Below are 57671 nucleotides of genomic sequence, written 5' to 3'. Positions count from 1 at the left end.
CAAATGGACTTTATTTCATTGTCTATCTTAATAAATTCTTCCGCTATATATTCAAAAACGGTTGTTTCCTTCGTCTTGTCGAGTTGTGAGAACTGACTTACATAACCCATTGTGCAGGTTGCATCTATCTCTAACTTGCCATCATACAAATATCTTTCTGGATCTATCAATATATCGATCAGTGTACTTTTCCCACTGCCACTTGTTCCTATAAAAGCGCAATGTTGCCCCTCTTCAAGCGTAAATGAAATGTCTTTATATAGTTCTTTTTGCGGAAATGCGAAGGATAATTTATCAGCTTTTATCATAGTGTTACCTTTCTTTATAACTAAATTAGTGAGTATTATTAGATGTACTGAAGAGCATAGATTTCGAGTTTAGCATTGAGTTGTTAGAATAACACTGTTTACAGCTGACTACAATCATTTTAGATTAAAAATCCTGCTTAACGATCCCTAAGTATTTCTCTACGGAACCAATTCACCCGTTGTGGCCATATCTTTGTGGTAATACCACTGGGAATAGGATGTACCGTTAGACGTATTTAGCTTATCCTTGTGATAATCGGCTGTATATTGCACATCGTATTCTCCATCATCGTTCACATCAAACAGTATTGCCAACTTAGGGTATCCATCAGACTTGTATTTTTGTAGAAATTGCCCTTGAATGGCCTCCTGATCAAATTGCTCACTATTGACCAACGCATTAGCCTTCGTGAACAATTCAAGCCGATCTGCCTCGTCTATATTCGCTTTCAATATATATATGATTTCAATTTGAGTAGGTCTGAACTGAACATCCACATCTTGTAATGATTCTTGCGAATGCTTCGTGTCCTTGATGAATGCCTTCACTTGATCCGTGGAAATATTAGAAGCGGACGTGCATCCTGCTAGAATAAGAAAAACTAAGAATACCATTGTCCATTTGAGATGCTTCATAGCGAATTTTCACCATCCTTGATTGGGGTGTGGGGGAGAGTTCCGTTAGCTCTAAGTTGATAACCCGATTATTTAGATTTATTCACAGTGCTAGCTTTCTCAACATGCTTTGCTCTAACACTCGGATCAGTAATATTCGCCTCTAATAAAGAATCATAGATCTTCAGAATATCCGCATCAGATAATATAGAATCAGGCTGCTCCGCTTGAATTCGGTTCATTTTTCGGCCAATGAATTCAGATAGTTCAACATCATAGACAATGAGTTCATCGGATTGTATTTGTCTGAGTTCAGGGTCAACACTAAAGCGGCAACGCATCGTAAAGGACACTAGCGAGATGTATCTAATATCTGAATAACTGGGTAGATAACTTTTAATCGCCTGAATATGTCCGTAATTCTGCTTCAATGGATTGTACATTCTATATCGATTACTAACCGTCCAAGACTGGTCATTACGCTTACCCTTGATCTCACCATTATAGTTCTTGGTCTCAATCACAAACAGCCCCCTGGGGGTCAGCACCACATGATCAATCTGAGAATAACCGGTTCGGGATTTCGTATTCACAACCATGATATCGCTCAAATACCTACATCCCTTAGGAAGCTGGTCGAGTTGAATGTTAATTTTATGTTCGCCTAGCTCACCAATGCGAGTTGGTGCAACTTTGGGCTTGGGTTTGGCTGGGGATGCGGATGTTTTGGATTTGCTTGTCGTCGGTTTCGGTTTCGGTTTCGGTTTCTGCTTCTTTGCTGGGGAGGATGTAAACATGGATAATAGTTTCTTGAACATAGTATATGTACTCCATTCGATTGTATTGGTGGGGTTGATCAATTTAATAAATAGGATTTCGATTTTAATTTATCATGTATGATGTCTGATGATTCTAGTATTCTTACTCACTATTCCAAATAACGAATTACCCATGGATGAGATAATAAATTCCGTTCAAATAAACTGACTTGATAAGAAAAGTCAGGTAGTCTCGGCAAACAAGATTGCTTTACTTTGTTATAATACTCACCCGCGTCTGACCATGATATTTTATCTTTTTTTGCACCCATGATCAGTAAATCCCAGAATGTAATGACTATCTTTTCATTATGTGTAACTTCAACAATAATTTCCTTTGCACCACGATCATCACTTATAATCGCTCCGATGTTCATACCAGTTGCGTACGCGAGACAATCTAATTCTCCAGGATCTAATTGGGCACGATACTTCTCACGAGTCTTATTAATCAATATTCTCTGTTCACTGGTCAATCTTCCCCACGTATCTTTCACTTTAAAAAGCCAAGTCCCCTGCGAGAATGACTCTGTTAATTGAGAATGAATACCTCGATGCTTATTCTTCAACTCTTCTTCTACTTTTGGAGTGATGTAGACCTTATCGAGAAGTAGAGGAACCACCTGAGTAAACACATCACCCTTCACCATATGCACAATGATATCCGTATCAGATAAAACCGCATGTATCATTCCTTTAGGCCATCCTTACTGCCGAAGGAGGGTAAACGTATATGGAGCAACTCCTCTAAGTAGGCTGCTTTTCGCGGAGATATGTATGCGTTAGCTATATTGTCTAGAATACTCGAGTAAAATTCTGATGGAATATGACTTTCCTTAAGCGGTAAAGACAATTCAGTAGAATATCCTGATTCCCTTGTTAGATCGATAATTTGGTTGGGGTTCTCCTTGCTACTGAATGCTGCGAGTAATTCCCTTTGCTCATCATTGATCACACCTACCTTTTGCAACATTCGAACTGCTTGACGATAACTAATTCTAAAATGGTATTGAAACTTGATGACATCAAAAGGTTTGATAGCGGAAAAGCTATCCCATTTGTTATCAGTACAATATCTAACCACAGCGGCCCTTGGTGTCAAAAAGTGATCCGCAAACCCATAAGCAAAATACTCCATCTTCTTGAGTTCTATTTCTTTATCATGCTCACTCATTAATTCTATTTCTTTAATACGACCTAAATCCCTTAATGTATGACATAATTCATGGGCTGCAGTGTAATACTGTCTTCCTAAAGACTCTGAACCGTTAAGAAAGATTACTTTATGTTTCCCAAACACTCTTACGAATCCGGAAGTATTTAGATCCATAATCTGAAGCACATAAATTTGAAACTGTTTTTCAATCACAGACAGGATTTCAAGTGGTTGATCAAGTGGACTATTCATTCTGTTTCGAACTTCTTGAGCAAATTGCTCAGACTCCAACTCTATTTGTAACTTAACGTAATCAGGGATCGCTACACTGCTACTCATTGGATCGATCATAGGTTGCCTCCCCCTTCAGATCTGTTTAGTTCGAGTTGAGCAAACAGCTCTTTCAAAATAAGATCTGTTTGATCTAGCAATTGCTCATCAGATATAGCACCACTACCATTCCTAAACAAAATGACAGAATCCAGCTCATTATCGTCATCAACCTTTAGCAATTCATCCAGTGAGATTCCTAAAAAATCGCACACTAATTTCCCTTCAATTGCCCCAAGCTTTGTCTTTCCCAACTCAATATTAGAGATAATCGTACGAGTTAATCCCGTACCTTCTGCCAATTCTTCTTGTGTGAAACCAATATCGTCTCTATACTGACGCAATCTTTTCCCTACAATTTTATCCGTTAAATTAGACATCTCACTCACCCTTCACATTCATCTTAATATAGATTATACAATAATCACACAAAATAAACACAGGATTGCGCAATGATTGCGCAATCCTGTGTTTATTTTTAAATATTAACGTAAAAGGTCAGTTTTGTAATTTAAATATCAAACTGGCCAGTATATTTTTGTCACGATGCTACCCCTTGGGGGATAAGTATGTCTTAAACTCTATCCCCTAACGATCCCCACAACTAGGCTAACACAGGGGGAACATTAATATACATACTTACAACCTTAAGGTTTATTTTTGGAACATATAGTCTCTGTGAGAGTGTCAAGAATTTTGTGTGAATGAAAATAAGCATCTCTTGTAAAAGTTCGTTAAGTTTTTGTTAGAGATCATGGCTACAGGTTCTGATCGAGCTTGATCGAAGCCAATGTGGCAACGGTAGCAAATCGTTGGTTGTAGCCCTCAAACTGTGCTAGCAAGAACTTCTCTAAAGCATATTCATGCGGGAACTGCTCTTTACGTTTCGTGTATTTCTTAATCTGTTTGTTAAACAATTCAATTAAATTGGTCAAATAAATGCATCTCTAGATGGGCTTTGGAAAGCTGTAGAATGTGAAGACATAAGGTCTGTCTTGTAGGGGTTTAACGACCTTAGGATACGATGCCTTCCACTTGTCACAGAAGGTTGTGAGAGCTGACTTCCCATCTTCTTCATCATCGGATCGATAGACGGATTTGAAGTCTTCACAGATCTCTGCTCGATCGCACACACGAACTTTATGGACGATATTACGAACTTAATGAACACAGCATGTTTGGTACTTCAGCTGTGGATAGATCACCTAAATCGCATTCACAATACCTGTGAGTCTATCCGTGATAAACAGAATTATTTGTTCCGTACCATACTGTTTCACGTCCTGAAGCAGTTCTTTCCAGATGTAAGCTGATTCGGTAGGGGAAACGCCGTACGTTTGCACTTCCTTGGTGCAATCCTCACGAATGCCCACGGCAATGTAGACCGCTTTCTTAGCTACCGTTTCACGTTAAACTACGATAATACGACGTATCAATATAGACGTTTACATAGCTGTTCTCAAGTGGTCGTTTCATAAAAGCGTAAATATGCTCTACCATTACTTTTGTCAAGTTCTATACCGTTTGTGCCGTGTAATGGTGATCGTACATTTATTCGATGAGGGTGGCAATCTCTATCATTGTGGCGCCCTTTTGAAATATGTGGATGACAATGGATACTAGTGTGTCATTGGAACGCTTATAAGGCGCAACAGTCTGCTGCTTAAACTCTCCATTACGATCTCGAGGTATGTTTAGTTGCAAGTCACCATACTCTGTGAGAAGTGTACCATTGTAACCACCGTTACGAGAGTTGCCTGAATTCACACCAATTCGGTCATATTTTTCTTAGTCTAGAAATGCAGTAAGCTCTGTCTCTAGTAAATGATTCATAGGGAAGACCTCTTTAATTGTGAAGTTTGTCTGGCAACTCAATTCTACAAGAAAAGTTCTTCCTTTATCTATTTACACATAATATTTTACACTCTCGATCAGGTGTCATGGATCTATTCTTCCTGGAGTACGAAGTACTTCACCAATATTTTTATTTGTTATTTTTAGGTAGGTCTCTGAAGTACTGGTATATTCTTTATTACCCAATAATGACTGTACAACATACATTTGGTATCCATTATCAAGCATTCTTTTCGCGAATGTATGACGAAATGTACTTGGAGCTATATTTTTATTAATATTAGTTCTTCCAGCAATTCTTGATATTTCACGTTGAATTGTTCTTCCACATAACATTCTGTAGGGCCTTCTCTCTGTTACAAATAGAAAGTCGGAGTCATCTGTTCTCGTATCTAAATATTTCTGCAAATAATGCGTAGCATCATTTGTTAGCATAACCACCCTATTTCTCCTCCCGTTCCCTGTTATTTCAATAAATTCTTCTTTCCATTTCACGCTTTTTAAACTCATCTTTTCTAGTTCCCCTAATTGGCATCCTGTCGATAAAATTATTTCTACTAATGCTCGTTCTCTTGGAGTGATACAAGCACTTTGAATTTCCTCAACTTCATCTTCATCCAATGCTTCTCTAACTGCCTCTTGAATTATAAATGACTTTATCTTTTTGACAGGATTTCTCTCTATCACCTTTTCTTCAACAAGCCAAGCAAAGAATACTCTCAATACTGATCTAATTTTCTCCATGGAACTATTAGAATTTATATTGAAGTTATTCTCTCTGTATCTAAGGAAACTTCTTATTTGTTCAGTGCCAATTTCAGATACTGTTTCTTCTTGAATATATTCCCGAAAAATTTTTAGATCCATTCTATATGAATCTATTGTAGACTTTTTCAAACCCCATAGCTCTTTATCTCTCAAAAAATTATTAATATTAGATTCCAATTCATATTTATTGGGATTTAATTGTTTGGCACGTACCCAACCAGTCCTTGGATTATTATTAAATTCTTTTACCAATGCTACTGAAACCTTTGATGCCAACTCCTCATCTGAATCCCAAAATCCACACATTTTACTATCCATAGCCTTTTTAACAAATGTCTCTAGCTTATCTTGCAATATAGGATCACTTTCCCTTTCAGATGGTGTGGTTGATGCATTCCTATTCATTATAAACGCTAAAATAGGTAGCCCTATTTTTCGTGCATAGTCATATTCTTTTTCCGTATAAGAGATGCCTTCGTTAGTAATTGAACCATATCTATGAGCTAGAATTAGTACATAATAATCACTAATATCTATAGTCTTTTTAATAACCGTCCACTGATCATCATCAGCTGCACTAAACATCTCCATACCCACAGGGAAATGTTGCATTGATAAAATCACCTTGGTAACTTTGGATCTTGCATCTATTAAGTCTGTAAATGTAGAACTAATGAAAATCTGATACTTCTTACCAATATCTGACATTATGACACCTCACATTCTATACACAATATTAATTGTTATAACTATGAAAGAAAATCAAAGAAAAGTAGATTCTTGTTCATTGTTTTTATCCAACGGAATCATTATGGTATATTTTTTATTTTTCAACTGTAAGTCAATAAAGTCTGAATATATGATTCTACCTACAATCAACTCAATCATATTCTAATTCCAATTATTAACTGTAATTCCATCCTACACAATACACTTATTCGCCTTTACCACCATCTGCGGTGGCAACTCCTCCCTCAATCTCCACACGACACTCATCGGCTTATTCCCTTCATGGCTGACATAATCCGCTTCCCCCAAGAACACAAACGGAGATGTGAATTTGTCACTCTCTTTGTATTCCCGAACAAATAACGCGATGCGGTTACCCGTTCTTCGATGTTGGATATAACGTTGTGCGGTCTTGGTATTCTCTGAGACACTACTTTGTGTCTGCCAATGGAATAGGCTTTCATTAATGGCGTAATCCTCATAAAGTGTTGATGGCGAGAAGTCTTTATCCGATTTATTCAGTGTGATAAAGAATATATCAGTCTGTTCACTCTCGAAATATTTCACACCTTCACGGAAGGTGGGTGCTTTATCCCCATTCCAATAGCCAAATGCGGCTAATATCTGGTCCATACTGTACATACAGTGGATATCTAGTGGACAAGTGAATGGAAATTTATGTTTCTTATCCACAAAATCAAGATGTACCTGGTTATATTTGAGAATATCAATTATTTCATCTCGAAACTGTGGACAAGCTAGAATTGCCTGAATTCCTTCCTCTATATCTTTGAATCCATGCTTAGAAGGCTCAGCTCGATAAAATGTATAGTAGAACATAACTAACATCCGTTTCTCTTCATCCTCTTGTGGCTGACTCCCATTCTCCAAATAGTCTATTAAGAACTTCAACCATCTTCGAGAATTCAAGTTCAACAATGCTGGAATACGCTTCATAAGTTCTGATTGTTCCCATTCAAATCGCTCCATGACCTCAGCTTCTACCATCAAGCCTCTAAAGAATCGATTACCATTCCGACCGCCATAGAATTCGAACAAAGACATGCCATGGTAACGTACGAAGTTAGCCAAGGTCAGTTCACGATCTGCATCCTCTTGAAAATACTTTATTTTACTAATTAGACTAGCACGGCTGTTCTTCGCTTGCTTCAGGTTGCGCAATATATAATCCTTGGCTTGCTTCTCTAGTTGAATGAATGTGCCTCTTGGTAAAGAAGAGAATCCATTCTCCACATAATGTTGAATCGAATGCTTCGTCTTACCCATTAACGCTCTAAATTTATCTTGGAAATTGTATTCTTTGTGTGCTTGTCCTATGAAATCTAATACGGTTAGGCACTCTTTGCCCTCAGCCAAACGTAATCCCCGCCCTAACTGCTGCAGGAATACGGTTAGACTCTCCGTTGGGCGCAGGAATAGAATCGTATTGACGGCTGGAATATCCACGCCCTCGTTGTACAGATCTACGACAAAGATCATCGAAATTTCCCCACCAATGAGTCTGGACTTAACCGTAATTCGCTCCTGGTCATTGGAATTCCCATGTAAAGCCACCGCTGGAATTCCCGCTTCATTAAATACCTTTGCCATGTACAAGGCATGTTCTACACTGACACAGAAGCCAAGACCCTTCACATCTTCCATGTCCGTAACGTATTTCTTCATACTATTTATGATTTGTATTGTGCGTATCTTATCTTGTGTGTACACCTTCTCTAACTCAGCAAGATCATAACCCTTTCTAGACCATTTCACTCTTGATAGATCTACATGATCCGTGATCCCAAAATATTGAAAAGGGCAGAGCAATTTACGGTCGATTGCATCGGTCAATCTGATTTCTGCAGCTATCATATCATCGAAATAGACCAGAATGTCTTTACCATCCATCCGTTCGGGTGTTGCCGTCAATCCCAGTAGGATCTGCGGATTATAATAGGATAATAGCTTCTGATAGGAAGGTGCGGCAGCATGGTGAAATTCATCGACAATGATGAAATCATAGAAATCGCTCGTAGTCTTCTCCGTTAGCTTCATAGAATTAAAGCTCTGAATACTAATGAATAAATGATCCATAGACTCCGCTTGATGCTGGCCTACATGCAAATCGCCAAAGTTCAAATCTTTTAGAATATAACGGAATGTATCTTGGCTTTGCTTCAATATCTCTTCTCGATGTGCCACAAATAAGAGTCTGGCTCTTGGATTCTTGGTTATAAACCTCTTATAGTCGAAAGCAGAGATAACAGTCTTTCCTACCCCTGTAGCTGCCACCAACAAGTTCCTAGTTCTACCAAATAAAGTTCGCTCCGCTTCAAGCTTCTCTAACACTTCTTTCTGATAATCATAAGGTGTAATGTCAAAGTGAAATTGTATCGTGTGCTGTTCTTTCTTTTTCCCTAGTGCTTCTTTTAATTGTTGGACTTGTTCATCATCTTCAGAAGAGAACCTTTTGAACTCCCTATCATTCCAATAACTCTCGAAAGTCGCTTCAATTTTCTTAAGTACATCGTACGAATCCTTCTCTGTCACTTTCAAGTTCCACTCTAACCCACTAGTTAGCGCTGGATTAGATAGATTGGATGAGCCGACATAGGCAGTGGTAAAACCCGTATCTCTTCGGAAAACATACGCCTTCGCATGTAAACGCGTCCGATCACTATCATAGGATATCTGGATCTCAGTATTAGGGAGCTTGCTGAGCTCGATAATGGCTTTCAGATCTGTTGCTTCCATATAGGTAGTAGTAATGACACGTAGCTGTCCACCATTTGCGGTAAATTGCTCCAGTTGCTCCATTAGACAGCGTATACCACTCCACTTGATAAAAGATACCAATAGGTCTATACGATCCGACGTCACAATCTCCCGCTTCAACTCGTGAAGCATATTAGGTTCAGCATGTGATCCAGTAAAGAGAGAGCTTTGGGATAAAGGAGTCACCGGTCTTAAGACCTTCTCATCTTTGATCCCACGGATATGATTCAATTTCGAATATACATGGGTGAGTACTTCACCTTGTTCATCTAACTGAAGCTCTTCGTATTCCTCTTGTCCAAGTGCATTCTTCAATGTGTGAATGATCTCATTACAAGTACGTATCTGTTCGAATACTGCTTCTTCATCACTACTCTGTTCTCGTACGACTTTAAGTGCCCTTCTGGTTACCATCGCCAAATAATTGGACAGCATCTTCCGCGCTTCTTCCGCATCCAGCTTCTCTTTACCAATATGATAAAGCTCTGAATCCAGCGTAGATAACTGTTGTGACGTTATATTATTAATGATTTGCTCATAAATTCCTTGTTTCATAGAATGACCTCTTTTGCTTAAAGTAGGTAATGTCCGACGATAGTTCTCTTTAGTGTTGATTCGACAATAAGGGTCGATAACCTTTATATGGATGATAGTAAATATAGCTGTAGCCTACTTCTATTTATCTTTAGACATAGAAACAACTCACTGCATATTGGCCAGTGAGTTGTTTCTAGATTTTCGAATTGAAGGTTGCTTTATCTGTCTTTAATTGTTGTTTTAGTATTCTACTGAATAATGCTGGTGAAATCTCGCCCGTCCCCTTTGAGCATCTACTTCGTAAAATATCACCGTTCGGTAGTGTTTTCGTATAGATACCATCAACACCGCTACGAACAAATGTCCAGCCATCATTCTGCAGGTACCTTCTAAGGTCCTTCCAACTAGCCATGCAGTAGCTCTGCGATTTCACTCACATCATTATATAGCAGTATTCGAAGAATATAGGGGGCATGAGATTTGCGGTTGGGGGCAGCAATATATTCACGATAAGAATCATAATATTCACGTGCATAATCTACAAGTTGTTTAGCTAAGTCATTACGAAGTTCTTCGAGTGATGATGCCTCACCGATGATATCCTCGACCTGTTCAATAGAACCTGTGAACATGCCATTCTGTTCTTCAAATTCAAAAGTAATCTCATAGACTTCCATTAATAGTTTCATTTGCTGTTGCGAAAAACTAGTAATTACATCACGGTTGCGTTTCACAAATTGAGGTTTCTCTCGAACAACATCATCAATAAAACTACCAAAATTAGCTCGAACTTCTGTTGCATTCAAAAGCGATTGCATAAGCATTCCCTCCTCACCTCCTATCCTAGCACTAAACGTATACAATGTACACAATGTACATAACGTACCTTTACTTCATATTATATTCTTACCCATGAAATAGATGACTATTCATTAGCCCATCCAATAATCGAGTAGGAGGGGGCGACTAGCCCCCGACCTCTCACACCACCGTACGTACCGTTCGGTATACGGCGGTTCATGAAATATTCCGCAATGATTTGTATCTGTCCGTTAAACTCTTCAACCCATTAGATGACCAATACTGGTTATTTAAAGATCGATGCAAAATCGGACTACTTGCAATTCGCCAATATTTCTTCCGTGTATTTCCCCATTCATATGCCTTTTGTCTAGGAACCCCTAGTGCCATCAGGTTTCTCACCTTTGTTCTTGGTAATTTCCATTGTTTCCATAGGCACATTCGAAGCCTTCTTCGTGTCCATTCATCCAATTCCTTGAAGATACTTGGAGTATCTGCTAGCGCATAATAACCACACCATCCCGTGAGATACTGGTTCAATTCCTTGATTCGCATTTCCATTGGGGTAGGACTTTTCCTCGATGTGATCTCCTTGATCCTTGCTTTTACTCGCTGCAAAGATGGTTTCGAGATTCTTACTTTGGGGTTGTTCTTGTCCCAGCTAAACGTAAATCCTAGAAACTTTCGCTTCCATGGACGGTCAACCGCACTTTTCGCTTGGTTCACTTTTAGTTTTAGCTTCTTCTCAATGAATTGCGTAACGGATTCTTTCACACGATTTCCTGCCTTCCACGTTTTCACGTAGACGTTACAACCGTCCGCATAGCGGACAAATCGCAGATTTCGCTTCTCCAGTTCTTTATCTAGTTCATCTAAGACGATATTCGATAGTAATGGACTTAGTGGTCCCCCTTGCGGGGCTCCTTCTATCGTTGGTTGGACGAGACCTTTCTCCATAACCCCGGATTGCAGAACCTTTCGGATGAGTTTCAGTAACGTTTTGTCCGTTATTTCCTCCGCAAGTCTTGCCATAAGTCTGTCATGATGAACACGGTCAAAGAATTTCTCCAAGTCGATGTCTACTACAATGCGATAGCCATCCTGCATGAATGTTCTTGCTTTCCTCACCGCATCGTGACCTCGTCTTTGCGGACGAAATCCGTAGCTGTGTTCGGAAAACATAGGGTCAAATACAGGGGTCAATACCTGCGTGATCGCTTGCTGAACGAGACGATCTGTCACGGTCGGTATTCCTAATAACCTTGTTCCACCATTCGGTTTCGGGATTTCGATCCGACGGACTGGACTTGGTTCATAGGTTCCGTTTCGTATGCTTTCTCGAATGGTTTCCCAGTTTTGTACGAGGTGTCTGCGTAAATCTTTTACCGACATGCCATCTACGCCATGGCTTCCTTTATTCGATTCGACACGTGCTAGTGCCGACAGCATATTTTCCCGTGACAATACTTCCTCCATCATCTTTTGATACACTCCTTACGTGAATGATTCTTCTCTTTGTGCCGTTGATGAACTCTGCCCTTCTGAGTACCCTTGCGTATTCACCGCTACTTTCCTCAGATAAGTCCTTTCGGATTGTCTGCTTTCAATGCTCATCCCCGAACGCCAAGTTGTTTCATTCCTATTTCATGTTCTGCCCTTCCAAAAGCTGTTGCAACAGCTTTTGTACTATGGCGTCTGCTGACTTCTGTACCTTCAACAAAACTTCGCAGCCTTGCTTACAACTTTACCGTTGCTTAGGCACAGATCTCCCCAGGTAAGAGCGTTATCTTCCTCTCCATCTATCTGCTTCATTTACTCTCGTATGCCTTTGGCAGTATGGACTTTGGTTTGTTGTGCAACCTCACCCAACACACGTTAGCCTTGTATGAAGTTCGTGTTCCTCAGACCGGAGATTTGCCGCCGACTTCCTTCAGATTCCACCTCGCGGTGGACACCCTTGTCTTAAGCTATGGCTACTACTGCCTTCACCATTCGGGACTTAAACCCTATAGATAACGCCCATGCTGGGCGCACACAAAAAGCAGCTTACTTCTTAATAGAAGATAAGCTGCTCACACTACTCTCTATTCAATTCTATCAACACGCCATTCCTAATCTACCAATCTCACCAAACTATATTTCTTCTTCCCTTTACGAATAATGATAAATCGACCATCGAATGAGTTGTCTACCGTCACATCCGTATTCAGGTCCTCTACGCGTACACCGTTCATGGAGATGGCCCCGTTGGTGATATCTTCTCTTGCCTGACGCTTAGAAGGTTCGATGGTTAGGTCTACTAACCAGTCCACAATATTCTTGGTTTCTTTGCTTGCTTCGAACGTTGGCATTTCTTTGAAGCCTTGTTCTATCTCGTCCGCAGTTAGTTGAGTAATATCTCCACTGAATAACGCTTGTGATATTTTGATCGCTTGTGCTAATACTTCTTCACTATGAACGAATCGGGTCATCTCTTCGGCAAGCACGCGTTGTCCTTCACGTTTACCTGGATCTGTGTTGACTTTGTTCGCCAAGTCTTCAATAACATCCTTCGTTAAGAATGTGAAGTATTTCAAGTATTTAATGACGTCACGATCATCGGTATTCATCCAGAATTGGTAGAATTCATAAGGTGATGTCTTGTCCGGATTAAGCCAGATCGCGCCGCCCGCAGTCTTCCCGAATTTCGTACCATCTGCTTTTAACATTGACGGAATCGTAAGTCCGAATGCTTTCGATTCAGAGCCTTCTTTTTTACGAATTAAGTCTAGACCACTTGTAATGTTACCCCACTGATCAGATCCACCAATTTGTAATTGAACACCTTCTTCTGCATACAAGTGATGGAATTCCATGGACTGAAGGATTTGTATGAGAATTCGGTAAAAGAAATCACCGTATCTAAACGGCTGGATACGATATCTTTGGCCAACATCGAGTTGACATTGAAGTTTTTCCCATAATCTCTTAGGAAGTCAATCACGTTAATTGTATGTGTCCAATCGTAGTTGTTCACCATTTTCAGTTGATCGTCACTGTTCGTAACGAATAGCTTCTTCATCTGTGCTGTCAATGCGTTCACATTGTCTTGCACTTGGTCTAATGTCTGTAACTGGCGTTCAGACTGTCGTCCACTTGGATCACCTATTGTACCTGTTGCTCCACCAATAAGGATCACTGGAAGATGGCCGAAAGATTGGAAACGTTTCATCATCATGAACGGAATTAGATGTCCAATATGCATACTATCGCCCGTCGGATCGACCTCAGTACAAAGCAATCTTCTTTTACATCTAATGCATGTGTATGGTTCTGCAGATCACTTTTAAATTGATTATAGTCTATGCCCGTAATGTTATCCTTCACAAATTTCAGTATAGTTCGGTAAGTTCTCTAATGCTGAAGATTTCTGTGATTTATTAAGTACAGCCATCAATACCAATAGAGCAATCAACGCGACAGCGAATATAATAATCATATATTTAGAGGTAGTCTTCTTCATATATTCTCCTTCTAACTATTAATGGGAGTAAATATAACAGATTAGTAGGCCTTCATTCCGTATATAAAGTCAAATTTGGCAGTCTAAGGATGATATAAGAAATACACCTATCGGCGCTCTTGGTGAAAGATATATTTCCATTCCCTTATTTCGTTTTACTCCTACAGAACTTTTACTGCCTACTTAACAGCTATCTAATCTACCGCTATCTCTAATCTAAAATAATCTAATCTACTGCCACCTCCAATCAGCAACAGATGCATAAAGTACACTTAAATTCGCCCATATTCTCCTATCACTACGTTTAGTTGCATAAAGGGCATCTAATTACTGGAAAATCATCAATTCCCACTATTCCACCTGTTTTAAGTGCCCTTTGTGCAACTATTTCTCCGTCACACACCCTTTCTTCTGAGTAAGTACCATTTATGCAACTATTCCATCTTTATTCTAGCGACCTTCAAGTATAAAGCGTTTCAACACTCCTGTATGGATTCGATCTTATGACTCATAATAAAAAGATTATACTTTCTAATAGAACAAAAAGGGATCATAGACGTAATGCGTCCGTGATCCCTTTGTTGCTACTCTATTTCTTCAAACAATCTTATTACAGCTGAACGATGACTTCTATTTCTACTAGAGCATCTTTCGGTAAACGTGCTACCTGTACTGCGCTACGAGCCGGATAAGGCTCTGCGAAATACCCGCTATATATTTCATTCACGGCTTGGAAATCATTCATATCTTTTAGAAAAACTGTAGATTTCACGACTTGATCCATAGTTCCGCCTGCCGCCTCAACAATAGCTTTCACATTATTTAATGATTGCTTAGTCTGTCCCTCTACTGTTTCTGGAAATAATCCCGTGCTCGGATCGATCCCAAGTTGACCTGAGGTGAAGAGTAGACCTCCAACTTTAACGGCTTGTGAATAAGGTCCAATGGCTTGCGGTGCATCATTTGTTTGAATAATTTCTTTGTTTGTACTCATCGTCATTTCTCCTTCATGTATCTTTTCTAGTCTTACTCAGGATAGTTAATTATTGTGCAACTTTCTGTTGAACATCAAATTCCTTCAACATTTCTTGTTGTTGCTCTGGTGACAACTTGGCAATACCGAAACCAGTGAAGCCCCAAATGGTGGCGAATATAATACCTGTCCAACAAAGGACTGCCCAAGGCAAGTAATCTAATGTCGCCACACCGAGCGTTCCGGCCATATAAGCACCCGCAGCTGTCCACGGTAAGATAGGCTCGATAATCGACGCAGAGTCTTCGATCGTTCTAGATAGGTTCTTTGGATGAATACCTCTACGGATATATGTCTCACGTAACATTTCTCCAGGCATAAGAATTGAAATCTGACCATTGCTTGTAATACCGATCATAGCCATACCAACAGCAATCGTCGAAAGGATCAACGAACCTGTTGAATGAACCATTCCCATCAATCTGTTAATAATAAGATCCAGTGACTTCGTTACGGAAACCGTTCCTGCAAATACAATGGCACTGAAACAGATAAGCAACGTTCCCATCATGGAGCTCATACCTCCACGGTTGAGCAAACGCGGAATATCTGGAATGACATTAGCAAGATCGAAACCAGCTACATTCACCATGGACAAGTTAAATCCACCTACTGCAGAAACCATAACGTCTTGAATTGAGAAACCTTGGAAGATCATAGCATTCGCCATAGCGATAAAGGAAGAGATCAACATAACAGGGATCGTCGGTTTTTTCAAAAGAGATCCTCCCAAGACGATAAGAATCGGAAGAATAAGTAACAAATTCCAGCTAAATATGGTATTGAGTGTACTCATAATTGTACCGACTTTTTCCGGAATTTCAACTCCGGCTCCTCCTGTGTTTAAACCCGTGATGACATATACAATCGCTGCCACAATAAAAGAGGGAATCGTCGTATACAATAAATGACCAATATGTTCGTACAGATTAACCCCTGTTGCTAAAGCGGCAATGTTCGTCGTATCAGACAGCGGAGATAGCTTATCCCCAAAGTACGCACCTGCAACAACGGCACCGGCAACAGCAGCCAAATTGGCATCCATTCCAGCAGCAACACCCATGAACGCAACACCAATCGTTCCGGCAGCTCCCCATGACGTTCCTGTACAAATCGATACGATGGAAGTCACTAAGAATGCCGTAATAATCAGAAATTGAGGATTAATAATCTGCAACCCATAATATATCATCATCGGAATCGTTCCGCCAACCATCCAACTACCGATCATGAACCCAACCGTGATCAAGATCAGAATGGCTGGCATCGTCTTAGCAATCTTTTCTGATATCGAACCTAGAATATCATCATATGAATGACCCAATTTAATAGCGACTATCCCCGCTACTACGGCTGAGATTATAATTAATGGTTCTGGAGGTAGTTCAAACAATACATATCCCAAACTTAATAGTAGAATCATTGTAAACACAGGTATAAGTGCTTGAAATAGCGTAGGTGGCTTTATGACCTTTGACTTTGGCTGTTTTTGTTGCTGTGATTGCTTCTCTTTTGGATTTCCCATCCTGTTCACCCCATATTAGTATTATAAAGATGTCGTGTACGGCGATATTGAATAATTTATTAGATATTTCGGTAGGCTGCCGCCATACGCTGTAAAGCTTCTTCCAATGACACCCGCGACGTTGCTACATTTAGACGAATAAACCCTTCACCTTGCATGCCGAAGGAGGTACCAAAACTAACACTAACTTTAGCGTCATCTAGTAACCACTGCTTCAACTTCTCGTCTTTCTTATCAAAAGAGGTACAATCAATCCACAGTAGATAGGTTCCTTCCGATTCCACGATATGCAACTTTGGAAAGTGTTCAGCAAAAAATCCCTTTACGAATTGAATATTACCTTCAATATAGGATTTCACTTCTTCCAACCATCCGTCACAAGCAGTATAAGCGGTTTCACAGACCGGCACTGCGAAGAATGTTGGGTTGTGAATGCCTGCTTCAATCAGACCTTTCTTGAATACCATCCGCAGATTCTCATTAGGAATAATAATGTTAGCGATTTCCAAGCTTGCCAAGTTGAATGTTTTACTTGGAGATGTACATATAATACTTCGTTGAGCGATTTCCTCGGATAGTTTAGCAATAACGGTATGTTCATAACCTGGACGCATGAAATCAGCATGAACATCATCCGACACAATCAGAACATCATATTTGGTGCATAAGTCGGCTAGTCGAGTTAATTCTGTTATCGTCCACACTCGTCCAGTCGGATTATGTGGCGTAACGAACAGCAATATTCTTACACCTTTCCGCATATGGAGTTCCATATTATCGAAATCTATTTCATATCGACCGTCTCGATATATCAATGGACTCTCAACAAGTTCACGTCCATTCTCCGAAACTGCTTTAGCAATCGGTTGATAAGCTGGCGTATGCATAAGCACACGATCACCGATATCGGTAAACTTTTGTAGAATAATAGAAACAGCTTGGATAATTCGTGGACTAAACACAATCCACTCTTGAGAGATATTCCAGTCATATGCACGCTTCATCCATCCCTGCACGGCTTCATAATAAGGAGGATACAAATCGGTGTATCCAAATATGCCATATTGCGCCATCTGTACGCATACATCAATAATGGCTTGCGGGCCGCGCAAGTCCATATCTGCTACGGACAACGGAATTACTTCCTGACCATACTCTGACACTAACCCATCCCATTTGGCACTATTGGTTCCGTATCGGTTGATTACTTCATCAAAATTAGTATTCATAATTTCCCCCTAAAAGTTTTAGGGCCTATACTTCATAATTAGCTCCGAAAAAACTAACATCGGAAGCACACGCCTTAACGAGTTCCTATATTATTCCGAATAATCTTTCACCTTTTGTAAGTAGCGATACACCGTTGGTTCAGACATATTACATGCCTTCGCCACTTGTACCACACCACCTTTAAGTAGAAAGACACCCTCGTCATTGAATTCTCTAATTAATTCCATTTTCTCATGGGCAGATAGTCTTTCAGGTGAAACGGCTATTCTAGACATGACCGTCTCAATCATGTGATCCAATAAGTCATCTATATTCCCTTGTAAGTATTCGGAGACAGGTTTCTCAACTTGACCAACTGCTGGCACTTTCGAGATTGGCGGAAAGGCTCCTCCACCTTCTAACAAGTCTTGAATCCACTGTGCTGCTGTATCTAAATGGGTTACGTCGATATTCAAACACATCATACCGACCAATACACCGCTTTCATTTTTAATAAAATACGTCGACGAGCGAAATGTCTGACCGAGCGATCCTTTACCTTTATAGTTCGATATGAACTGTTGCTCGTGATAGGCTCCTCCTTTAAGTATCTTCAAGACAAGGTCTGTCGAGCCATCCCCCACTTTTCTCCCACTGATGTGACCGTTTTCAATATGAACAATTGAACATTCTGGATTACTAATATCATGGACAACCACTTCACATTTAGGACCCACAATGGATGCAATAAATGAAGCCATCGGATAATGCCTTTCCAAAAGATGTACGTTACTATTCTCCATAGGACGCCTCCTCCAGCCAGATTGACTTAACTAATAATTAAGTCTCAATTTATAATATGTATGATAATTTATTATCTTGATAACATATTATCATCATTAGTAATCGTTTACAACCCTTTTCTACAGCAAATTATTATGTTGATAAATTATTATTAACAGACAATAAAAAAGACCTGCCAGCACTCGCAAATGAATAACGAATGTAGCAAGCCGTTCAGTTCTTTCTATACTTCGAATGGATAACGGAGTCCCCATAGTCCACGTACTTGATCGAGTATTCTCATATTACCTAGCGATTCATCCATCGTCATGACCGGACTCTCTATTAGATCTTCCATCAGACATCTACCTACTTCTTCCGCCTCAAAAGTACATCCTTCACAAACACGTTCATCCGTGAACCGCTCCACCTCTTCCCCAACCACATGAAGTGAGACCGTCTGAGCATTAAAGAAAGATGGAACATGAATCATTCCTTCCGTACAATGAATATATAACTCGTTGTTGAGCTCTAGTCGAATTGCCCCGTTCAACGATGCTGTTCGGCCAGATCCATAGGATAAAAGAATAGAGAATTGCTCATCTACGCCCGTCTCACCAATATGTGCTGTACTTGTTATCGTCTGCGGCTGTTAATCCAATTGATATTATCTTAAATCCCCTAATCTACCAATCTCACCAAACTATACTTCTTCTTCCCTTTACGGATAATGATAAAGCGGCCGTCGAATGAGTTGTCTACGGTCACATCCATATTCAGGTCCTCTACGCGTACACCGTTCATGGAGATGGCTCCGTTGGTGATATCTTCTCTTGCCTGACGCTTAGAAGGTTCGATGGTTAGGTCTACTAACCAGTCCACAATGTTCTTCGTTTCTTTGCTTGCTTCGAACGTTGGCATTTCTTTAAAACCTTGCTCAATTTCGTCCGCAGTTAGTTGAGTAATATCTCCACTGAATAACGCTTGTGATATCTTGATCGCTTGTGCTAATGCTTCTTCACTATGAACGAATCGCGTCATCTCTTCGGCAAGCACACGTTGTGCTTCACGTTTACCTGGATCTGTGTTGACTTTGTTCGCTAACTCTTCAATAACATCCTTCGTTAAGAATGTGAAGTATTTCAAGTATTTAATGACGTCACGATCATCGGTATTCATCCAGAATTGGTAAAATTCATAAGGTGATGTCTTGTCCGGGTCAAGCCAGATTGCGCCGCCCGCAGTCTTCCCGAATTTCGTACCATCTGCCTTTAACATTAACGGAATCGTAAGTCCGAATGCCTTCGCTTCTGGTCCTTCTTTTTTACGAATCAAGTCTAGACCGCTTGTGATATTCCCCCATTGATCCGCGCCACCAATCTGCAGTTGAACATCTTCAGCTGTGTACAGATGATGGAAGTCCATGGACTGAAGGATCTGGTATGAGAATTCGGTAAAAGAAATCCCTGTATCTAAACGGCTGGATACGATATCTTTGGCCAACATCGAGTTGACACTGAAGTTCTTCCCATAATCTCTTAGGAAGTCAATCACGTTAATCGTATGCGTCCAATCGTAGTTGTTCACCATCTTCAGTTGATCTTCGCTGTTCGTAACGAATAGCTTCTTCATCTGTGCTGTCAGTGCGTTCACATTGTCTTGCACTTGGTCTAATGTCTGTAACTGTCGTTCGGATTGACGTCCACTTGGGTCACCTATCGTTCCTGTCGCACCACCAATTAGGATCACTGGAAGATGGCCGAAGGATTGGAATCGTTTCATCATCATGAACGGAATTAGATGTCCTATATGCATACTATCGCCCGTCGGATCGACACCACAATACAGAGCAATCTTCTTCTCACTAACCAATTCACGTAATCCTTCTGCATCCGTCTGTTGATTAATCGCGTCACGCCATTCTAACTCGTCAATAATATTCATAGTACTCATCGTCTTCAATCCCCTTTAATTTGTAAAATATAACGCAAAAAACGCCCCTTATGTCTGCATTAGACATAGGGACGATTCATTCACCGTGTTACCACCCAAATTGTATACATCGAAGCGAAAGTGCACTTCAATATATACCACTCTTAGCCTTGTTATCGTGTGCTATTCCGCTTAGCATTACCTAAGATACTCCAGAGTGTAATTCACAAGACTGTTTGTGCTAGGTTGCATCAACCCCTAGCTTTCTAAATAACAGTGACAGCTTGCTACTAATCCTTCAACGTATACCGTGTATTAGATTAAAGTTAGTATAGAGAATGTCATTCCACTTGTCAATTCTCAACTTCAATCTTAATCATCAAAGCGCATTCTCCAGATAGATATGGAGATAAAGAACACCCCAAAACCAAGCAATACTAGAATATTATCCAATACATCACCAATGCCCATTCCACGAACCAGGATATCTTGATAACCAGATAACGCCCACGCTTGCGGTGTCACTAATGCAATGGTCTGCATCAGATCAGGCATGATGAATAAAGGAACCATCGTTCCACCTAACGCGCCCAATGTAAGTACGATGAGCACAGATAATCCAGTGACTTGAGATTCCGTTCGTACCAGTGAGGCAATTAGCATCCCAAGCGTCGTACTTGCCCAGATCATGCTCAAAGATATAAATATAAGTCCAAAGGGTGAGTCCCCTAGCGACATGCCGAATACAAAGTGCCCGAATCCGAACATTACCACGGTCTGCATCAGCCCGATCAAGTAGTTCGGTATCATTTTGCCTAGGAACAGATTGAGTTTATTGACGGGTGCAGATAGAATTCTACGAAATGTCCCTTCGTTTCTCTCATAAATAAAAGATCTACCCGCGAACATGACGGTGAAAAAAGCAAACATAACCGTATACCCTGGTACATTCTGCTGAAAGGCATCGGGTAAGATCTCCTGCTCCACTTGGTGAAATGTTGATTTCACTTTGATCTTCGCTTCACCCATGGTCGCCAGAATCTCTTTCGTCTGCTCATCCATTATTCCCGAAAGTGCATGTTTCACTGAAAAAGACTGGGATACACCTTCAACAGCCATGCTCATAATAGAGCTTGTACTCGTCTGGGCGGGATCTTCATAGCTTATAAGTTCAATATCTTTATTATATAATAGGCCATCGCTGAACCCTTCTGGTATGAATAGAGCCATGGCATAATCGCCATTGTTTACGAGTTCTTTGGCTTTACTCTCGGTGAGTTCGATTTTCGAATCTGCGAGATCTGTTATGATCTGAATGCCTTTGGCATCACGAAGAGCTTCTATGAATTGAATGGATTCCGCTCCGCCATCGTGATTGATCACGGGCATACCTACCCCTTCATCTGAACCACTGGTAAAAGCCGAACCAAGGGCAAAGCTCATCACACTGATGAACATAATTGGAAGGACGAACAGGACGATCATTGCGCCTTTGTCCATAAGCAGAACTTTCAAATCTTTTTGTAAAATAGGTATGAATTTCAAGTGATCAACTCCTTAAGTATCCAATTATTCTCTAAGTTCCTTACCTGTAAGATGAATGAATAGCGTTTCTAATGTCGGTGGTTTCATATTCATGCCAAGGACCTGAATGTCACTTTCCTTCATTCTTTGCATAATGGCTACGAACGCTTCCTGAACATCCTCGATAATAATAGAGATTCGATTACCCTCAGGATGAATAGAGATGATACCGCTTAGATCCATTAGGGCTTCGATCATTAAAGTGACCTGTTCTTCAGATTCCGCAGTCAATTCCAATATTCCACCATGAATCTTAGCGATAAGTTCATCTGTCGTGCCGTATTCGATCATTTCACCATTGTCCACAATAGCGATACGATCACACAGCATGGTCGCTTCTTCCATATAGTGAGTCGTATAAATAATGGTCATTCCTTGCGCCTTCAACGTCTGAATCAACTCGTAAATTCGATTGCGGGATTGGGGATCGATACCCACCGTAGGTTCATCCATAAAAACAACTTCCGGGCTATGGAGCAAAGCTGCCGCAATATTGATTCTTCGTTTCATCCCACCTGAGTAATCCTCGATCGGTTCTTTGGCTCGATCTTTCAGTCCCACTAATCCCAATATCCAATCTATCTTTTCATTCAACACTTTACGTTTGAGACCATACAATGCACCGAAGAACTTCAGGTTATCATAAGCATTTAATACAGAATATAAGGCGATATCCTGCGGTACGATACCTACGATTGACTTTACCTTAAAAGCTTCTTCATGAGCGTCTAACCCAGCTACTCGAATCGTGCCTGAACTTGGCTTAAGCTGCGCACTCATCATGGAGATCGTCGTCGTCTTTCCCGCTCCATTAGGTCCGAGTAGGCCGAACACTTCACCTTTTCTCACATCAAAGTTCAAGCCATTTACAACCATTTTGTCATCATACTGTTTCTTGAGATCCCTAACTTCAATTAGATTCATGAGGATGCCCCCTTCTACATTAAAAACGCTCAAATTCTTCACTAGAATTCGAGCGTTTGTCATTTAATTATTTAAGATTTCTCGCTTCAATGGCTGTCTTATGCGAGCTGAACGATGACTTCTATTTCTACTAGAGCATCTTTCGGTAACCGTGCCACTTCCACAGCACTACGAGCAGGATAAGGTTGCGCGAAAAAACCACTGTATATTTCATTTACAGCTTGGAAGTCATTCATATCTTTTAGATAAACGGTCGATTTCACGATTTGGTTCATCGTTGCACCTGCAGCTTCAACAATCGCTTTCACATTATGTAAAGATTGTTTCGTCTGTTCTTCAATCGATTCTGGTAATACACCCGTGCTAGGGTCAAGACCAAGTTGTCCTGAGGCAAAGAGCAACCCTCCCACTTTAACGGCTTGTGAATAAGGTCCAATCGCTTGTGGTGCACCTGTGGTTTGAATTACTTCTTTATTTATACTCATCGTTATGTTTCCTCCATCGTTAACGTTTTTAGATTAAAGATTAATCATCTATTATCCATAATATATCATTTTTAGAAAGGTAGCTCAAACGGATATTTCACTAGTTATGAGGATATTGGATATTTCTACGAAATTATTGATTGTCTAATTATTACATTTGGGTTATTATAAGGTTTATTAAGTTACAAAATACGACACAGCGGAAGCACCGCCTACCTGGATAAACCTTGGTTAGGTGGTGCTTTTTTTGAGTGTCCATAGGAGGAATATAAAATGAAACAAATGATTATAACGATGATCGCTAGTGTGGTAGTGAGTGTAGGAAGTTTAGGTGCTTATGCTTCACCAGCAGTAGCAGCCGTTGTCATTGAAGAAGTGAAGAAACCTGATATTGAAGTCTTGCTTAATGCAAGGAAGATTGTATTTCCTGATGCCAAACCTTATTCAGATCATAATCGTGTCATGGTTCCGATTCGTTTCGTGAGTGAAGCGCTTGGAGCAGATGTGAAATGGGATGGCGGTAAAGAAGTGGCCATTATAAACGATACAACTACGGTTCATTTAACGATTGGATCTAGTGTGGCTACGGTCAATGGTAAATCGGTCACGTTCGATACAAGCATGAAGATCAACAAACAACGTACTTATGTGCCTTTACGCTTTGTGAGCGAAGCTTTGGGACAAGTCGTAGATTGGGATGGAAGTTGGGTATGGATTGGTTCTAAGGATGCCCCTACACCTAAAGAAGCAGGGGTACAGGTGCATAGTATCGATAAGGTATCTAAAGTATTTGCTACTGCACCCTTTCTTTTAATGGATACGAGTGATAAGGCGTATAAAGAAGTCTTCATTGCAGATAAGTCTCAGCTCCCTGTGAAGATTGGCAAGGGGTACGGTGAAAGAACGATTAAAGATTTAGTGCTAATGAAAAGTGGCAATGATCGTGGACTTAAAATTACGTATTGGGGGACACCGTTTAACATCTTTTACCTAGATCAAAAGGTAGCCAGATATAGAAATCATATTCGTCCAATGGATACGACGGATGCCCAAGGCAACAAGGCTGTATTCTATCAGACCACAAGTGCAGAAGATGAGTATCGATTTGGAGACAAGAATTATTCTCAGTTTAAGATCCAAAATGCTGTCTATATTGGTATAGACATAAATGATGATCAGTTATTTTTAATAAAAAATCCATTCTAAGGAGTATTCACACATGAAAAGATGGCAAAGGTCATTATTTGTTTTTCTTTCTATCTTTATGGTCTTTTCCATCGTTAGTGAACGTGTATCCGCAGCGAATATACCTACTTATCCCAAATATACGGACAATAAAGATACGTATTATTTTGTAGCTAATATGTATTATGAAGTGTGGAAAGGGACAGGTGGGGAAGATGATTGGCGTGGAGGGGTTAGACCAGGAGATCGAATCAGGAAAGATTATGATTATACCTTTGATTTTGAAGGTAGAAAAGTACTCAGTATCACGGCACATACATTCGATGCAACTCAATCCGTTGATGTTGATGGAACGCAAGTCAGTCAACAAGATGTCTTCTTTTACTCTCGTTACGAGAAATTTTATTGGGAGGATTTTAAAAGAACATCTTCTACTGATTATATCAGCACAAAAAGGTCTGAAAGCGGAATTAACACCAGTAGCGTGAGTATAACGGTGAATGCTGATGGTAGACTGAATGCAGCTCGACCAGATAATCCAGCATTAGGTGGAGACTTCGCCAATGGAGTTAGAGCCGAAAGACATTACTTTCCCACACTCATTACGATTAAGCTTGCACCATTGGCTGGAAAAGCTGTCATCAAACACTTCACAACGAATGGTCAATCTTTAAATGGTGTGAGTGGGTTTACGGATAGTACAAAGGATTTGAGAGTAGGAACGAACTATTCATTTACACATACACCAGGAACAGCAGAATACGTATATAAAGGATTTAAGAAAAGTACTGTTTCGGCACCCACAGGTGGGAGTGTAGAAGGAGGAGATCCACCAGCACTAAACCCTTATGATGGTAGTTTCCCTTTCTACTATGTGTACTACTATTATGAAGGTGAAATGACCATAGATCCACCCCCATCTACAGGTGGATGTACTGTCCCAGCACCAGGGCAAAGAATGACAGGGAAATTCTTAGACCCTGTGGTTACGGCAAAGATACAAGCCGATTCAAGAGGGAATGAAGCGTTCGATGTTCTACAAGGCATCCCCACATCTGAAAGCTTATATGGGAATGTATTGGCTAGAAGCTTTTTATATCAAGATGAATTTGTTCAAATGACTGGAAAATGTACCTTCAATGTCTCAGTGAAGAAGGACTACACCTTAACATGGGACCCAGGAAAGCCAGGACAAGATGCACAAGGCAGACCTATTACATTACCTGATCCTAAAAGGGAAGTTGAGAGTAAAACCTATGAATACCAAATTGAACGACCTTATTCATTTTGGACGATAGAAAACCTAGAAGTGTATAAGATAGATCAAGCAACGTTAGCGAACTATGCACTTCCCAATTCAAGCATTCTTATAAGACCAAATGGATACACCGCACCATACTATGCTGCATCAACCAATGGGAAATTTTATCCACCTACGCCACCCAGCACTGTACAAGCTTCTGGTCAATCGCTAAGCGGAGGAAAGAATAAACCAAGCGTACCGAATGAGCAAAGTAGCCTGCAAGGTGAAGCGGAAAAGGTTGTTGAGAAAGTAAAGGTAGAAAATGATAGTTTGCAATTTAATGGACAGACGATCATGGATAACCAAAGAGTTAATGAAAGTGGGCCGACACCAGGGCAAATTCCAGAACCACAACATATTGGGCCGAATGTATTATATAGTCCCAATCATTTGATACCCATCATCAAGACCAATAAGGCGAATCAGCCTAGTTCAGGAAGCATTTATTACAGTCAGATGAGTGGTTCCACGAAGTTGAATTATCCGATTTATGGAATTAACGCAATTACGGTTCATACACCCACTGTTATGTATGCGAATGCTTCCGATGATACAGCGCATAACCAAAAGACGACACCCAACATACATAGAAGAGCTGTTATCCTAGATCGTCCTTTCCAAATCTCTATGCCTACAAGCGGTCAACACAAACCAATACCGGGGTATGGTCATCGTGACTATGCCAAATATATGATGGTGAAGCAAGTATGCTTCGAATTTGATGTGTATACCGCTAACCGATCGGTGTTATACCCAAAGAATACATGGATCAATATCCCTATTCATGAGCTAGAATCAACTTTTTTTCTTCCCGTCTGGGTGGATGAGGGCGATTATACGGTTTACTTCAGGTCTTTTGCTGAGAACTCACCTTCCCTAGGATTCACAACACAACCGGAAGCCAATCTGAACTTAGATCATCATGTTGCGACAGATACGGTACCCGTAGAAGTCATTGGTCGGTTATATGATTTCCGCATTACAGATATCGCTGATCCAATATGGGAAACGGTATTCCGAACATCCAAAGGTAGCCCAACACCAAAGGGTACGTCCTACTGGGTTGGAACACAAGGTATAGATGGACATGTGAATCAATCCGTTTCTCCTTATGTGCTTCCAATCCGCCGAGGCAGTCATCCGATATCTAGCTTCAAGACGATGTCCATCAAGACAGGTTATCACTTTAAGTTCGATGTCAAAACAAAGGGGAATATGTTCAATACCAAAGATGCCATTCGAATCACGCCGACCTTCTACTTTCAAGATAACCATGCAAGCACCCCGCCGAAGCGGGTAGAAGTCGATCTGTATTATCATTCAAATACAACAAAATTCGTGAAGATCGGTTCATCTAAAGACATCGATCGACGTAATATCATTCTCAATACACGCCTACGCAATGTACCACCTGCGGATATCGCGAACACAGCTGGTGCTTTATATGATATGAAGACAAATCCGACCACATCTAGAACAGAATATATCACTACATTCCAGAAGAGGGCCTTAGAACCAACATATGTAGGTGGCTATGGATTCGAAATCCTGCCATCCCCACTTAGAACATTCATTAACACATTGGATAGACCAGCTCATGCCAGTGCAAGTGCAGCTCAAACCAAGGCATCCATTCAACAGTGGTACGGCGAATACAGCTTGCCAGCTGCTGTATATGTTGTTGCCGAAGGTACAGACCTCGCTACGTATGGCAGAAAGAACAGATTGGATGAAGCATCACCCATCTTCTTACGAAATGGATACATCACAGTTAATTTTAATATAGAGACAATCCGAGATGCAGATCTTCAACATCCACACCTCCAATATATCCATGCCCCACTTCTGAACCAATGGTGGGATATGGAGAATTATGACGGTTGGGATGGTGTCAGAGATCGAATGATCACCGATCCCTATGGTGTTCAATACATCCTTCAAGATGGGGATGTTGTTCTCTACGATGCGAATAAATCTTCGTATGATGATTATGATGTGCGTGGAACGCACTAGCGAACAGCTCACCAACCTATGACTGTATACCTACAGTATGAATAAAGTAGCCCTCCTTACCATAGATAATATAGTAAGAGGGCTTTTCTCATTGTCACATATTCGGGTTATTTAATTAACTTATTTGTAATAATTATAAATAAGTATTGATTTTAAACTGATAACTGATATTATGTAGAAGAAAGAAATAAATGATCTAGTAACATGAATATCATGTTATATGTTACCAATAACTTACGAGGTGATACGTGAATGAATAACAACAATACATTAACTACAAGCTGGGGTGCTCCTGTTGGAGATAATCAGAACTCCATAACCGCAGGATCCCGTGGACCCGTCTTAATCCAAGACGTACACTTATTAGAGAAATTAGCACACTTCAACCGTGAGCGTGTCCCAGAACGTGTGGTGCATGCGAAGGGTGCCGGAGCACACGGATACTTCGAAGTTACCAATGATCTAACCCAATATACCAAAGCTTCCTTTCTGAATACAGTTGGTAAGCGTACACCTATGTTCGCTCGATTCTCCACCGTTTCTGGTGAATTGGGATCGGCAGACACCGTCCGTGATCCACGTGGTTTCGCTCTGAAATTCTATACCGAAGAAGGAAATTACGACTTAGTTGGAAATAATACACCGGTATTCTTCATTCGTGATGCGATTAAATTCCCGGATTTCATTCATACACAGAAGCGTCATCCACAGACCCATCTGAAAAGTCCAAATGCCATTTGGGATTTCTGGTCACTTTCTCCAGAATCACTACACCAAGTCACCATTCTCATGTCCGATCGTGGTATACCAGCTACTCTACGACATATGCACGGATTCGGCAGTCATACATTTAAGTGGGTTAACGCAGAAGGCCAAGCCGTTTGGGTGAAATATCATTTCCACACCGAACAAGGCATCCGTAATCTAGATGTTGATCTTGCTGCCAAGCTTGCTGGCGAGAATCCTGATTATCATACCGAGGATTTATTTCATGCCATTGATCAAGGGGAGTATCCTGCATGGAAGCTGTCTGTTCAGATTATGCCGTTAGAAGATGCGAACAACTATCGTTTCGATCCATTTGATGTTACGAAAGTATGGTCCCATAAGGATTATCCATTGATCGAAGTAGGTCGAATGGTTCTAGATCGTAATCCTGATAATTATTTCGCTGAAGTTGAGCAAGCTACCTTCTCTCCTGGGTCATTTGTACCTGGAATAGAAGCTTCCCCAGACAAAATGTTACAGGGTCGATTATTTGCATATGGGGATGCTCATCGTTATCGGGTAGGGGCTAACCATAACGCATTACCCATTAACTGTCCCTATGCTGCCAAAGTAAATAACAATCAGCGTGATGGACAAATGCGACCTGACAACAACGGCGGAAGCTCCGTCTATTATGAACCGAATAGCTACGGTGGTGCTACAGAAGCAGTGGAACATCAACCCGCTCCATTCGAAATATCAGGCATGGCAGATAGTGTTGCTTATAATAACGATGATCATTACACTCAACCAGGTGATTTATATCGTCTGATGAGTGAAGATGAACGTACTCGCCTTGTTCAGAACTTCGTTGCTGCAATGTCACCTGTCGACAAAGAAGAGATTAAGCTTCGTCAGATTTCTCATCTATATAAGGCAGATTCAGAATTCGGGCAACGTGTGGCCGATGGTCTAGGATTGTCTGTTCCTCAGTAAACATCAAATCTCCATATAAATATATCAAACGGCTATTCCCTTGTAGATTTCTCTACAGATGGAATAGCCGTTTGTGTTACAACATCAATTATTCGAATGCTGGAACAGCAATCTCATCATAATTATCCTTGAAGAATTGTTTCACTTCAGGGCTTGTCATGCGTTTAGCCAACTTCTGGATTGGTTCTGAATCCACATTATCTTTACGTGCCACTAGTGTGATAACGAAGTCGGAATCATTTCCTTCTGATATTAGGGCATCTTTCTTCGGTGTTAACCCAAGTGGTTTAGCATAAGCAGGTGTCATTGCAACAAGATCAACATCATCTATCGTACGTGCAAGCATTAATAAATCCACTTCTGTAAATTTGAAGTTCTTCTTGTTCTCGATAATATCGGCTTGTGTAGCTTGAATGCCTACACCTTCTTTTAACTTAATTAAGCCATTCTTCTCAAACATAACAAGTGACCGCCCAATATTGGAAGGATCATTAGCTATAGCAACTGTCGCGCCTTCAGGCACATCATCGATATTCTTGTATTCTTTGGAATACGCACCGTAGATAGCGTTATATATAGGCTCAACGGCTACCAACTCCGTATCGTTATTCTCGTTATAAAGTTCCATATAAGGTACATGTTGAAAGAAATTAGCATCCACTTCTTTATTAGCTAATGCATTGTTTGGTTGAATATTATCCGTAAGTACAACGATCTCAAGATGAATACCATCCTCTTTTAACAATGGCTTCACAAGTTCTAAGACTTCAGTCATAGGTGGAATAAGCGTCGCTATCTTCAGAGTGACTACTTCTTCCTTAGCTGCGACTTCCTTATTCTGATCATTGTTCTTCCCACATCCTGATATCACTAACATCATGACTACGATTGAAATGAATACTAATTTTGTATTTCTTATCAATTTAAATCCCCCTAGGTTGTATGTATTTAATATGTTCTATCTCTTATCTAACCTGTTAGCCATGAAGTTACCCGTATATTGGATACCTTGTACGATAATGATCATAATGATAATGGTAAATATCATCAGATCTGTCTCAAACCTTTGATATCCATATCGAATGGCGAAATCTCCTATACCACCACCCCCAACAATCCCCATAACTGTCGAATAAGAAATGAAGCTGATCGTCGAAGTCGTCAATCCTAATGTAAGACCTGAACGCGCTTCAACATATAAGAATTTAACAATCAGTTGTACGGTCGTGGCTCCCATAGATGAAGCTACTTCTATGATACCTTTGGGCACTTCTAATAGAGATTGCTCCACTAATCGTGAATAGTATGCGACAGCCATAATAGATAAGGGCACTGATGCTGCTAGCGTCCCAAGAGCCGTTCCAACTACGAATCGTGTGAATGGAATCATGATGACAACGAGTAGCAAAAAAGGAAACGATCGTACCACATTCACTACTATATTCAAAATGCCGAAGACGATTGCATTCTCATAGATTTGACCTTTTCTACATAAATACAATATGGTTCCCAGCGGTAATCCCAACGTAATAGCAGCAACTATGGATATACCAACCATAGCAAACGTCTCAGAAATCGCTCGCCAAATCTCCAGTTGATATTGCATGATGTTATCGAACATGAAGATTCCTCGTTTCAATAAGTTGCCCATCCATCATTGTAGACACATGGTTACATAAGGTGGTCACCACATTCATCTCATGTGTGACGATCACAATCGTTACACCCAAGCTACGGTTGATCTGCTGAAGTACAGCTAGAATCTCTAATGTCGTCTGTGGATCCAAGGATGAGGTCGGTTCATCGCATAATAATACCTTCGGTCGGTTCACTAGTGCTCTAGCAATGGCAACTCGTTGCTTCTGACCGCCACTTAATCTCGATGGGTACTCATGCTCTTTGTCCATAAGACCGACAAAATCTAAACATTCCCGGACTCTTTCGAGGCGTTGTTTCTTTGTCACTAGATCCATTTCAAGAGGGATCGAGACATTTCCACTTACAGTACGATTGTTCAGCAGATTAAAAGATTGGAATATCATGCCCATCTTTCTTCGAGCTTGTCTCAATTGGGATGGAGACATTGCTGTCAACTTATGGTTATCTACAATAACCGTTCCTTCGTCAGGTCTTTCTAATAGATTAATCGTTCTTAGAAGAGTAGATTTACCTGCCCCACTTATGCCGATCACACCATGAATATCTCCTGCTTGAACTTGGAGTGATACACAATTCATCGCTTGGTAACTGTTGTTAGGAGTAACAAAAGTCTTACTCACTTGATGTAGCGAGATTATCGATATTCCCTCCTTCCGTTGAAGTTCATTCATTCCAGAATACGATCGAACACTATATCATGCTACATTATACCACTAGGTATACTTTCCCGCACTCATCATCCTTTTGGATTCATATAGATAGATAACCTATTTGATAGTAGTCTAAGCCAAATGCAGTCCATTCTCATATATTGTTATTATCTCATGAAAGGAGTGATAGCAATGTTATCCAATATTCATATCAAACGTAACCCAAGATTAACGCTTTACTCAGGTTCTAACTATACCGGTAGACGTATTTGTTTTCGACAAGAGGGGGTTGCTGTTCGTAACCTTGGGGCATTTCAATTCAATAATGAACTAACTAGTCTTAGACTAAGCAATACAGCCAATCCACAGCAAGTCACATTAGTCTTATTCTCACGCAACAATTTCCAGGGCACGGTTCGTGTATTCCGTGGAAGCCAGAGTATTGCTAATTTATCTAATTACAATTTCAACAATGTGACATCATCCTTTATTCTAGTAAGCTGTAGACTAACAGATCAGCACATTCAACAAATTCAACGGACGGGCACACCACCATGTGATATTCTCGTCATCAGTAGGTAGTGTTCTTTTCATATCGCAATTAGAGAAACATACATTCACAAGAACTGGAATAGCGATTTCGCCATTCCAGTTCTTGTGTTGGACATGAAACTATACGTTCTGCAGATCAGTTAGCGTCATGATCATATGCTCAATTAATATCGGTATATCCTGCATCTGATCCTCGGTAATTCTTCGGTTAAATGTCACTTCAATAACATTGGTATATTGGATTGGATCTTGCCCATATACATAACTTATTGTTTGACGCCATGTTGATGTCGGTAGCCAAATGTTACGTAGAACCTGGTCGATATGTTTACATTGTATCTGCGCGTCCATGATCTGCATATAGAACCGCAAATATAGACTACAAGCTGGAACACCCTGTTGCAGTTCAAGGATTTCAGTTGCTAGATCTTGAAGTGAAGCCTCAAGAGAAATCTCAGCCGTGATATCTGTATATTCAGGCAATACGAATTGGAGCGCAAATTGCCTCGATAATACTGACATCTCCATCCGATCCATCCGATTTGTAATGCGAATGATGCCATCAAGATTATCCACATCATAAAGATGGTTCTCAAACGTTACTTTCAAATTGTCATACACCGTAGGATCATACCTCATTACATCATATCTGCTGGATACTCAAGCCCAATCTGACGTCTAGCTTCTTCCATGATTTCTCCAACAGTTAGAGAGTTCGCAAGCGAATTAAATGAACTTTCCAATTGACCACTCTTGATGAGACCGATGAACTCTTGAATTTCATAGAACATCGGTTCATGAACTTGGGGTCTAGTTAGATCTTCAACCGAACCGTCTCTGTAATGAATCTTCACTTCGTACGGTACACTTATTTTATCAATAATCATTGTACCGTTCTCTCCTTGTATTTCTGCAGGAAGATAGGAATCCGTAATCTTGGAGTGCATTACAATCGCATCCATGTCTTTATATTTCATGACCATGCTTCCTTCACCATCAACACCTGAGGAGAGCATCACACCCACCGCTTTTATGGATTCGGGTTTACCAAATAAGGCGACCATCGGATATAGACAATAAATACCTAAATCCATTAATGAGCCGTTCGAGAATTCTGGTCGAAAAGCATTCAGAATATTCCCTTGTTTATAAGCATCGAAACGCGAAGAGTATTGACCATAACTTGCAAAGTATCGCCTGATTCTACCTATTTTATATAAATTATCTTTCATAATACTGAAATTTGGCATCATCGTGGATTTCAATGCTTCCATTAATACAACATTGTTCTTCTTAGCTACTGCAATCATTTCTCGAATCTCAGTTGAATTAGAGGCCAGGGGCTTCTCGCATAGGACATGCTTCCCATGATTCATACATAGTATTGCCTGCTTCGCATGAAATGAATTCGGGCTTGCAATATACACAGCATCACACTGATCACCCGATACCATCTCATCTAGATCTGTATACACGTTAGGATTATTATATTTAGATGCAAAATGCTCACCCTTCTCCTGCTCTCGTGAGTATATTGCCGTGACTTCGAATTGATCTGTCTCCATCGCCGCTTGTATGAATCTTTCCGATATCCAGTTCGTTCCGATAATTCCGAATCGTATCATAAGTAGATGTCATATCCCTTCCATGTGACTTTATTAACATCATTGTCTCACTCTCATTTCTTCATGTCCACTTTCTATACTGAATTTATTATGAATGATTATTGTATAGCATAGCTCAATCTATACAGAAACGGCTGTGCCATCCTTATTAAAGGACGGACACAGCCGTTTCAATTCAACATATAATTTAGTTATTGCTTGAAATTCGGTAGAAGGCAGGTTTCGGACGATGCTGCTCATCGAACAAGAACGGCCAATTCTTCCGTCCACTAACAGGGAAGTTGTCCAGCCATGTATAATCGTCCGCAGCTCCCCAGAAGGTGACCGAGCTGATCTCCTTACGATATTCTCTCAACAACTTAAACACTGCACCGTACAATTCAGCTTGTTTCTCCAGCAGTTCTTCAGGCGGAGACTTAAGATCGGTACGCAAGTCCTCAAAACGAAATATCGAAACATCCAGTTCCGTAAGGTGCAACTGCAAACCAAGGGATGCATACTTCTCTATTGCTGCCCTGATATCATCCAATGAAGGGTCATACAAGTTCCAATGGGCTTGTAAACCGACACCATGCAAAGGCGTTCCTTCGTCAAGCAGTGATTTAAGTAGCTTATACATTTTATCACGCTTATGAGGTTGTGATTCATTATAATCATTATAAAATAACAATGCCTTCGGATCTGCCTCATGGGCATATTGAAACGCTTTGCTAATAAAATCCGGTCCGACAATATCTAACCATTTCGATTGGCGTAGCAGTTCGTCTCCTTCATCAGCAATAACTTCATTTACGACATCCCAAGCATAAATATCCTGCTTATAACGCTTTACAACAACCTGAATATGCTCCTTCAATCTTTCTAGCAATACATCCTTACTAACCGAGCTTCCATCTTTATTCTGAAACAACCAATCAGATGTTTGATTGTGCCAGACCAACGTATGTCCCCGCATTGCCATTTCATTCTTTCTAGCAAATGCAACCAATCGGTCTGCATCATCAAACGTATATACATCTTCTTCAGGGTGCAGATTGATAAATTTCATTTCATTCTCAGCTGTTATGCTATTAAAATGATGGGTAAGCAATTGTTCTTGTGACTGTATCGTCAACGGATTCACCGCCGCTCCGATCTTGAAGTCACCCTCAAAAATCTCCTTCAACTTAGGCTCCGTATGATTACTTATCTTGTTCATAACAATTCGCCTCCCTTAGCTTATATTCAAACCAATCAAAGTAGGCTGGCTCCATAGCTGCCTTTCCGTTACCTGTTGCATACAGGCCGATAAAAACACCCGTAAAGTTGTTCCCGGTTACCGCTTCTGGAGATAACGGATAAGCTGCTCCAGCAGCTAAACCCATCCACTCCAGACCATCCAAGGAATACATCAATACATATTCAGTAATATCAGCCTGAATTTTCAGATATACTCTGTCAGCTGTAATCGGAACCTCTGCTGCTACTTGAGTCTCGCCTTGAGCAGTCAAATATACAGCAATAACCCTTTTACCTCCTTGTTGCTTAAGACAGATTTCATAATGTGCCCTCTCATCCAATCTAGCACAAAGACCCGCCTCTTCCCCATCAACAGTGGTTCTATACTCAAGTAGTGTGCTCCATTCAGCCTTGGTATGCTGTTGCCTCCTACCTACAAATGAAACCGGAGCAAGATCACAGAGATTTGCAGCTTGTCCCCAAAGGGTAAGCCAACCCACACGTTGGTTTAACGACCAACTTCCCTTGGCGGGATTACGAATAAATGCCCAGAATAAAGATAACTCTTCACACTCAAAGTCATCTCTACTGTCATATCTAGGCTTGGGTGACACACCTGGAACACGTGGAACGTTCATCTCTAGTCCTACTATGCCTTGATTATTATCAATCATAGGCCAGCCGTCTTCGTCCCAGATGACGGGAGCAAGGAAAGTCTCCCTTCCAAGCACGCTATATCCTGAATCCACAAGCCGTACTCCAAGAAATACAGCCCACCAATCCCCATTTCCATCTTCAATAAGATCAGCATGTCCTAAATATTGAATCGGATGATCAATCTGGTTATGAGTCAATATAGGGTGCAATAACCTCTCAAATGGACCATATGGATTTGTGCTACGCCCGATAATTTCACGGTGTTCTCTCGATGTTCCTCCTGATGCGGCCATAATATAATACATTCCATTAATCTTATACAGATGGGGGCCTTCCGTCCATGGTCCGCCATCACCAGTCCAGATCATGACGGGTTCAGATAATATCTTTCCTGTTGTAACATCAATTTCATATTGAATGACATGCGAGTCGTACGCAGCACCGTGCTGCGTGGTGACGTATACCTTCCCATCATCATCAAACATCATGGATGGGTCAATCCCCCCATAAGGAATAATGATCGGATCTGACCAAGGACCTGATGGACAAGTAGCCGTTACATAAAAGTTACCAATACCTGTCACATCTGTTGTTATCATATAAAATATTCCATTATCATATCGTAGAGTTGGCGCATAAATACCATCCGAACTTCTGTGTCTACGTGTATCCAACTGACTCATTCGTTCTAGAACATGACCGATTTGTGTCCAGTGAATCAGATCGCGACTATGAAAAATAGGCACCCCCGGGAAATATTCAAAGGAACTGCAGACCAGATAAAAGTCATCACCGGCTCTTGTAATGCTCGGATCGGGGTAAAACCCTGGAATAACAGGGTTCTCATATGAAACCAATGATTGAGTTATGATTGATAGTCAACCTTTCCACTGTCAGAAATAATATATTTATATTCACTTATTCTTTTACACTACCTACATTTAACCCGACAACGAAATACTTTTGCATGAACGGATATACGAGCAAGATAGGTACAGCTGCTACAATAGTTACCGCAGCCCGAATAGACAAAGGAGTTACCATTGACGTCGATTCTTGATTCATACCAATACCAGCGACCACATTGGGGTTACTGTTAGAATTCATCGTTGAGGATAGTAGCTTCATCAATTCGTACTGCAAGGTACTCAGTTCTTGTCTTGAAGATGTATACAAGAAGGAGTCAAACCAAGAGTTCCATGACCCAACTGCAACAAAGAGGGCAATGGTAGCTAATACTGGCTTACACAAGGGGAAGATAATCTGTATAAATATTCTAAAATCCCCTGCACCATCAATTCTTGATGATTCTATAAGGCTTTCAGGAATTGTTCCAATATATGTTCGAATAACAATCATATTAAACGCACTGATCATGGATGGGAAAATATAGACCCAGAAGCTGTTAAGCAAATTCAGATCTTTGATTAGAAAGTATCCAGGAATCAGACCAGCACTGAAATACATAGTTAATATAAACACTAGCGTAATCGGTGTACGAAATACATATTCTCTTCTGCTTAGCGTATATGCGAGCATGGTCGTCAAGAAGATATTCAAGATCGTAGCAATAACCGTCCGCGCCACCGAGACTAGAAAGGCGTTATACACCGTTCCTGACGCAAACACAGCTTTGTAGTTTTGTAAAGTCCAATCCCTGGGCAACAAATAAATACCTCCACGGATCGTATCATTCCCTGCATTTAAGGACACAGCTATTGTATTAAGAAATGGATATAGCGTAACAATACCCAGAATTACCATAATGATTGCATTAAATGTGTTAAATATTATGGGCTCAAACCGACTAAATCCCTTGCCATACTTCTTATCATATTTGGTGATTTGTGGGCTTGCCTGTTGGTTTCCTCTGCTCATACTCATAATAGCTTCTCTCCTCCTAGCCTCTTTGAAGTTCCGTTAGCTATCAGCAGTATAATAACACTAACTACAGATTTGAAAATACCACCAGCAGTAGCCAATGAATAGTTACCTTGGGCAATTCCGTATTTCAATACAAAAATATCAATCGTCTCTGACCAATCAACAACAAGACCATTACCAAGTAAGTACTGCACTTCAAATCCTGCCTCTAAAATATGTCCAACAGACATAATTAATAAAATAACAACTGTTGCTTTAATGCCAGGTAAGGTGATAAATCTCATCTTCTTAAAGCGGTTAGCTCCATCAATTGAAGCGGCTTCATATAATGCTGGATCAATTGAAGCAATGGCAGCTAAGTAAATGATCGTATTCCAACCTACTTCCTTCCACACATGAGATGCTCCAACAATCCCCCAGAAGTATTTACCTTCACTAAGCCATAGAATTGGCTCATCAATAAGATGTAACTTCATTAGAACAATATTGACAATTCCATCATTAATGGATAAAGATGTAGCAACAATTCCAGTTACAATAATCCACGATAGAAAGTGTGGCAAATATGAAATCGTTTGAATCGTTCTTTTGAAAAATACATTCTTAATTTCGTTCATTAGAAGAGCAAGTATAATAGCAGTTACAAATCCTAGAGTTATATTAATTAAACTCATACCTAACGTATTTCGTAAAACTCTCCAAAAGTTGTCATCAGAAAAAAGAAATTCAAAATGTTTAAATCCAACCCACTTTTGTTCTCCAAAAGTACGTGATGGTTTATAATCTTGAAAAGCCATTGTCCAACCCCACACAGGAACATAAGCAAACAAGATGATATAGAGCATCAATGGAACAGACATAAAGATAAGTTGTTTCTGCCCTTTGATTATGGACCAGGTGATTGGTTCCTTGGTTCTCCTTTTTTTATTCCTAACGGCTCCCTTTGTTTTTGTTATCTCAGCCATATAGTTATTCTCCCCACGAGATACTCCGTATTTCGAAAAGTGGAAGGACTAAAGTCATCCCTCCACCTTTCGATTTATTTAATTTAAATATTACTTATTTACTCCAGTTTTTAATTCTCCATTGAATCTGTTCGTTCATTCTCTTTTCATATGCAGGGATATTGGCTTTACCAATCTCAGATGTATATTCACTCCATACATCCTCGAATTCATTTGGAGAGGACAATATAGCCTTAGGTAAATATTTGGTAGACACGGCATTACGCTGCGTATCGCTGATTTTAGCTTCCGATCCTTCAATCAAATCAATCTGCCATGCTGGATAATATACAGGGTTTGCAGGCGGAGCAGTAAAGAAATCTACAAAGGTCTTATATCCATAGGCATCCAATACTTTCTTATCATATGGTTTCAAACTAGCATAGAACTCTTCTGACTGACCCGCTGGATCACTCGCGTTGCCATTCGAAAAGGTCCCCTCGAATTTAGGCATATTGGCATATAGTGCTTTTGCCTTGTTAGACAATTGCCATGTAGCATCTACACTTGCCACACGTTGTTCTTCTGTGCGTTCATACCTACCCTCTGCATTCACGAAATAATCTTCGCCTTCAATTCCCCAAGAGAGAATTGTTTGCCACTCTTCACTAATCAGCTCATCGAACAATTTAATAATCTTAACTGGATCTTTGGCATTCACACTGATTCCAAAACCATTGTTTAGATTAATAGGCTGCAGATCGCGATAATATTCCTTAGTGCCTTCATCGAACACCAGTGGGAGTCCTATATACGTTCTTTCATCCTTACCTTGAGTTTGTAGTGATTCCTCTGCACTACTGAAATTCCAGTGTTGATCAAACATACCTAGAACGGTACCACTGGACACCTTAGCCAAATACTGATCATAGTTTTGTACGAATGTTTCCTTATTGATTAAACCTATATTGTTCATTTCATTTAGCTTTTTAAAATACTTCTTAGCATAATCCTTATCTGCATGAATTTCTGCGACGCCATCTTTTACAACAACTCCACCATCATTAGGATGTCCAATCAAATGCTGTGGAGCATTAAAGAGGCTCCAGTTTCTCCAGTCATAGTTCAAAATTTCAAACCCAGACGTTGGAGCTCCATCAATTGTAGGGTACTTTTCCTTATATTTAGCAATCAAATCGAAATATTGATCCAACGTGGTGACCTTTGGAAAATCAAATTCCTCCAATACAGCCTTTTGGATCCAGAACGCAGGCCCTGAGTACCAATTAACATTAAAGTTACCTGTGTATGCTCCATAATTTGGAAGCATGTAAATATGTCCATCGTCTGGATCCTTCATCTGGTTCCAGTAATCTGCATAATGCGCTTTCAAATTTGGAGCATGTTCCTCAATAAGCTCCTCAAGTGGAATGAAGGCACCTGCATCGGTGAGTTTTGAACCTCCGGTCAATAAATCGGGATAATCCTCACCAGCGATCATAACACCTAGCTTTTGGTTGGAGTCCCCTGCAAGAAATTCAAACTTGAAGGTAACCCCCAGCTTTTCCTTCATCATTTTATAAATTTTGTTATCAGGCGTAGGTTGTTGTCCCGGCTCATTGATGTACACGGTTACATCGAACGGCTCAACTACTTCTGTCTTATCTGTTGTAGTAGCATCGGTTACTGGTTTCGCATCATTATTACCATTACCACATCCAGTAAGAATAAAGCTGAGTGATAACAACATAATCATGCTAACTTTAAAGATTGATTTAGACTTGCCCCTCATTTTAGCACCCCCATTATATGTATTACACCAAGGGATGAAAGCCCTTACATGTAATCTATTTTATTATATAAATAATGATATTGTGAAAATACGCTCTTATTAAAGGACTACCCGTGAAAAGGTTAGGACATCCTACTTTTATACTCATTGGGTGACATATTCATCCTTTTTGAGAATTGCTTTGAAAATTTATCATAATTGGAATAGCCCACAAGCTCGGCAATTTGATTGTTCTTGAACTGATTTTGACGAAGCAGGCCCATTGCCTCTTCGATCCGTAAATTATGAAGTAGTTCATTGAAATTGATCCCATTTTTCTTCATCAGTAGTTGTCCTAGATATACTGGATGTAGATAAAATATGTCTGCCAATTTTTTAATGGAAAGATTCTCACGGTAATGTTCAATAATATAGTCGTTGATTTCCTTGATAACTCCTTGCGAGTTTCCCCTTTGATTGTCTAATAGTATATCAATACTCTCTTCACCAAAGGATCGTAAGTTATCCATAATATCTGACAACGTGAACGATAAGTTTGATATTTCAGCCCATTTAAATTTCGTGTACAACAATTCAATTTGAGCTTCATTTGTTGCCCGTATTGATTCCATCACGACGTAAACAATGTGAATGATGATCTTTCTTATAATCTCAGGGGCAACTAGCATTTCACGAAAACTCGCAACTGCAGAGTCTATAGCCGACCGAAGACTTACCTTATTAACTAATTCAATAGCCTGGACAATAGCATCTGTATAGCCGATTTGATGATAATGATAACTAAAATGAATATCCTTTATATCATGATATATAATAAATGAGGTGTAATCCTCATAATAAAATGTATACATCATGGCTTCCTTCGCCGTCTGGTAACAGTTCCCTATACGAAATAAGCTCTGCTCACTGGCACCTAGGGACATGAAAGCTCGAGCACCACAGTGATGTAATAATTCAGAGAACAAAAGATGAAAGGATTCGTTCTGGTTTTCGTCCGGAGAACATCCGTATACGAATCCGAAACGATTTGGCTCAAGATCAATCATAAACACCGCTTCATGCGCTGCCATTAATTTGACAGCCGATTCTCTTAGTCCTGCCTTCAGTCTTTGTTCTGTCTCCAACAAGATGAAATTCCACTCCTCCTTGCTTGATGATAATTCTGTTAGAACCGAGCTATTTCTCTTGTCCGCAGCCACCCCATTCAGCATTTCCGTGATAAGGGTAACATTTTCTTCATAAGAAGCCTTCTGATGGAAATCTTTGATTTCTGCCTCTTTCTTTAACTGCTTATAAATATCCCTTAATTCCTCTGTAGCCTCATCTGCCATTATTGGCTTCAGAAGGTAATGATGAACTCCGTAGCGCATTGCCTTCTGAGCATATTCGAACTCACTATAAGCACTCACAATAGCAAATCTAACAGCAATAGAACTTAACCCTTGGGCAGCTTCTATCATCTCCAAGCCATTCATAAGTGGCATCCTAACATCTGTAAGTACTAAGTCTGGAGCAAGTTGCTCGATCATCTGCAATCCTTCCACCCCATTACTGCACGTCCCACAAATCTCGAATCCCAATTCATTCCAGTCGATCAAGAGTTTCATTCCCTCAAGTCCATTGGGCTCATCATCTATTAAAAGAACTCTAAACACGGCATAATCCACTCCTTTGTCGGAAATTATGTCTGATTAAGATACTTGAGTGGAATTTCAAAGGAAACCTCCATACCTTGGTTCGGACTGCTAGACAGATTAAACTGAACTTGATCGTTATAATATAACTCAAGTCTCCTATACACATTTCTAATTCCAACATTTTCGCCCTCCAAGCTGTCACTACGAATAGAAAGCATAATCTCCCTAAGCTTACTTTCTTCCATTCCTTTACCGTTATCCATAACGCTAACACAGAGTCGCAAATCTCTTATAACAACTCTCACCATAATAATCCCTTGTCCCTCTATCGTCTGTAAACCATGTTTACAAGCATTTTCTACAAGTGGCTGAATGCTCATTTTGGGAATCCTATATTTAAGCGTTTGCTCATCTATTTCAAATTGATATTGAATTTTATCTCTAAAGCGAAACTTCTCAATTTTCAAATACATTTCTATAAAAGACAACTCTTCTTCAAGTGTAACAGCGTCTTCCTTCCAACTGAGAAGTCTTCTAAGTATCTTAGACAAGTTTTTTATTATATCTGTAACCTCGGAATAGTTATTTTTGGTGCAAACAACTAAGATCGCATTCAATGTATTAAACAGAAAGTGAGGATTCATCTGACTTTGCAGGAAGTTCAGTTCTGCTCGTACCCTTTCCACCTCTAAATCCTTCTTCTGAATCTCCAGTTTATATACATCATTAATCAAGGAGTTAATCTTTGTCGTCATCGTGTTATAATTGCGAATCAACTCACCAATCTCGTCACGTCCTTCATCCATATGGATCAGATCAAACTTCTCATTCGTTAACTTCTGCATATGTCTGGATAGCCGCTTCACCCGATAGTTATAGGATCTTAACAGAGCGAATATAAATAGAAATGCAACGAAGGTTATCGTTGCCGCAAGAAATCCAGCGAATAACCACATATCTCGTATAGAACTTGAAATTCTCCCTTCCTCAGGGACACCAACTATCCGCAGACCCTTCATATAAGAAGCATTGCCAACAGATACAATATGAACATTCTCTTTCCCTTCAAGTTGTGATAAATCATAACCAGCATAAGAGTCTTCTTTGCCATTCAGATAACCATGGTCCGCTGACATAATAATCTGATTACTCCCATTGACTAGATACAACTTCATATATTCTTGCTCTCGAATAATAATCTCATATACTTTTCTAATATCTAAATCTATTTTTATCAGCTTAGTATAGTAGTTCAAGTTAGTGAAGTAATCCATTCGTTTCACGATACTTAAATAAGGGACTATTGAGGCTGGATTAATCACATCACTTCCACGATAAGTAGTTACCATGAGTTGACCTGTATAAGAAATCCACTGTTTATACCAGTCACTGTCCATGACCTCTTGATTTATAATATAATAGTTACCACCTGACAGAATCGATTTATTATTCGTAATAATATTGATATTCCTAATCTGATTATTGACTGGCACGAAGTTATTGACTCTATCCCTAAGTTGATTATCGTAAGCTTCGTAAAAACCTAACGAATTATCATACGTATGATCAAGCAATTTATACAAATCTCTATCAATTGAAAGAGCATGACTAACAGCAACTCCGCCTTCAATCAAATCAACAATATCCCTCCTAGCTCTTTCGAGCGAAATATTCAAGTTTTGTTGCTCCCTGGATTTAATCATCTCCGTAATTCGACCAGTGAAAAGCATGTTAATTGCCAGAATCGGAACTAGTACGCCTAAAAAGAAAACCATCATGAATTTTAAATTGAGTGGGATGTCGTTAATTTTTTTAAATTTGAATTCCCCTATCATTATCTGGACACCTTTCTGTTCCTATAGCTAGTTGTTGTCATCCTTGTTTCTATACTCGGAGGGAACCATACCTGTCATCATTTTAAATTTACTAACAAAATAATCCGTACTAGGGTAACCTATACGGTTTGCTATATCCGATACTTTTAACTGCGTTCGTTTGAGCAGTCTTTCTGCCTCTTCAATTCGCTTTTGATTTAGGTATTCATTATAGTACTGACCTGTATATCTCTTGAACAGTTGCCCTAAGTAGGTAGCGTTCATATGAAAACGTCTTGCCAAGTCCTGAAGCTGTAACTTATTGTGAAACTCACGATCCACATATCGAATAACGTTATAGATGGTATTATCTTCATTCTCAAGTTGTAATTTCACTAAATAAGTAGCCGTCATCATACATAACTCATAGACATACTCCTGTATGATTCCAAAATCTAAGTTCTCAAGATTTCCATACTTCAACTGCTGCTGTTGCATGATGGTATCTGGTTCCCCATTCACTTCTACTATTCGTCTGCACAAGGATAACTCCAAATTAGCCACATGCCTTTTCACTAATTCGATACCCGAACAGTTCGCCGAAAAGGAAGTGAACGCTTCTCTTACACAGAGGTCTATTTCTGCTGAATCATTACTTACAACCCTTTCAAGCAATTGCTTAAAGACATCCATATGCGTAATATCATTCATCTTACTGCCCTCAAAATCACTGAAACAAAACATTCTCTGATTACCCCGATGATATCTCATCTCCAAAGCAGTCATTGCCTGCAAATACAGTGTTTGGATAGATTGTATGCCCCTCATCCTACCGCTGATTGAAACAAATATTGACTCTTTACTAGGATGCACTAACTCTTGTTGAAGTAATAGGTATATCTCTTCTCTCAACCTATGTTCAGAGATGCAATCAGACTCAATTAGAACTCCCCTTCGTCCAGCATCATCGCTAAAGAAATGCGATACGGTATAAGAGAAATATTCTCCTAGAAACTTTTGCAAATCGAAATTATATTCTGATGTTTCGATCAGAATACACGTCAATTCCACTTCGCCATGCAAGTTCATGACCTGCGCAACTTGAAGTTCTAACTCTGCACTGAACTCACCCTTAATCAAACGATTAACCATACTGTTGGCTATACATGACTGTTTTATATAGCGATCTTCTTCAGTTGCCCTCTCATTAGCAATGGTTATACTCATTTTGGCTAATAACACTTCTATCGCTTCGTCATCTATCGGCTTAAGCAAATACTCATCCACCCTTTGTTTCATCGCTGTTTGAGCATATTTAAAATCATCGTACCCACTTAAAATAATAAATTTCGGCGGATTCGTCATTGTTTGATTTACTTTAGTAATTAACTCAAGCCCGTTGAATACGGGCATATTAATATCTGTAATAACTAATTCTGGCTTGTGATCTTGAATGAATTTAAGAGCACTCAACCCACTCAACGTTTCTCCACAAATTTGAAATCCATATTTCTCCCAATGAATCATCGTTCTTAATCCCTCGAGAACTAATGGTTCATCATCGACCAAAAACACATTCATCATAAGATTCGCTCCTCTCAGCTTAATACATATAATGGATGAGATACATACAAATCAAAGAAGCTGAGCTGTCCTACGAAGGGCGGCTCAGCCATTTTTTCAACATTACATTTTGAGATAAGTGAAATAATCAAAGTCTGCCAACATTCTCTCACCCGTTAAATCCTGTACACACAAGCCAACAAAGGTACCTGTAAAACCCCAGTCCGTAAATGTACCATCGATAAACTTCGTGCAATACTCATCCGACAGTTTGGAAAGATCAAGTGGATCACCGATTTGCATCCAGTGTTGTCCATCTATTGAATACGAAAATTGCAATACTTCCTGCCTTACATCGGCTCTCAAATGAACTTCCTTCGCTTCACCCAGTGAGACTTCCTTAGGTAATGGCTCATCATAGACGCCATTGTCGCTGGTAATGATTCCAAGACACTTTCCTGCCTCCTCATGATGAGTGACACGTAAATAATAATGATGTTTATTGTTATAATATACGACAAGGCCTGCCATTTGTTGGAATGAAGTAGGCTCGAATTCAAGCTTAGTCTCCATTTGCGAATGCAAACTTTCCAGTCTTCTTGCGACAAGGCTTTGCTCATGCTGTGAATTAAGTGATTCTCTCCCTCGAAGACGTAAGAATCCGGGGCGTTCCTTCAATGTAAGCCAAGATTCATCATGCGGAACGCGTAGCGTATCCCAGTTTTCACTAAGCTCTTCCTTATCGAACTCATCTCGATCGTCAGGTGGGTCCTGCAAATATTCGGCCAAAGCTGGCGGCTGTACATCAAGCTGAGGTTGATTCGTGCCACTAGCAAGTCGCAACCATCCATCTTCGGTCCACTCGCAGCGCTGAAGCGCTGTCTCACGTCCTAAAGGAGATCGGGCAAGCTTAGCAATCGGACGAGAGCACAGATGCGCGATGTACCACTCACCTGATTGTGTCTCCACAAGACTGGCGTGACCAGCCTTCTGGAGTTCAAGCTTAGGTTCTCCAAATGAAGTGAGCATCGGATTAGCCGGATCAAGCTCATATGGACCTTCTATCTCCTTTGAACGGGCCATGGTGACGGCATGTTCGTAACCCGTTCCACCTTCAGCCGTCATCAAATAATAATAACCATTGCGTTTATACAAATGCGGCGCTTCCGTACATCCTAGTTCAGTACCTTTAAATATGAGTCTCTTCGATCCCATTAGCTTCTTCTCTGCCACCGAATATTCTTGTAGTACGATGCCATGGAATGGATTCCGGTTTTTTCTATGGTCCCATACCATATTGAGCAACCAGATATGTCCATCCTCATCATGAAAGAAAGAAGGATCGAAACCGCTGCTATTTAAATAAACAGGATCTGACCATGGGCCGGTTATTGAAGATGCTGTAATGACATAATTATGCGTATCTTTATATGCACCTGAGTAACTTTTCACATCTGTGTACACCAAAAAAAATAGACCATTACTATAACTGAGGCATGGTGCCCATACCCCACCAGAGCTTGGATTTCCGCGCATATCCAGCAGCCTGCGGGAAGCTAGTGGACGATCCAACAGCTTCCAATGTAACAGATCCTTCGAATGATGTATACGTACCCCCGGGAACCATTCAAAGGTTGAGGTGGCAATATAATAATCTTCGCCTACTCTCAGAATGGATGGGTCCGGGTTAAATCCAGGTAAGATTGGGTTAGTAATCCTTCTTTTTTCCACATTCTTAACTCCTTTTGTCATACATTGTTATGTCTTACTAGTCAAAATCCCCACGGGGACATGATGTGCTTTGAGTAGGTATACTTTTACCTAGTATATCAAGTACTAGTGATTGGGTACATATCCATAACAACAATCAATTTACCCAAATCGTTCATTAAAATATAGATATTTAAAACTATTGATTAGAGATATCAGGATAATATTGTTCTAATATTTGAGGGGGGACATCCTTTACTTTTACAGGTATTATTATCATTATTTCATTGCTAAGGTTGTTTGTAAGCGATTACATCGCTTAATAATGATTTAGGGGGATGAATATGCGTAAAGTATTTACTTCGTGCTTGGCTTTCCTACTAATAATCGGTTTATTGATGCCGATAGGAAGGTTGGAGAACACAATACAAGCAGCTTCAACAATCGTGCTTGATAATGGATTTGAGGACGGACAGATTGGAGGCTGGAAAGCATTTAATTGCAACACAGGGGCACAGACGGTAGTTTCATCCGTATATGCAGCCAATGGATCACAGTCTTTGCTGTTATCTCAACGGGAAAGTAAAGACTGTAGTCCAAGCATTGACTTGAGTGCAATAATTACAGGGGGTCACAGCTATGAAGTTTCTCTCAAGGTCCGCCTTGGGACAGGTAGTGATAATGCACATATTGTTATGAAGTCGACTCAGGACGGAAATGACATGTATGATTGGGTTGTAGGTGATACAACCATCAACGATACAGGTTGGGTAACATTATCGAATCCTAATTTCACTCTTCCGACTAATGCAACGAATATGACCATGTATATCGAGACAAACACATCGATTGCCGATGTGTTTATCGATGATGTCCTCATTGTGAATACATCATCGGATGATAATTCCGGAGGATCTGGTACACCTCCAACGGGACCTACAGAATTCGGATATAACTTCGATGACGGAACAACTCAAGGTTGGGTCCACAGAGATGACACCCAATCCGTTGTTGTAGAGGCATCCAAAGAACAGTTCAGATCAGGTCCGAACAGCTTGAAGACAACAGGTCGTACGAAGGACTGGCATGGACCCACAATGAATGTTTTTGACAAGATTACGAAGAATGCGAAGTATGAAATCTCCGCTTTCGTTAAGCTTGTAGATACGTCTACAACTTCACACCCATTTAAAATCTCAGCAGAATTAGATGCTAGTGGTTCCAAGAGTTGGCTCACCATCGCTTCAGGGGCTGTCACGGGCACGGATTGGGTAGAGCTTAAGGGAACATTCACTTACAATGCGAATCTCACAGATCTTAACTTCTATATTGAAAGTTCAGTTGTAAATGCTTCCTTTTATCTGGATGATGTATTCGTCAAGATGACAGGTATACCGTCTGAGACTCCTCCAGTTCAATTAGATCTTGCAAAACTGAAGGATGTTTATCAGAATTATTTCCAGATTGGGGCAGCTTTAGAACCGAACAGATTGGAAGGAAAGAGCAAACAACTTCTGGATATGCATTTCAACTCGATTGTGGCAGAGAACTCCATGAAGCCGTCTTCAATTAGTTCGTTAGAAGATCGACATGATTTCGCAAACGCAGACAAACTTGCGGATTATGCACGGCAAAACGGATTGAACATGCGCTTCCACACTTTAGTGTGGCACGAACAAGTAGCAGACTGGATGTTCAAGACGGAAGATGGCACGCAAAACTTAACCCCATCTCCTGCAAATAAAGAACTCGTCCTTCATCGACTCAAGGACTATCTTGAAGTAGTCGTACCAAGATACGCAGATATTGCCTCTAGTTGGGACGTTGTGAACGAAGTAATTGATGCAAAGAACCCGGATGGTATGCGTTCCAATAGTCTCTGGTATCAGTTAACCGGAGAAGATTTTATTAAAGTTGCGTTTACTGAGACACGTAGAATTTTGGATGAACTGTATGCTAATGATCCAACAAAATATGCAGTAGCAGGGACAGCCAAACTGTATATCAACGATTACAGCACGGATAACCCGAGTAAAGCGCAAGCACTATTCAACTTATTAACTAGATTAGAGGCAGCAGGTGTACAGGTTGATGGCGTGGGGCATCAGACACACATCAATATTAATGGACCTTCTGTTCAGCAAATTTCTGATTCAATCAAAATGTTCGGTGAGGCTGGATATGACAACCAGTTAACGGAGTTGGATGTCTCTGTTTATACTAATAACACCGATGCATCTCAAGTTGTACCTGAAGAATTACTTGTGAAACAAGGCTACCGATATAAAGAATTATTCGAAGAGTTAAAGAAATTAGATGATATGGGTAGAACGGTCAACAACCCTGAAGGATGGATCAGCAATGTAACATTCTGGGGGATCTCTGATGACCACACATGGCTTCATAATCGTCCTGTCACTCGTCAAGATGCACCGTTCGCATTCGATATGAACTTCCAAGCAAAACCTGCTTATTGGGGCATGGTTGATCCATCGAAGCTAGTTTTCCTCAAGAAAACAGCTTATGCTGCAAATGGAAGTCCGGATCTGAGCACAGTCGATGATTTTGTCTGGCATACGGTAGCAGGAATTCCTTTAGATAAGAGTGGTACCCTGGAAGCAACGATGAAGACTCTGTGGGATCCAAATAATCTGTATGTAAAAGCTGTTGTAATAGACAACTCGAACTTGCCTGGCGATACGGTCGAATTGTTTATAAAGGATGGCGACAACATTACCACAGTGAAGATTGCGCGTGGATCTGCGAACAGCGTGGAAACGAATAATGGATACACCATCGTTGCACAAGTTCCGTTAAGTGGAAGCACAACTGGACGTATAGTATCTTTCGACATTCGCGTTACGGATTCCGGGTCAGATAATGGTTCGGAACATGGTAAGAATGGTAATATCATTTCCTGGAGCGATCTAGGCAATAACCAACAAGCGAATACTACTGGCTATGGTGATCTAACATTTATGCCGGCAGTGAAAACTTCCAAAGCGATTCATGGAACTCCGATTATCGGTCATGGTGATGCAATTTGGGCAATAGCCAATGAGATCTCAACCGACATCTGGGTGACTGGTACCTCAGGAGCAACCGCCAAAGTGAAAACAATGTGGGATTCCGGCCACCTATATGTGTATGCACATGTAACCGATAGTCTATTGAGTAAAAAGAGTACAAACGCGCACGAACAGGATTCGCTTGAAATATTTATCAACCCGAGCAACTCGAAATCATCGAGTTATGGAGCGGCTGATGGACAATATCGCGTCAACTATCTTAATGAGCAAAGCTATAATGGCGTAGCATCAGCAGATAACTTCCATACGAGAACTCAACTTGTCGATGGTGGTTATATCGTGGAAGCTACGATTGATTTAGATCCGAAATACACAGTAGCTGATAGTGTAATCGGATTCGATATTCAAGTGAATAACGACGAAACTGGTGACGGCACAAGAAGTAGTGTCGCGATATGGAACGACCCGACAGGTAGCTCCTACGAGAACACCTCTAGATTTGGGGCGCTTGAATTAGTAGGTAAGCCTGGTAGTGGTGGCATAGATAACGGAGATAAAGATCCAGTGGTTACTCCTCCCTCCACTCCATCTACTCCAGTAAATGGAGACGGGAATGTGATTACAGGTGGAACTGTGAAAGTTTCGATCCATGCTTCTGACTTTAAAAATGCCCTTTCGGAATCTAAAGCTGGGTTGCTAAAATTCCAATTGAAAGGTACGGTTGGGTCGAAGCAGGTATCCGTTACTATCCCTGTAAATCAGATTCAGGCCGCTAAACTGGCAGGAATCACAACAATCGAAATTGCAGCAGGTATTGCGACTGTTCAATTACCAGTATCCTTGTTCGAAGGAGCAGACAGTACAGCAAGCGTTGAACTCAATATCAGCAAAGTTGATCTCGATACATTATCTGAAATGGCTCGCGAAACCATCGGATCGAATACTGTTTATAACCTCGATCTAAGTGTTGGCGGTCAGAAGATAAGTAAGTTCGGTAAAGGTCAATCCGTTAGGGTCTCCCTACCGTATACATTGAAGTCTTCGGAGAATCCTAACAAAGTCGTTATATACTATTTAACTGACAATGGTAAATTGGAAATCATTAAGAACGGAAGATACAACACTTCAACAGGTATGGTTGAATTTAATGCGACCCACTTCAGCCAATATGCAGCAACTTCAGTCGATGTGAACTTCAACGATGTAGCTTCCATCATTTGGGCCAATGATAGCATCCTTGGTCTTGCAGCTCGTGGAATTGTTAATGGTGTATCTCCACAAGTCTTTTCACCAAATGTTTCTGTGACAAGAGCAGAGTTTATCCATATGTTGATTCAAACGTTGGATCTAAATCAAACCAATGCTAGTAGCACCTTCAACGATGTTAAGAAAGACAGTTGGTACTACAATGCCGTTGCATCTGCTCAGAAACTCGATATTACATCCGGCTTGTCGAATAACTCATTTGGTATTAACGATCCTATTAGCCGTCAGGATATGATCGTAATGGTATACCGTGCCTTACAATTGTCTGATATTCCATTAGACTTAGCAACTACTGTGGTTGACTTCAAGGATCAGGCGTTCATCGCAACATATGCGAAAGAAGCGATATCAGCTTTGCAGCACAATAACATCATTAACGGCATGGATGACGGTAACTTTGCACCGCTTGAGATAGCAAGCCGTGCGCAAGCAGCAGTACTCCTATACCATTGATTACAAATGAATTAGTGCTAGCAGATCCTATAATCACTAATGAAAGACAAAAAGAAGCAGCGTGTACACGCTGCTTCTTTTTGTCTACTCAGTCCAATATCCGTTGTGCAATGATTACTAATTATAATAATCTTTTTGTCCATTTCAGCTTCATTAGTCGACAAAATGTCGATCAATTGTAATGAAACTGCAATCTAATTTTCATCTTCTTTTAATGTTATAACGCTACAATGAAGTTACCCCTTTTAGTATATATAAATACATTGTACGAACCCACAACCCGTTGTTGTGGGTTCCTTTTTGTCTACATTAGACATGTCAGTCTATTCAGCTAGCATTCTAGATCTGTCGCATACGAAGTTAATGTATACTTAAATACTGTATATCCTGACAGGAGTAGATTTTCTCATCTTTGATCTGCATAATCTTTTGTGATAGTAAATGGGACTCTTGTTGCAAAGCAATGATTTTTGTACTTTCATCGGTAATCAGTTGTTCTACTGCCCCCATATCGTTGGCTATACGTGCTTTAAAAATAGACTCACCAATGATCAGGCGCAAAACCTCCTCTTTATTACCTGAAATCAATTATTATCTATTATTTGTTGCATTTTGTCATTACAAAAGATAAATATGCATTACTCATCTTATGTGCCCATGATTATTCATATTCATCATAAAACACCCCAATGGTTAGCGTCGCACGCTAACCGTTGGGGTGCATATTAATTGGTATGGTTTTTACTTGAACCATCCCTTTTCTTTAAATCGTGTCACTGCCTCCACTCGATTACCAACCTTAAGCTTATCTAGAATGACAGAAATATAATTACGTACCGTTCCCGTTGTAATATAGAGCTGAGCAGCAATCTCTTTCGTATTCTTACCACTGGCAACCAGTTGAAGAACTTCTTTCTCACGTTCTGTCAGAGGACTTTCCTCACCATATGCACCATCTACAAGTTCAGGTGCGTAAATTCGTCGTCCTCCAATAACACTCCGAATGCTACTGGCCAGTTCTTCACTCGGGCTGTCTTTGAGTAAGTAACTACTTACGCCAGCTTTAAGTGCTCGTTCGAAATATCCTGGACGAGCAAAAGTGGTCAAGATCATAACCTTACAGTCATACTCCTTCAATTCTTCCGCAGCATCAAGTCCCGTCTTTGACGGCATTTCGATATCCATAATACAAATATCAGGTTGGTGAAGGTGGACCAATTCAATTGCCTCTTCACCATTACTTGCTCTTCCAACAACGGTCATATCTTCTTCAAGTTCAAGTAATGACGCAAGAGCACCTAACAGCATGCGTTGATCTTCTGCTATGACTATCCGGATCATACCTCCACCCTCTCATCCATATTTTTTATTACATTCGGAACCGTAATGATTAGGTTCGTACCATTGTCCGACACAATCTCAAGTGTTCCATTTACGAATTCAAGCCTTTCCATCATCCCGCGCAATCCATTCCCTCTAATGCGATTGTTTCCTTTATCCATACCAACGCCATTATCTTGTACTGAAATAACTAAGTCCGTTCCTGTCGGTTCAATTGCAATGATACATTTTGTCGCTTCACTATGCTTGACTACATTGGTGACAGCTTCCTTAAGACACATGCTTAGCACGTTTTCCGTTAGTAATGAAGTATTCTTTAATATCGGATCCCCTATGATACTGTATTCTATTTCTGCTGCCTTCAATATTTGGCTCACACGGAACACTTCATCCTCTACTCTTGACCCGCGCATTTCCGTAACCATTTCACGTACTTCCTTCAAGGCACTCCTTGCGGTTTGACGAACATCATTAATCTCTACTTGAGCTTTAGTGATGTCTTTCGTCATCAACTTACTTGCAAGGTCACTCTTTAATCCGATCAGGGAAAGTTTCTGTCCCAATGTATCATGTAAGTCTCGTGCAATCCTTTGACGCTCCTCTAATTTGACAAGATCGGAAATACGCTTGTTAGCATCTTCAAGCTGGTCTTGCAGTTTATCATTCTTATTACGATTATAAGTGTTCACTGGAAGAAGAATCACACCGATCAGACTCATAATAATAAAAGGAAATTGCGTGATGAATAGAGACCCTTGCGTGAAGAAACCATAGTTAATACTTATAAACGTTGTCACCAAATGAACACAATACAGTGTAATAAATCCGGATTTATTCTGAATATTCCCAATAAATAACGCTAGAAAAACAGCAAAATAAACATAACCAAATAACAAGGTCATGCTTATAGAAATGACAATTTGCACACTCGTCCATATATAGATCGGCCAACCTTTTGTGATAAAGGACAATACATAACATCCCAAGAACACGAAGGTCATTACAATTCCTGTCGTAATCTGAATCGGAGATGATGATCGAAAGATGAAATAGAAAGGGAGGATAAAAAAGACGACCCATACATAAGGACTAAGTCCAGTACTCCTAAGGAAACTTTGATACCATTTCTGCACGGTCGTCCACCCTCTTCGTTAGTTAACTCCTTAATTCGATTGAATTCTAACATAAATAACGATATAAGTGTAACTATTCCTCCAATGGATTAGGAATACTTACTTTTAATTGCTCAACTCCGTTCTTCGAATTACGAAGGCGTTTCTTCATTTCTTTGAAACTAACAAATACTTTGTTCTTCTCATCCCACAGACGAAAGTTAAGCGATTTAAGACTAGTTCCTAAAGTGATTGTAGTTGCATTATGCAACGGCGGTGTATTATTATGGGCTTTTTCCAAATGATAGTTAGGAACTTTCGGATTCAAATGATGCACGTGATGAAAGCCAATATTACCTGTGAACCATTGAAGCACTTTAGGTAATTTGTAATATGAACTTCCTTCCACTGCTGCTTTCACATAATCCCATTCATCTTCATTCTCGAAGTAAGAATCTTCGAATTGATGTTGAACGTAGAATAACCAAATACCTAGTAATCCTGACACAAAGAATACTGGACCTTGCACCATTACAAAAGCCTGCCAACCTATAGCCCAGATCAGTAATGCATACAGAGTCACAATGGAAATATTCACAACATAGGTATTGATACGCTCTTTACGTTTTGCACCTTTACGGTTGAAACGATATTGGAACAAGAATACAGCGATAGGACCTACACCAAACATCACTAATGGATTACGATAAATGCGATACATTAATCTTTTGGATTTGGACGCTTCCGCATATTCATCCACAGTTAACAGCCACATATCACCTGTACCACGTTTATCGAGATTACTGCTTGTTGCATGATGCATCGAATGACTATATTTCCACTGTTCATACGGCACCAATGCAACTACACCTGTGATCGTACCCACAATTTTATTTGCTAGTTTACTTTTGAAGAATGATTGGTGTGTACAATCGTGAAATATAATAAAGGTTCTGATTACAAAACCAGAAGTGACAATAGCCAAGACTAAAGTCAATACGTATGAAACGGATAAACTCAAGTATGCTGCATACCAGAAGGCAATGAGCGGTACCATTGTATTTATTAGTTGTCTTACACTTGATTTCATTTCTGTTTTTTCGTAAGGGGCGACCTTTTTTCTTAGATTGACTTGTTTTGCTTCGGTCATTACATATATTCCTCCTCAGATTAGAAGCTAAGATAAAGCTATATTTATGTCACAGCACTTTACTCTCCTTAGTATAGGCAATTTCATCTGAGGATAACAGTCATAAACGTCCTATCACCTATATGACAAATGTCATATAAGTTTTACATAAAGAATATAACGAAGGCTCTATTCGATCTTGACTGAATAGAGCCTTCGTTATGACATTTGGATATCAATTCAATTCACGTTAGAGTGCGCTTCCACCGAATAAGAATCGCTTCTCCCAATGCGTACCCTTAATATTGTTCGTCTTAACACCGCCAGATTCCTTAGAGTACGTATGAAGAACTTCTCCATCACCAAGATATATAGCCGTATGAGTAATTCTAGCTTTGGACTTATCTATACCTGAATAAGCAGATGCACTACTCCCTTTATAGGACATGAAGTACATTAGATCCCCACGTTTTAATTGAGTCCAATCATTCTTTACTGCTCCTTTGTTCTTTACGTAATCTCCCTGACCTCTAGAGTCAGCTGGCAATTTTATTCCCGCGCCATCTATAAAAGCTTGGCGAATGAAATCAGAACAATCAAATGTAATCGTATTTGTACGACTTGATCCGAACTCATAAGGAGTACCTAGGTACTTCATACCTGCTGAGATCATCTTCTCAACGCTACTGCTCGGTGTATTATTATTGTTGTCGTTATTTGAATCTCCCGAAACTTTCGTCGTATATCTATCAGATGAAGATATATACCCTATTTTGCCTTCGACATTCTGTACTTTAAGCCATGATGCACCTGATTTACCTAAAACAACAATTTCCTCACCTTTTTTAAGCATTCGAATGACACTTGATGAACTTGATGGTGACTTTCTTAAATTCACTCCCCAAATGACTTGTGATGTAGCTGTTGCGGCTTCTACTGGTTGAATTAATGAGGGCAAAGATAGACTACCGAATAGTAATGCTGCTGAGAGTGATACTGTTATCATTTTTGTACGATTCTTCATGATGTGATTACCTCCTAAGATGCGCTTGTTCTAAGTGCTTGTCCTCATTGTAAAGCGCATCTTACCGGTAGTTAATCAGTCCATAGTCATGCCTCATCTATATCCTATCGGGTCAAAAGTAATGCTAGGTCATGCTCTAAATGGCTTAGATATCCATTTAGATATAGAAAGATAATAACAACTGAATATATTACAATATTGTAACCACTCGCATTTCTACCCTTTACTGAAGCTACAACGCTAAGAAAGAGGATATGATTGCGAATAGGTCTATAGACCCATTCGATCATTATATCTCCTGCAGTTATTGGAAACAGTTACCACGCTAATTAGCTCGTAGATTGAACATTTCATGAACGTGAAATTACAAAGAGGCTGTCCCAAAAGCTATGAAATAGCTAGGGACACCCCTTTTGTTTTTTGTAGGCGAAAGCTAGGTGTTTTTGAACAGACGCTCCGCGAACGGACCGTTCCTACAATCGCTGTGCTCTCCAAATTTCTGGATTGAAACCGTATAGCGGTTGAAATTTGGAGACCAAGGCGACCGCTGTCGCTTTTTCGGAATCGTTCCGTTCTCTGCGCTACTTTAAGCAGACTTTTGCAACTTTCCAACCAAAAATAACACAAAAAAATCGCTCTTTTTGGTAAAATGGAAGTACGAGCAACCATTTCAAAAGGAGTGATTTCTTTGTACATTCAATATACCATGGACCAACTTTTCCTGCCAATGGATTTA

45 protein-coding genes, 2 pseudogenes and 1 other annotated feature (1 of these 48 running past the window's edge) are annotated in these 57671 nt (G+C 40.2%); of the genes and pseudogenes, 5 read left to right on the top strand and 42 right to left on the bottom strand.

Annotation, left to right across the window (positions count from 1 at the left end; translation table 11 throughout):
- The 23 genes and pseudogenes from ACH8E3_RS10925 to ACH8E3_RS10815 form a co-directional block, all read right to left on the bottom strand.
- Positions 1-308 carry the 5' end (the start) of an ABC-F family ATP-binding cassette domain-containing protein gene (locus tag ACH8E3_RS10925; protein ID WP_458632665.1) on the bottom strand. It extends 1435 nt beyond the left edge of the window, so only the first 308 of its 1743 coding nucleotides appear in the window; its start codon is at positions 306-308; its stop codon lies off the left edge, out of view.
- A 159-nt stretch (positions 309-467) separates the two neighbouring features.
- Entirely contained in the window at positions 468-944 is a 477-nt protein-coding gene (locus ACH8E3_RS10920; protein ID WP_458632664.1) for a hypothetical protein, read from the bottom strand.
- Between the two features lie 68 nt (positions 945-1012).
- Entirely contained in the window at positions 1013-1741 is a 729-nt protein-coding gene (locus tag ACH8E3_RS10915) for a nuclease-related domain-containing protein (RefSeq protein ID WP_458632663.1), read from the bottom strand.
- Between the two features lie 110 nt (positions 1742-1851).
- Positions 1852-2433: a hypothetical protein gene (locus ACH8E3_RS10910; protein WP_458632662.1), complete on the bottom strand. Its 582-nt coding sequence runs from the start codon at positions 2431-2433 to the stop codon at positions 1852-1854.
- On the bottom strand, positions 2430-3248 hold the full coding sequence (locus tag ACH8E3_RS10905) for an ImmA/IrrE family metallo-endopeptidase (RefSeq protein ID WP_458632661.1): 819 nt from the start codon (positions 3246-3248) through the stop codon (positions 2430-2432). The genes ACH8E3_RS10910 and ACH8E3_RS10905 overlap by 4 nt, the downstream gene beginning before the upstream one ends.
- Entirely contained in the window at positions 3245-3607 is a 363-nt protein-coding gene (locus tag ACH8E3_RS10900) for a helix-turn-helix domain-containing protein (protein ID WP_458632660.1), read from the bottom strand. The genes ACH8E3_RS10905 and ACH8E3_RS10900 overlap by 4 nt, the downstream gene beginning before the upstream one ends.
- 307 nt (positions 3608-3914) lie before the next feature.
- Positions 3915-5102, bottom strand: a pseudogene (locus ACH8E3_RS10895) (IS256 family transposase).
- A 63-nt stretch (positions 5103-5165) separates the two neighbouring features.
- Entirely contained in the window at positions 5166-6557 is a 1392-nt protein-coding gene (locus ACH8E3_RS10890) for a DUF4062 domain-containing protein (protein WP_458632659.1), read from the bottom strand.
- Positions 6558-6770: 213 nt separating this feature from the next.
- Positions 6771-9911, bottom strand: coding sequence for a DUF3427 domain-containing protein (locus ACH8E3_RS10885; RefSeq protein ID WP_458632658.1), 3141 nt, complete (start codon positions 9909-9911; stop codon positions 6771-6773).
- 175 nt (positions 9912-10086) lie between these two features.
- On the bottom strand, positions 10087-10305 hold the full coding sequence (locus ACH8E3_RS10880; RefSeq protein ID WP_458632657.1) for a type II toxin-antitoxin system HicA family toxin: 219 nt from the start codon (positions 10303-10305) through the stop codon (positions 10087-10089).
- Positions 10298-10711, bottom strand: a complete 414-nt coding sequence (locus ACH8E3_RS10875; RefSeq protein ID WP_458632656.1) for a hypothetical protein — start codon at positions 10709-10711, stop codon at positions 10298-10300. The genes ACH8E3_RS10880 and ACH8E3_RS10875 overlap by 8 nt, the downstream gene beginning before the upstream one ends.
- Before the next feature lie 199 nt (positions 10712-10910).
- Positions 10911-12173: a group II intron reverse transcriptase/maturase gene (gene ltrA / locus ACH8E3_RS10870; protein ID WP_458632655.1), complete on the bottom strand. Its 1263-nt coding sequence runs from the start codon at positions 12171-12173 to the stop codon at positions 10911-10913.
- Positions 12174-12805: 632 nt separating this feature from the next.
- Positions 12806-13905 (bottom strand): annotated as a pseudogene (tyrS, locus tag ACH8E3_RS10865) (tyrosine--tRNA ligase).
- A gap of 144 nt (positions 13906-14049) precedes the next feature.
- Positions 14050-14196, bottom strand: a complete 147-nt coding sequence (locus tag ACH8E3_RS10860) for a hypothetical protein (protein ID WP_458632654.1) — start codon at positions 14194-14196, stop codon at positions 14050-14052.
- Positions 14197-14806: 610 nt separating this feature from the next.
- Positions 14807-15190: a RidA family protein gene (locus tag ACH8E3_RS10855; protein ID WP_458632653.1), complete on the bottom strand. Its 384-nt coding sequence runs from the start codon at positions 15188-15190 to the stop codon at positions 14807-14809.
- Positions 15191-15239: 49 nt separating this feature from the next.
- The gene (gene nhaC, locus ACH8E3_RS10850; RefSeq protein ID WP_458632652.1) at positions 15240-16754 is read right to left on the bottom strand and encodes a Na+/H+ antiporter NhaC; all 1515 of its coding nucleotides are present in this window, start codon (positions 16752-16754) and stop codon (positions 15240-15242) included.
- Positions 16755-16813: 59 nt separating this feature from the next.
- Entirely contained in the window at positions 16814-17983 is a 1170-nt protein-coding gene (locus ACH8E3_RS10845; protein ID WP_458632651.1) for a MalY/PatB family protein, read from the bottom strand.
- Between the two features lie 90 nt (positions 17984-18073).
- The gene (locus ACH8E3_RS10840) at positions 18074-18766 is read right to left on the bottom strand and encodes a helix-turn-helix transcriptional regulator (RefSeq protein WP_458632650.1); all 693 of its coding nucleotides are present in this window, start codon (positions 18764-18766) and stop codon (positions 18074-18076) included.
- A gap of 224 nt (positions 18767-18990) precedes the next feature.
- Positions 18991-19239, bottom strand: coding sequence for a hypothetical protein (locus ACH8E3_RS10835; protein WP_458632649.1), 249 nt, complete (start codon positions 19237-19239; stop codon positions 18991-18993).
- A gap of 188 nt (positions 19240-19427) precedes the next feature.
- On the bottom strand, positions 19428-20690 hold the full coding sequence (gene tyrS, locus ACH8E3_RS10830) for a tyrosine--tRNA ligase (RefSeq protein ID WP_458632680.1): 1263 nt from the start codon (positions 20688-20690) through the stop codon (positions 19428-19430).
- Between the two features lie 73 nt (positions 20691-20763).
- Positions 20764-20989 (bottom strand) — a binding site (T-box leader).
- A gap of 61 nt (positions 20990-21050) precedes the next feature.
- A complete protein-coding gene (locus tag ACH8E3_RS10825) occupies positions 21051-22223 on the bottom strand; it encodes an ABC transporter permease (protein WP_458632648.1) in 1173 nt (390 codons plus the stop codon).
- Positions 22224-22247: 24 nt separating this feature from the next.
- On the bottom strand, positions 22248-23186 hold the full coding sequence (locus tag ACH8E3_RS10820; RefSeq protein ID WP_458632647.1) for an ABC transporter ATP-binding protein: 939 nt from the start codon (positions 23184-23186) through the stop codon (positions 22248-22250).
- 98 nt (positions 23187-23284) lie between these two features.
- Positions 23285-23671: a RidA family protein gene (locus ACH8E3_RS10815; protein ID WP_458632646.1), complete on the bottom strand. Its 387-nt coding sequence runs from the start codon at positions 23669-23671 to the stop codon at positions 23285-23287.
- Positions 23672-23944: 273 nt separating this feature from the next.
- Between ACH8E3_RS10815 and ACH8E3_RS10810 the strand changes: the two genes are divergently transcribed.
- From ACH8E3_RS10810 to katA, 3 genes are all read left to right on the top strand, one after another.
- Positions 23945-24877: a copper amine oxidase N-terminal domain-containing protein gene (locus tag ACH8E3_RS10810; protein ID WP_458632645.1), complete on the top strand. Its 933-nt coding sequence runs from the start codon at positions 23945-23947 to the stop codon at positions 24875-24877.
- A 13-nt stretch (positions 24878-24890) separates the two neighbouring features.
- Positions 24891-28172: a DUF5704 domain-containing protein gene (locus ACH8E3_RS10805; protein WP_458632644.1), complete on the top strand. Its 3282-nt coding sequence runs from the start codon at positions 24891-24893 to the stop codon at positions 28170-28172.
- 252 nt (positions 28173-28424) lie between these two features.
- Positions 28425-29876, top strand: a complete 1452-nt coding sequence (katA, locus tag ACH8E3_RS10800; protein WP_458632643.1) for a catalase KatA — start codon at positions 28425-28427, stop codon at positions 29874-29876.
- An 88-nt stretch (positions 29877-29964) separates the two neighbouring features.
- Here katA and ACH8E3_RS10795 read toward each other — a convergent pair whose 3' ends face one another.
- The 3 genes from ACH8E3_RS10795 to ACH8E3_RS10785 all read right to left on the bottom strand — a co-directional run bounded on the left by ACH8E3_RS10795 (position 29965) and on the right by ACH8E3_RS10785 (position 32173).
- On the bottom strand, positions 29965-30756 hold the full coding sequence (locus ACH8E3_RS10795; RefSeq protein ID WP_458632679.1) for a MetQ/NlpA family ABC transporter substrate-binding protein: 792 nt from the start codon (positions 30754-30756) through the stop codon (positions 29965-29967).
- Positions 30757-30834: 78 nt separating this feature from the next.
- Complete coding sequence (locus ACH8E3_RS10790) at positions 30835-31497, bottom strand: methionine ABC transporter permease (RefSeq protein ID WP_458632642.1); 663 nt, start codon at positions 31495-31497, stop codon at positions 30835-30837.
- Positions 31487-32173 carry a methionine ABC transporter ATP-binding protein gene (locus tag ACH8E3_RS10785; RefSeq protein ID WP_458632678.1) on the bottom strand — a complete coding sequence of 229 codons (687 nt, stop codon included), beginning with the start codon at positions 32171-32173 and terminating at the stop codon, positions 31487-31489. The genes ACH8E3_RS10790 and ACH8E3_RS10785 overlap by 11 nt, the downstream gene beginning before the upstream one ends.
- A gap of 204 nt (positions 32174-32377) precedes the next feature.
- Here ACH8E3_RS10785 and ACH8E3_RS10780 point away from each other — a divergent pair, with 204 nt between their 5' ends.
- Positions 32378-32767, top strand: a complete 390-nt coding sequence (locus ACH8E3_RS10780) for a hypothetical protein (RefSeq protein ID WP_458632641.1) — start codon at positions 32378-32380, stop codon at positions 32765-32767.
- A gap of 90 nt (positions 32768-32857) precedes the next feature.
- Here ACH8E3_RS10780 and ACH8E3_RS10775 read toward each other — a convergent pair whose 3' ends face one another.
- The 11 genes from ACH8E3_RS10775 to ACH8E3_RS10725 form a co-directional block, all read right to left on the bottom strand.
- Positions 32858-33376 carry a hypothetical protein gene (locus ACH8E3_RS10775; RefSeq protein ID WP_458632640.1) on the bottom strand — a complete coding sequence of 173 codons (519 nt, stop codon included), beginning with the start codon at positions 33374-33376 and terminating at the stop codon, positions 32858-32860.
- Positions 33376-34362 carry a Gfo/Idh/MocA family protein gene (locus ACH8E3_RS10770; RefSeq protein ID WP_458632639.1) on the bottom strand — a complete coding sequence of 329 codons (987 nt, stop codon included), beginning with the start codon at positions 34360-34362 and terminating at the stop codon, positions 33376-33378. The genes ACH8E3_RS10775 and ACH8E3_RS10770 overlap by 1 nt, the downstream gene beginning before the upstream one ends.
- A 187-nt stretch (positions 34363-34549) precedes the next feature.
- On the bottom strand, positions 34550-35560 hold the full coding sequence (locus tag ACH8E3_RS10765; protein WP_458632638.1) for an endo-1,4-beta-xylanase: 1011 nt from the start codon (positions 35558-35560) through the stop codon (positions 34550-34552).
- Positions 35544-37106, bottom strand: a complete 1563-nt coding sequence (locus ACH8E3_RS10760; RefSeq protein ID WP_458632677.1) for a glycoside hydrolase family 43 protein — start codon at positions 37104-37106, stop codon at positions 35544-35546. Before ACH8E3_RS10760 ends, ACH8E3_RS10765 begins: the two co-directional genes overlap by 17 nt.
- A gap of 49 nt (positions 37107-37155) precedes the next feature.
- Positions 37156-38001 (bottom strand): carbohydrate ABC transporter permease, encoded by an 846-nt coding sequence (locus ACH8E3_RS10755; RefSeq protein WP_458632676.1) that lies wholly within the window; start codon positions 37999-38001, stop codon positions 37156-37158.
- A gap of 116 nt (positions 38002-38117) precedes the next feature.
- Entirely contained in the window at positions 38118-39086 is a 969-nt protein-coding gene (locus tag ACH8E3_RS10750) for an ABC transporter permease (RefSeq protein ID WP_458632637.1), read from the bottom strand.
- Positions 39087-39180: 94 nt separating this feature from the next.
- Entirely contained in the window at positions 39181-40857 is a 1677-nt protein-coding gene (locus ACH8E3_RS10745) for a type 2 periplasmic-binding domain-containing protein (RefSeq protein ID WP_458632636.1), read from the bottom strand.
- Positions 40858-40979: 122 nt separating this feature from the next.
- Positions 40980-42512, bottom strand: a complete 1533-nt coding sequence (locus ACH8E3_RS10740) for a response regulator transcription factor (RefSeq protein ID WP_458632635.1) — start codon at positions 42510-42512, stop codon at positions 40980-40982.
- A gap of 26 nt (positions 42513-42538) precedes the next feature.
- Entirely contained in the window at positions 42539-44128 is a 1590-nt protein-coding gene (locus ACH8E3_RS10735) for a sensor histidine kinase (protein ID WP_458632634.1), read from the bottom strand.
- A gap of 228 nt (positions 44129-44356) precedes the next feature.
- Positions 44357-45892, bottom strand: coding sequence for a response regulator transcription factor (locus ACH8E3_RS10730; RefSeq protein ID WP_458632633.1), 1536 nt, complete (start codon positions 45890-45892; stop codon positions 44357-44359).
- 102 nt (positions 45893-45994) lie between these two features.
- Entirely contained in the window at positions 45995-47623 is a 1629-nt protein-coding gene (locus tag ACH8E3_RS10725) for a glycoside hydrolase family 43 protein (RefSeq protein WP_458632632.1), read from the bottom strand.
- A 302-nt stretch (positions 47624-47925) separates the two neighbouring features.
- Here ACH8E3_RS10725 and ACH8E3_RS10720 point away from each other — a divergent pair, with 302 nt between their 5' ends.
- Positions 47926-52329 carry an endo-1,4-beta-xylanase gene (locus ACH8E3_RS10720; protein ID WP_458632631.1) on the top strand — a complete coding sequence of 1468 codons (4404 nt, stop codon included), beginning with the start codon at positions 47926-47928 and terminating at the stop codon, positions 52327-52329.
- Positions 52330-52689: 360 nt separating this feature from the next.
- Here the strand turns inward: ACH8E3_RS10720 and ACH8E3_RS10715 are convergent, their stop codons facing one another.
- The 5 genes from ACH8E3_RS10715 to ACH8E3_RS10695 form a co-directional block, all read right to left on the bottom strand.
- Positions 52690-52890 carry a hypothetical protein gene (locus tag ACH8E3_RS10715; RefSeq protein ID WP_458632630.1) on the bottom strand — a complete coding sequence of 67 codons (201 nt, stop codon included), beginning with the start codon at positions 52888-52890 and terminating at the stop codon, positions 52690-52692.
- Positions 52891-53070: 180 nt separating this feature from the next.
- Positions 53071-53670 carry a response regulator gene (locus ACH8E3_RS10710; protein ID WP_458632629.1) on the bottom strand — a complete coding sequence of 200 codons (600 nt, stop codon included), beginning with the start codon at positions 53668-53670 and terminating at the stop codon, positions 53071-53073.
- On the bottom strand, positions 53667-54803 hold the full coding sequence (locus ACH8E3_RS10705) for a sensor histidine kinase (protein ID WP_458632628.1): 1137 nt from the start codon (positions 54801-54803) through the stop codon (positions 53667-53669). Before ACH8E3_RS10705 ends, ACH8E3_RS10710 begins: the two co-directional genes overlap by 4 nt.
- A gap of 73 nt (positions 54804-54876) precedes the next feature.
- On the bottom strand, positions 54877-55932 hold the full coding sequence (desA, locus tag ACH8E3_RS10700; protein WP_458632627.1) for a Delta(5) desaturase DesA: 1056 nt from the start codon (positions 55930-55932) through the stop codon (positions 54877-54879).
- 229 nt (positions 55933-56161) lie between these two features.
- Complete coding sequence (locus ACH8E3_RS10695; protein ID WP_458632626.1) at positions 56162-56935, bottom strand: C40 family peptidase; 774 nt, start codon at positions 56933-56935, stop codon at positions 56162-56164.
- Between the last annotated feature and the right edge of the window lie 736 nt (positions 56936-57671).

The sequence above is a fragment of the Paenibacillus sp. CMAA1364 genome (assembly GCF_054373195.1).
This window is presented reverse-complemented; position numbering and strand designations above follow the sequence as displayed.

What these genes read in the sequence shown, in the direction of transcription:
- ACH8E3_RS10920 (WP_458632664.1), bottom strand. Translation starts at nt 944, where the DNA reads ATGAAGCATCTCAAATGGACAATGGTATTCTTAGTTTTTCTTATTCTA.
- ACH8E3_RS10915 (WP_458632663.1), bottom strand. Translation starts at nt 1,741, where the DNA reads ATGTTCAAGAAACTATTATCCATGTTTACATCCTCCCCAGCAAAGAAG.
- ACH8E3_RS10910 (WP_458632662.1), bottom strand. Translation starts at nt 2,433, where the DNA reads ATGATACATGCGGTTTTATCTGATACGGATATCATTGTGCATATGGTG.
- ACH8E3_RS10905 (WP_458632661.1), bottom strand. Translation starts at nt 3,248, where the DNA reads ATGATCGATCCAATGAGTAGCAGTGTAGCGATCCCTGATTACGTTAAG.
- ACH8E3_RS10900 (WP_458632660.1), bottom strand. Translation starts at nt 3,607, where the DNA reads ATGTCTAATTTAACGGATAAAATTGTAGGGAAAAGATTGCGTCAGTAT.
- ACH8E3_RS10890 (WP_458632659.1), bottom strand. Translation starts at nt 6,557, where the DNA reads ATGTCAGATATTGGTAAGAAGTATCAGATTTTCATTAGTTCTACATTT.
- ACH8E3_RS10885 (WP_458632658.1), bottom strand. Translation starts at nt 9,911, where the DNA reads ATGAAACAAGGAATTTATGAGCAAATCATTAATAATATAACGTCACAA.
- ACH8E3_RS10880 (WP_458632657.1), bottom strand. Translation starts at nt 10,305, where the DNA reads ATGGCTAGTTGGAAGGACCTTAGAAGGTACCTGCAGAATGATGGCTGG.
- ACH8E3_RS10875 (WP_458632656.1), bottom strand. Translation starts at nt 10,711, where the DNA reads ATGCAATCGCTTTTGAATGCAACAGAAGTTCGAGCTAATTTTGGTAGT.
- ltrA (WP_458632655.1), bottom strand. Translation starts at nt 12,173, where the DNA reads ATGATGGAGGAAGTATTGTCACGGGAAAATATGCTGTCGGCACTAGCA.
- ACH8E3_RS10860 (WP_458632654.1), bottom strand. Translation starts at nt 14,196, where the DNA reads ATGAAGAAGACTACCTCTAAATATATGATTATTATATTCGCTGTCGCG.
- ACH8E3_RS10855 (WP_458632653.1), bottom strand. Translation starts at nt 15,190, where the DNA reads ATGAGTACAAACAAAGAAATTATTCAAACAAATGATGCACCGCAAGCC.
- nhaC (WP_458632652.1), bottom strand. Translation starts at nt 16,754, where the DNA reads ATGGGAAATCCAAAAGAGAAGCAATCACAGCAACAAAAACAGCCAAAG.
- ACH8E3_RS10845 (WP_458632651.1), bottom strand. Translation starts at nt 17,983, where the DNA reads ATGAATACTAATTTTGATGAAGTAATCAACCGATACGGAACCAATAGT.
- ACH8E3_RS10840 (WP_458632650.1), bottom strand. Translation starts at nt 18,766, where the DNA reads ATGGAGAATAGTAACGTACATCTTTTGGAAAGGCATTATCCGATGGCT.
- ACH8E3_RS10835 (WP_458632649.1), bottom strand. Translation starts at nt 19,239, where the DNA reads ATGATTCATGTTCCATCTTTCTTTAATGCTCAGACGGTCTCACTTCAT.
- tyrS (WP_458632680.1), bottom strand. Translation starts at nt 20,690, where the DNA reads ATGAATATTATTGACGAGTTAGAATGGCGTGACGCGATTAATCAACAG.
- ACH8E3_RS10820 (WP_458632647.1), bottom strand. Translation starts at nt 23,186, where the DNA reads ATGAATCTAATTGAAGTTAGGGATCTCAAGAAACAGTATGATGACAAA.
- ACH8E3_RS10815 (WP_458632646.1), bottom strand. Translation starts at nt 23,671, where the DNA reads ATGAGTATAAATAAAGAAGTAATTCAAACCACAGGTGCACCACAAGCG.
- ACH8E3_RS10810 (WP_458632645.1), top strand. Translation starts at nt 23,945, where the DNA reads ATGAAACAAATGATTATAACGATGATCGCTAGTGTGGTAGTGAGTGTA.
- ACH8E3_RS10805 (WP_458632644.1), top strand. Translation starts at nt 24,891, where the DNA reads ATGAAAAGATGGCAAAGGTCATTATTTGTTTTTCTTTCTATCTTTATG.
- katA (WP_458632643.1), top strand. Translation starts at nt 28,425, where the DNA reads ATGAATAACAACAATACATTAACTACAAGCTGGGGTGCTCCTGTTGGA.
- ACH8E3_RS10795 (WP_458632679.1), bottom strand. Translation starts at nt 30,756, where the DNA reads ATGATGTTAGTGATATCAGGATGTGGGAAGAACAATGATCAGAATAAG.
- ACH8E3_RS10790 (WP_458632642.1), bottom strand. Translation starts at nt 31,497, where the DNA reads ATGTTCGATAACATCATGCAATATCAACTGGAGATTTGGCGAGCGATT.
- ACH8E3_RS10780 (WP_458632641.1), top strand. Translation starts at nt 32,378, where the DNA reads ATGTTATCCAATATTCATATCAAACGTAACCCAAGATTAACGCTTTAC.
- ACH8E3_RS10775 (WP_458632640.1), bottom strand. Translation starts at nt 33,376, where the DNA reads ATGAGGTATGATCCTACGGTGTATGACAATTTGAAAGTAACGTTTGAG.
- ACH8E3_RS10770 (WP_458632639.1), bottom strand. Translation starts at nt 34,362, where the DNA reads ATGATACGATTCGGAATTATCGGAACGAACTGGATATCGGAAAGATTC.
- ACH8E3_RS10765 (WP_458632638.1), bottom strand. Translation starts at nt 35,560, where the DNA reads ATGAACAAGATAAGTAATCATACGGAGCCTAAGTTGAAGGAGATTTTT.
- ACH8E3_RS10755 (WP_458632676.1), bottom strand. Translation starts at nt 38,001, where the DNA reads ATGGTAATTCTGGGTATTGTTACGCTATATCCATTTCTTAATACAATA.
- ACH8E3_RS10750 (WP_458632637.1), bottom strand. Translation starts at nt 39,086, where the DNA reads ATGGCTGAGATAACAAAAACAAAGGGAGCCGTTAGGAATAAAAAAAGG.
- ACH8E3_RS10745 (WP_458632636.1), bottom strand. Translation starts at nt 40,857, where the DNA reads ATGAGGGGCAAGTCTAAATCAATCTTTAAAGTTAGCATGATTATGTTG.
- ACH8E3_RS10730 (WP_458632633.1), bottom strand. Translation starts at nt 45,892, where the DNA reads ATGATGAATGTGTTTTTGGTCGATGATGAACCATTAGTTCTCGAGGGA.
- ACH8E3_RS10725 (WP_458632632.1), bottom strand. Translation starts at nt 47,623, where the DNA reads ATGACAAAAGGAGTTAAGAATGTGGAAAAAAGAAGGATTACTAACCCA.
- ACH8E3_RS10720 (WP_458632631.1), top strand. Translation starts at nt 47,926, where the DNA reads ATGCGTAAAGTATTTACTTCGTGCTTGGCTTTCCTACTAATAATCGGT.
- ACH8E3_RS10710 (WP_458632629.1), bottom strand. Translation starts at nt 53,670, where the DNA reads ATGATCCGGATAGTCATAGCAGAAGATCAACGCATGCTGTTAGGTGCT.
- desA (WP_458632627.1), bottom strand. Translation starts at nt 55,932, where the DNA reads ATGACCGAAGCAAAACAAGTCAATCTAAGAAAAAAGGTCGCCCCTTAC.
- ACH8E3_RS10695 (WP_458632626.1), bottom strand. Translation starts at nt 56,935, where the DNA reads ATGAAGAATCGTACAAAAATGATAACAGTATCACTCTCAGCAGCATTA.